This window comes from Gammaproteobacteria bacterium, from assembly GCA_035279405.1.
Lineage (GTDB): Bacteria > Pseudomonadota > Gammaproteobacteria > Natronospirales > REEB76 > REEB76.
The window spans coordinates 1-57,671 of the sequence record DATEHU010000059.1; the positions used below are offsets into that span (position 1 = coordinate 1).

The 57,671-nt window shown below is 63.3% G+C and carries 47 protein-coding genes (1 of these 47 running past the window's edge); 10 read left to right on the forward strand and 37 right to left on the reverse strand.

Features of this window, described 5'->3' with window-relative positions:
• The 4 genes from uvrA to VJR90_11385 form a co-directional block, all read right to left on the reverse strand.
• A partial coding sequence (gene uvrA / locus VJR90_11370) for an excinuclease ABC subunit UvrA (protein HKV98070.1) occupies positions 1 to 2,454 on the reverse strand: 2,454 nt, incomplete at its 3' end.
• Between the two features lie 48 nt (positions 2,455 to 2,502).
• Complete coding sequence (locus VJR90_11375; protein HKV98071.1) at positions 2,503 to 3,399, reverse strand: 5'-nucleotidase; 897 nt, start codon at positions 3,397 to 3,399, stop codon at positions 2,503 to 2,505.
• A complete protein-coding gene (locus VJR90_11380; GenBank protein HKV98072.1) occupies positions 3,396 to 6,767 on the reverse strand; it encodes a UvrD-helicase domain-containing protein in 3,372 nt (1,123 codons plus the stop codon). Before VJR90_11380 ends, VJR90_11375 begins: the two co-directional genes overlap by 4 nt.
• On the reverse strand, positions 6,760 to 9,468 hold the full coding sequence (locus tag VJR90_11385) for a PD-(D/E)XK nuclease family protein (GenBank protein ID HKV98073.1): 2,709 nt from the start codon (positions 9,466 to 9,468) through the stop codon (positions 6,760 to 6,762). Before VJR90_11385 ends, VJR90_11380 begins: the two co-directional genes overlap by 8 nt.
• Positions 9,469 to 9,595: 127 nt before the next feature.
• Here VJR90_11385 and VJR90_11390 point away from each other — a divergent pair, with 127 nt between their 5' ends.
• Positions 9,596 to 10,381 (forward strand): Bax inhibitor-1/YccA family protein, encoded by a 786-nt coding sequence (locus VJR90_11390; protein ID HKV98074.1) that lies wholly within the window; start codon positions 9,596 to 9,598, stop codon positions 10,379 to 10,381.
• Between the two features lie 122 nt (positions 10,382 to 10,503).
• Here the strand turns inward: VJR90_11390 and VJR90_11395 are convergent, their stop codons facing one another.
• From VJR90_11395 to VJR90_11405, 3 genes are all read right to left on the reverse strand, one after another.
• Positions 10,504 to 12,390: a gamma-glutamyltransferase family protein gene (locus tag VJR90_11395; GenBank protein ID HKV98075.1), complete on the reverse strand. Its 1,887-nt coding sequence runs from the start codon at positions 12,388 to 12,390 to the stop codon at positions 10,504 to 10,506.
• A 127-nt stretch (positions 12,391 to 12,517) separates the two neighbouring features.
• The gene (locus tag VJR90_11400) at positions 12,518 to 14,464 is read right to left on the reverse strand and encodes a peptidase M61 (GenBank protein HKV98076.1); all 1,947 of its coding nucleotides are present in this window, start codon (positions 14,462 to 14,464) and stop codon (positions 12,518 to 12,520) included.
• Between the two features lie 80 nt (positions 14,465 to 14,544).
• The gene (locus tag VJR90_11405) at positions 14,545 to 15,471 is read right to left on the reverse strand and encodes a LysR family transcriptional regulator (GenBank protein ID HKV98077.1); all 927 of its coding nucleotides are present in this window, start codon (positions 15,469 to 15,471) and stop codon (positions 14,545 to 14,547) included.
• Between the two features lie 125 nt (positions 15,472 to 15,596).
• On the opposite strand from VJR90_11405, the gene VJR90_11410 reads away from it, so the two are divergent.
• Both VJR90_11410 and VJR90_11415 read left to right on the forward strand, forming a co-directional pair.
• Positions 15,597 to 16,064 (forward strand): carboxymuconolactone decarboxylase family protein, encoded by a 468-nt coding sequence (locus VJR90_11410; protein ID HKV98078.1) that lies wholly within the window; start codon positions 15,597 to 15,599, stop codon positions 16,062 to 16,064.
• Positions 16,061 to 16,933 (forward strand): pirin family protein, encoded by an 873-nt coding sequence (locus tag VJR90_11415; GenBank protein ID HKV98079.1) that lies wholly within the window; start codon positions 16,061 to 16,063, stop codon positions 16,931 to 16,933. The genes VJR90_11410 and VJR90_11415 overlap by 4 nt, the downstream gene beginning before the upstream one ends.
• Positions 16,934 to 17,104: 171 nt before the next feature.
• On the opposite strand, the gene VJR90_11420 is transcribed toward VJR90_11415, so the two are convergent.
• The 8 genes from VJR90_11420 to VJR90_11455 all read right to left on the reverse strand — a co-directional run bounded on the left by VJR90_11420 (position 17,105) and on the right by VJR90_11455 (position 29,473).
• Complete coding sequence (locus tag VJR90_11420; GenBank protein HKV98080.1) at positions 17,105 to 18,058, reverse strand: peptidylprolyl isomerase; 954 nt, start codon at positions 18,056 to 18,058, stop codon at positions 17,105 to 17,107.
• Positions 18,059 to 18,133: 75 nt separating this feature from the next.
• Positions 18,134 to 20,002: a peptidase M61 gene (locus VJR90_11425; protein HKV98081.1), complete on the reverse strand. Its 1,869-nt coding sequence runs from the start codon at positions 20,000 to 20,002 to the stop codon at positions 18,134 to 18,136.
• Between the two features lie 93 nt (positions 20,003 to 20,095).
• On the reverse strand, positions 20,096 to 21,718 hold the full coding sequence (locus VJR90_11430; GenBank protein HKV98082.1) for a sulfotransferase: 1,623 nt from the start codon (positions 21,716 to 21,718) through the stop codon (positions 20,096 to 20,098).
• A 75-nt stretch (positions 21,719 to 21,793) separates the two neighbouring features.
• Positions 21,794 to 24,919 carry an efflux RND transporter permease subunit gene (locus VJR90_11435; protein ID HKV98083.1) on the reverse strand — a complete coding sequence of 1,042 codons (3,126 nt, stop codon included), beginning with the start codon at positions 24,917 to 24,919 and terminating at the stop codon, positions 21,794 to 21,796.
• A 12-nt stretch (positions 24,920 to 24,931) separates the two neighbouring features.
• On the reverse strand, positions 24,932 to 26,011 hold the full coding sequence (locus VJR90_11440) for an efflux RND transporter periplasmic adaptor subunit (GenBank protein HKV98084.1): 1,080 nt from the start codon (positions 26,009 to 26,011) through the stop codon (positions 24,932 to 24,934).
• Complete coding sequence (locus VJR90_11445) at positions 25,996 to 27,543, reverse strand: efflux transporter outer membrane subunit (protein HKV98085.1); 1,548 nt, start codon at positions 27,541 to 27,543, stop codon at positions 25,996 to 25,998. The genes VJR90_11440 and VJR90_11445 overlap by 16 nt, the downstream gene beginning before the upstream one ends.
• 49 nt (positions 27,544 to 27,592) lie before the next feature.
• Positions 27,593 to 28,195, reverse strand: a complete 603-nt coding sequence (locus VJR90_11450) for a TetR/AcrR family transcriptional regulator (GenBank protein HKV98086.1) — start codon at positions 28,193 to 28,195, stop codon at positions 27,593 to 27,595.
• 15 nt (positions 28,196 to 28,210) lie between these two features.
• Positions 28,211 to 29,473: a TolC family outer membrane protein gene (locus tag VJR90_11455; GenBank protein HKV98087.1), complete on the reverse strand. Its 1,263-nt coding sequence runs from the start codon at positions 29,471 to 29,473 to the stop codon at positions 28,211 to 28,213.
• A gap of 157 nt (positions 29,474 to 29,630) precedes the next feature.
• On the opposite strand from VJR90_11455, the gene VJR90_11460 reads away from it, so the two are divergent.
• The 4 genes from VJR90_11460 to VJR90_11475 are packed head-to-tail and all read left to right on the forward strand — an operon-like array spanning position 29,631 to position 34,724.
• Entirely contained in the window at positions 29,631 to 30,698 is a 1,068-nt protein-coding gene (locus VJR90_11460) for an HlyD family secretion protein (protein HKV98088.1), read from the forward strand.
• 31 nt (positions 30,699 to 30,729) lie between these two features.
• Complete coding sequence (locus tag VJR90_11465; GenBank protein ID HKV98089.1) at positions 30,730 to 31,557, forward strand: Cof-type HAD-IIB family hydrolase; 828 nt, start codon at positions 30,730 to 30,732, stop codon at positions 31,555 to 31,557.
• Between the two features lie 4 nt (positions 31,558 to 31,561).
• On the forward strand, positions 31,562 to 33,112 hold the full coding sequence (locus VJR90_11470) for a DHA2 family efflux MFS transporter permease subunit (GenBank protein ID HKV98090.1): 1,551 nt from the start codon (positions 31,562 to 31,564) through the stop codon (positions 33,110 to 33,112).
• Between the two features lie 10 nt (positions 33,113 to 33,122).
• Positions 33,123 to 34,724 carry a DHA2 family efflux MFS transporter permease subunit gene (locus VJR90_11475; protein HKV98091.1) on the forward strand — a complete coding sequence of 534 codons (1,602 nt, stop codon included), beginning with the start codon at positions 33,123 to 33,125 and terminating at the stop codon, positions 34,722 to 34,724.
• An 85-nt stretch (positions 34,725 to 34,809) separates the two neighbouring features.
• Here VJR90_11475 and VJR90_11480 read toward each other — a convergent pair whose 3' ends face one another.
• Positions 34,810 to 35,466 (reverse strand): trimeric intracellular cation channel family protein, encoded by a 657-nt coding sequence (locus VJR90_11480; protein ID HKV98092.1) that lies wholly within the window; start codon positions 35,464 to 35,466, stop codon positions 34,810 to 34,812.
• A 197-nt stretch (positions 35,467 to 35,663) separates the two neighbouring features.
• On the opposite strand from VJR90_11480, the gene VJR90_11485 reads away from it, so the two are divergent.
• Together VJR90_11485 and VJR90_11490 are read left to right on the forward strand one after the other, a co-directional pair.
• Entirely contained in the window at positions 35,664 to 36,425 is a 762-nt protein-coding gene (locus VJR90_11485; GenBank protein ID HKV98093.1) for a class III extradiol ring-cleavage dioxygenase, read from the forward strand.
• A 37-nt stretch (positions 36,426 to 36,462) separates the two neighbouring features.
• Positions 36,463 to 37,404 (forward strand): TonB C-terminal domain-containing protein, encoded by a 942-nt coding sequence (locus VJR90_11490; protein ID HKV98094.1) that lies wholly within the window; start codon positions 36,463 to 36,465, stop codon positions 37,402 to 37,404.
• A gap of 1 nt (position 37,405) precedes the next feature.
• Here VJR90_11490 and VJR90_11495 read toward each other — a convergent pair whose 3' ends face one another.
• From VJR90_11495 to VJR90_11585, 19 genes are all read right to left on the reverse strand, one after another.
• Positions 37,406 to 38,269 (reverse strand): alkaline phosphatase family protein, encoded by an 864-nt coding sequence (locus tag VJR90_11495; GenBank protein HKV98095.1) that lies wholly within the window; start codon positions 38,267 to 38,269, stop codon positions 37,406 to 37,408.
• A gap of 112 nt (positions 38,270 to 38,381) precedes the next feature.
• A complete protein-coding gene (locus VJR90_11500; GenBank protein HKV98096.1) occupies positions 38,382 to 38,942 on the reverse strand; it encodes an NAD(P)H-dependent oxidoreductase in 561 nt (186 codons plus the stop codon).
• Positions 38,943 to 38,999: 57 nt separating this feature from the next.
• Positions 39,000 to 39,245, reverse strand: coding sequence for a DUF2630 family protein (locus VJR90_11505; GenBank protein ID HKV98097.1), 246 nt, complete (start codon positions 39,243 to 39,245; stop codon positions 39,000 to 39,002).
• A 53-nt stretch (positions 39,246 to 39,298) separates the two neighbouring features.
• Entirely contained in the window at positions 39,299 to 39,712 is a 414-nt protein-coding gene (locus tag VJR90_11510) for an HPF/RaiA family ribosome-associated protein (GenBank protein HKV98098.1), read from the reverse strand.
• Between the two features lie 159 nt (positions 39,713 to 39,871).
• Positions 39,872 to 40,657: an SDR family NAD(P)-dependent oxidoreductase gene (locus VJR90_11515; protein HKV98099.1), complete on the reverse strand. Its 786-nt coding sequence runs from the start codon at positions 40,655 to 40,657 to the stop codon at positions 39,872 to 39,874.
• Between the two features lie 230 nt (positions 40,658 to 40,887).
• Entirely contained in the window at positions 40,888 to 42,780 is a 1,893-nt protein-coding gene (locus tag VJR90_11520) for a KUP/HAK/KT family potassium transporter (protein ID HKV98100.1), read from the reverse strand.
• Between the two features lie 251 nt (positions 42,781 to 43,031).
• Positions 43,032 to 44,432, reverse strand: a complete 1,401-nt coding sequence (gene der, locus VJR90_11525; GenBank protein ID HKV98101.1) for a ribosome biogenesis GTPase Der — start codon at positions 44,430 to 44,432, stop codon at positions 43,032 to 43,034.
• Positions 44,433 to 44,621: 189 nt separating this feature from the next.
• A complete protein-coding gene (gene bamB, locus VJR90_11530; GenBank protein HKV98102.1) occupies positions 44,622 to 45,764 on the reverse strand; it encodes an outer membrane protein assembly factor BamB in 1,143 nt (380 codons plus the stop codon).
• A complete protein-coding gene (locus VJR90_11535; protein HKV98103.1) occupies positions 45,761 to 46,453 on the reverse strand; it encodes a tetratricopeptide repeat protein in 693 nt (230 codons plus the stop codon). The genes bamB and VJR90_11535 overlap by 4 nt, the downstream gene beginning before the upstream one ends.
• A gap of 47 nt (positions 46,454 to 46,500) precedes the next feature.
• On the reverse strand, positions 46,501 to 47,772 hold the full coding sequence (gene hisS / locus VJR90_11540; protein HKV98104.1) for a histidine--tRNA ligase: 1,272 nt from the start codon (positions 47,770 to 47,772) through the stop codon (positions 46,501 to 46,503).
• A gap of 34 nt (positions 47,773 to 47,806) precedes the next feature.
• Positions 47,807 to 48,769: a RodZ domain-containing protein gene (locus tag VJR90_11545; GenBank protein HKV98105.1), complete on the reverse strand. Its 963-nt coding sequence runs from the start codon at positions 48,767 to 48,769 to the stop codon at positions 47,807 to 47,809.
• A complete protein-coding gene (pilW, locus tag VJR90_11550; GenBank protein ID HKV98106.1) occupies positions 48,750 to 49,535 on the reverse strand; it encodes a type IV pilus biogenesis/stability protein PilW in 786 nt (261 codons plus the stop codon). Before pilW ends, VJR90_11545 begins: the two co-directional genes overlap by 20 nt.
• Positions 49,532 to 50,902: a 23S rRNA (adenine(2503)-C(2))-methyltransferase RlmN gene (rlmN, locus tag VJR90_11555; GenBank protein HKV98107.1), complete on the reverse strand. Its 1,371-nt coding sequence runs from the start codon at positions 50,900 to 50,902 to the stop codon at positions 49,532 to 49,534. The genes pilW and rlmN overlap by 4 nt, the downstream gene beginning before the upstream one ends.
• Before the next feature lie 6 nt (positions 50,903 to 50,908).
• The gene (gene ndk, locus VJR90_11560; GenBank protein ID HKV98108.1) at positions 50,909 to 51,340 is read right to left on the reverse strand and encodes a nucleoside-diphosphate kinase; all 432 of its coding nucleotides are present in this window, start codon (positions 51,338 to 51,340) and stop codon (positions 50,909 to 50,911) included.
• A gap of 147 nt (positions 51,341 to 51,487) precedes the next feature.
• Entirely contained in the window at positions 51,488 to 51,808 is a 321-nt protein-coding gene (locus VJR90_11565; GenBank protein ID HKV98109.1) for an iron-sulfur cluster assembly accessory protein, read from the reverse strand.
• A gap of 2 nt (positions 51,809 to 51,810) precedes the next feature.
• Entirely contained in the window at positions 51,811 to 52,236 is a 426-nt protein-coding gene (locus tag VJR90_11570; GenBank protein ID HKV98110.1) for an iron-sulfur cluster assembly scaffold protein, read from the reverse strand.
• 3 nt (positions 52,237 to 52,239) lie between these two features.
• Entirely contained in the window at positions 52,240 to 53,406 is a 1,167-nt protein-coding gene (locus tag VJR90_11575) for an IscS subfamily cysteine desulfurase (protein HKV98111.1), read from the reverse strand.
• 20 nt (positions 53,407 to 53,426) lie between these two features.
• Entirely contained in the window at positions 53,427 to 54,569 is a 1,143-nt protein-coding gene (locus tag VJR90_11580) for a cysteine desulfurase family protein (GenBank protein HKV98112.1), read from the reverse strand.
• A 32-nt stretch (positions 54,570 to 54,601) separates the two neighbouring features.
• Positions 54,602 to 55,318 (reverse strand): RNA methyltransferase, encoded by a 717-nt coding sequence (locus tag VJR90_11585; GenBank protein HKV98113.1) that lies wholly within the window; start codon positions 55,316 to 55,318, stop codon positions 54,602 to 54,604.
• 255 nt (positions 55,319 to 55,573) lie between these two features.
• On the opposite strand from VJR90_11585, the gene VJR90_11590 reads away from it, so the two are divergent.
• Entirely contained in the window at positions 55,574 to 56,365 is a 792-nt protein-coding gene (locus VJR90_11590; GenBank protein ID HKV98114.1) for an inositol monophosphatase family protein, read from the forward strand.
• Between the two features lie 64 nt (positions 56,366 to 56,429).
• Here VJR90_11590 and VJR90_11595 read toward each other — a convergent pair whose 3' ends face one another.
• The gene (locus VJR90_11595) at positions 56,430 to 56,618 is read right to left on the reverse strand and encodes a hypothetical protein (GenBank protein HKV98115.1); all 189 of its coding nucleotides are present in this window, start codon (positions 56,616 to 56,618) and stop codon (positions 56,430 to 56,432) included.
• Between the two features lie 910 nt (positions 56,619 to 57,528).
• Positions 57,529 to 57,671, reverse strand: the final stretch of a protein-coding gene (gene secF, locus VJR90_11600; protein ID HKV98116.1) for a protein translocase subunit SecF. It continues 793 nt past the right edge of the window; 143 of the gene's 936 nt are visible here — the last part of the coding sequence; its start codon lies beyond the right edge, outside the window; the stop codon is at positions 57,529 to 57,531.

Below are 57,671 nucleotides of genomic sequence, written 5' to 3' on the forward strand. Positions count from 1 at the left end.
CGCCAGCGCCTCGGAGACCGTCAGCTCGAGCGCGTCCGCGATGGTCTTGCCGTCTATCGTGATCTCGAGGATCTCGGCGCGGTAGCGCTTGCCGTCGCAGTCGGGGCAGCGCAGGTAGACGTCCGACAGGAACTGCATCTCGACGTGCTCGAAGCCGTTGCCGCTGCAGGTCGGGCAGCGGCCGTTGCCGGAGTTGAAGCTGAAAGTGCCGGCGGTGTACTTGCGTTCCTGCGCGGCAGGCTCGGCGGCGAACAAGGCGCGGATCGCATCGAAGGCGCCCACGTAGCTCGCGGGATTGGAGCGGGTGGTGCGCCCGATCGGGTTCTGATCGACCATCACGACATCGTCTATGAGCTCTGCACCCGCGAGGCCCGTGAACTGCCCGGGCGCCTCGGTGGGCTTGCCGCGGTACTTGAGGAGCGCCGGGTAGAGCACGTCCTCGACCAGCGTCGATTTGCCCGAGCCCGACACACCGGTGACGCACACGAGGCGCTTCAGCGGAATGCGCACGTCGAGGTGCCTGAGGTTGTGCTCGGCCACGCCTTTGAGCTCGAGCCAGCGGTTGGCGCGCGCTTCGGCAGTGACGCCGCCGTCCGCCGGTGCCGGCGCGGGCGGCGCAGGCTGCGGCGCCGGCACCACCGTACGGCGCCCGCTCAGGTATTCGCCGGTGAGCGAGCCGGGATGCGAGCGCAGCTGCCCCGGGGTGCCGTAGAAGACGATCTCACCGCCGCGCTCGCCGGCGCCCGGACCCAGGTCGAGGATCCGGTCGGCCTCGAGCATGATCTGCGGGTCGTGCTCGACCACCACCAGCGAGTTTCCCGCATCGCGCAGACGCTTCATCACGCCGATGACCCGCTGCATGTCGCGCGGATGCAGTCCGATGGAGGGCTCATCCAGCACGAACAGGGTATTGACGAGCGAGGTGCCGAGCGCGGTGGTCAGATTGATCCGCTGCACCTCGCCGCCCGAGAGCGTGCGCGACTGGCGGTCGAGCGTGAGATAGCCCAGGCCCACGTCGGTGAGATAACGCAGGCGCGCGTGCACCCCTTCGAGCAACTGCGCCGCGGCCGCATCGTGCGGCGCCGGCAGCTTGAGGGTGTCGAAAAATTCGCGCACGCGCGTGATCGGCAAACTCTGGATATCAGTGATATTCAGCCCCGGCAACGCGCGGTACGCACTATCCGCCTGCGTCACGGTATTGGGCTTGAAGCGCTCTGCGGGCGGCAGTACCCGCTCGGCTTCCGTGCGCGTACCCACGCGAAAATACATCGCTTCGGACCGCAGGCGCGCGCCCGCGCATTCCGGACAAGTGGTGTAGGCGCGGTATTTCGACAGCAGCACGCGGATGTGCATCTTGTAGCTTTTGGTTTCCAGCCATTTGAAGAAGCGTGTGGCGCCGTACCATTTGCGCTCTTCCCAGGAGCCCTCACCCTCGATCACCCAGCGCCGGTGTTTCCCGGAAAGTTCCCGCCATGGCACGTTCAGCGGCACACCGCGCTTTTTCGCGTAGCGCACCAGATCGCGCTGGCAATCGCGGTAGCTCGGCGTCTGCCAGGGTTTGACGGCGCCGCCGGCGAGCGTTTTGGACTCGTCCGGAATCACCAGACCCCAGTCAATGCCGAGCAGGCGTCCGAAGCCCCGGCACGCCGGGCAGGCGCCGAGCGGCGAATTGAACGAGAACAGATTCGGGCGCGGTTCCGAATACTCAATATCGCAGTCGGCGCAATGCAGGGAGTCGGAAAACCGCTGCGCTGTGCGCGGCCGCTTGTCGGCGCCCAGCGCATAAACGCTGAGCCGGCCGCGCCCGCGTTGGAATGCCGCCTCCAGCGCTTCGGTCAGGCGCGCGCGGTTGTCATCCTCAACCAGCGGCCGGTCCTGCACGACCTCGATATCCCGGCCGGTCCGCCTGTGGATGTGCGTATACCCCTGCGCCGCCAGCAGAGTTTCGACTTCCTTGGCGGAAAAATTCGCCGGCACGCGGATGGCGAAGGTAATCAGCGCACGCTGGCCGGCAAAGGCCCGGTCCGCAAGCAATGCGGCGGCGACCGACTCCGCCGTATCGCGTCGCACTTCCCGCCCGCAGTTGCGGCAATAGAGCCGCGCCGCGCGGGCAAACAGCAGCTTCAGGTGATCGTTGAGTTCGGTCATGGTGCCGACGGTGGAGCGCGAGCTGCGCACCGGATTCACCTGATCAATGGCAATCGCGGGCGGAATGCCTTCGATGCGGTCCACCACCGGACGGTCCTGGCGATCCAGGAACTGGCGTGCGTAGGGCGAGAAGGTCTCGACGTAGCGGCGCTGACCTTCGGCGTACAGCGTGTCGAAAGCGAGCGAGGATTTGCCGGAACCGGACACGCCGGTCACCACGATCAGCTCGTTGAGTGGCACATCCAGGTCAAGATTCTTGAGATTGTGCTGGCGCGCGCCGTGCACACGGATGAATTCATCGGACATAGGGCGCGCATTTTAGCAGGCGCTCTGCCCGTTCGCCGGAAGCCTCACCTACGTTCGGTTGATGACACCGTACGGCACGTGGCCGGCGGTCACGTAACCCGCGGCGGCTTCCACGTGGCCTTTCTGGTCGTCGAAGAAAATGTCGGCGCCGAAGGTTTTCAGGAACGCGCCCTTGGGCAGGCCGCCGAGAAACAGCGCTTCGTCTATGCGGATGTTCCAGGCGCGCAGCGTGCGGATCACGCGCTCGTGCGCCGGCGCCGAGCGCGCCGTTACCAGCGCGGTGCGGATCGGCGAGCGCTCCGAGGGGTACTGCCTCTGGATATGCTGCAGCGCGGCAAGGAAATTCTTGAACGGCCCGCCCGACAGGGGTTCCCGTGCCTTGTCGCGCTCGCTTGCGGAAAACGCCGCCAGTCCCTGTTGTTGATGCACGCGCTCGGCTTCGTCCGAGAACAACACGGCGTCGCCGTCGAAGGCGATGCGCAACTGCTCGCGGCCGTCGTCCTCGGCGCGCGCCGGCACAATGGCGGCCGCGGCGCGCCCCGCATCCAGCGAGCGCACCACGTCCCCGGCTTCCGCGGACAGAAACAGGTCGGCGCTGAAAGGCTCCACGTAGCGCCAGGGCGCGGCGCCGTTGGTAAACGCCGCGCGTGTGATATCCAGCCCGTAATGCTGGATGGAATTGAAGATGCGCAGGCCGGTATCGGCGCTGTTGTGCGACAGCAGAATGACCTCCACGCGCCGCGTGGGTGCGTCCTCATTCAGGCGCAGGAGCTTGTTCACCAGCGGGAACGCCACGCCCGGCACCAGCAGGTCGTTCTCGTGTTCGATCTGATAGCGCGAATAGGCTTCCAGCCCCTTGTCGGTGAAAATCCGGTGGCTGGCTTCGAGATCGAAGAGCGCGCGCGAGCTGATCGCGACCACCAATTGCTGCGGGTTGTCCGTCATTCCCGGTCCACGTTCACTTCGTAAAAGCTGCCCAGCAGCGGAAAATACAGGCCCACCCTGACCGGTCGGCTCTCAAATGCGCGCATCAGCGCCACATAGCGGCGCAGTTGCGGCCGGTAGCGTTCGACCTCGCGCGCCAGGAAGGCATCACGTCCCGCCCCCTCATGCCGGCTGGTCTTGTAGTCCACGATCCAGCGCACCGAGTCATTATCCACGAAGGTGCGGTCCATGACACCGGTCACGAGCCGCCGGTTCTCGAAGCCGCTGAGCGCAAATTCGCAATGCGCATCCGGTCCGCGTGCTGCCAACAGGCGCCGGCCGGTATCATCCGCCAGCATGCGCTCAATGGCCTGCTGCACGGTTTGCACGGCGGTGGATAATTCATTAACCGGTACGCCGGCCTGCTGCAGCCAGGCGCGCACCCGTTCTGCATTGACCGCCGTGCGCGCTGCGTCCTGTATATCGCCGTCGGCGGTGGCGATACGCTGCAGCACGCGGTGCACAACCGTACCAATATGGCGCAGGGTGTCGCCCGCCCAATCGAATTCGACTTGCGGCGGCAATTCAGCGGCCAGCAATCCCATCCCCTGCCACTCGACCGCGGCAGGCGGCGCGGGCGCCTGCCAACCCGCCGGAAGCCGCCGCAGGTGCGTCGCAGGAATTTGCGGCGTGGCGCCCGGCGCCGGCGGCACGTGATTCTGCAACGCTTGCCGGTATTCCTCCGCGACCGCTGGCCACAAAGTAGCCAGCAGCGAATTGGCCGGTGGCGCCTTCACCTCGCGCTTGCCATCCTTTTCGGACCAGCCCGCGTGCCCCAGCAGGTGCAGTTGCTCACGCGCACGCGTTGCAGCCACATACAACAGGCGCTGGCGCTCGAACAATTCCTGTTCGCGGCGCAGGTCCACCACCAGTTCGTAGTGCGGCTCGCGCTCGCTGCCGCGGGCATTCAGGGGCGCAAGCAGCAAATCCGGCCGATCCTCCACGCGCGTGCGCTCCAGATACGCGAGCAGCGGCCGGTGCGTGCGTCCGCTGCCCGCCCCCAACCCCGGCACGATCACCACGTCGAATTCCAGTCCCTTGGCCTTGTGCATGGTCATCACCTGCAGCCCATCGCCCGCTTCGGGATCCGGCTGGGCGAACAGATCTTCCAGCGCCGCCTCCAGAGCGGCGGAGTCCGGGAGCGTGCCACCTGCATCCAAGGTTTCGAGCAGCGACAGAAAGGCTTCCGCATCGTCCAGGTCTTCCAGCGTGGCCAGCACGCTGGGCGCAGCGAGCCGCAGCCACGCGCTCTCCACCTGCTCCCGCAACGTCCCGCGGCGTCGCTGCACCCGGACATCGAGCAGCACGGCCTGCACACGCGCGAGCCGTGCCTGTCCGTCTTTGCTCAGTGTGGCCACGCGCTCACGGTCTGCGAGCACTTCCTGCAGAGTAAGCCCCTCGGCGTGCAGCGTGAGCGCGTGCAGGTCCGCAAGCGTGAGACCACACCAGGGCGCGCGCAATACCGCCAACCATGCAGTTCGGTCGCCCATATGCAGCAGCGTGCGCGTGAGCGATACCAGATCGCGCACCACCGGACGCTCGCCAAGCTGTTCCAGTTCCATGGCGCGGAAGCGCAGACCTTCGCGCCGCAGGCGCGGCACCAGGGCCACGAGGTGATTGCGCCCGCGCACCAGCACTGCGACCTGCAAGTTCCCGGACTGCGCCTGGCGTATCACCGCAATCACCTGCCCGGCTTCGCGTTCGGCATCAGCGCCGAACGCTGCGTGCACTTCCACCAGGGCTCCCGGCACCAGCGCGCGTTGCGCCTCACAGGCGCTATAAGTCAACGCGCCACTCGCGATGTCGCTCTGCCCCGGAAACAACTTGCTGAAACTCTGGTTCACCCACTGCACCAGTTCCGGGCGCGCACGGAAGTTCGCGCGCAGCGTCAACTTTGTGAGCCGCACCTGGCCGATGCCGTGCTGCTGGGCACGCAGGAACAGGCCGACTTCCGCCTCGCGGAACCGGTAGATGGACTGCATGGGATCGCCCACCACGAACAGCGTGCGGCCGTCACCCGGCTGCCAACCTTCGGTCAGCCGCTCGAGCAGCAGGAACTGCAGGAATGACGTGTCCTGGAATTCATCCACCAGCAGATGACGGATGCGGTAATCGAGCGCGAGCGCGAGATCGGTGGGCGCTTGCGCATCGCCCAGGGCCGCGAGTGCGCGCAGCGCAACCTCGGCATAATCAACGGCCCCGCGCTCGGCGAACAGCACCTGCAACTGCGCCACGCCCAGGCGCAACGCCGCGAGCAGCGCGTCCAGCACCCGCCACTGCGACGCGTCGAATCCGGACGACGGCAGCCGACGGATGCGGCGCAACATCGCAGGCAACTCCGGTACATCGTTCAGGCGCTGCAGGACTTCCAGCATGCGCGCCTTCTCATCCGGATGTTGTGTGCCGAAGCCGGTATTCTTGTTCACCGTCTTGCGCAATGGCTCGCCGTTGGAACTGGTCAGCAGCAGCTCGGCCAGGCCTCGCCACTGTGGTAGCGCCTCGGACGTTGCGGACGGGAATGCGCGCAGATCCTGGCAGGCGCACAGCGGCGAGTCGCTGCCCTGTGCGCTGAGCGCCTGCGCGGCAAAGCGCGCGAGCTCCGCGAGTTCCGTTTGCAGGTGTGCGCCAATCAACGTGTGCGCAATATGCAACTGGCGCACGATCTCGCGCTGGAACGCTCCCTGCAACTCCTGCTGCGTGTGTGCGCCGGCCGTACCGGCGTGGCGCAGCCATTGATCGCGGTGTGGCAGCATGTCCGCGAGCAACTGGGCAGTGCGCGGCAGATCGTTGTCGAGATGCCGCAGCAGCACGGCCAGCGCTTCGGATTGTCGTGCCTCGCCGTGTTCGAGCAACGCCAGCGTGCGGCGCGCGGCTTCCTGGTAGAGGAATTCCGGCTGCGCGTCGATTGCGGGCGGAGCGCCCAAGCCGGACAGCAGCGGCATCTGGCGCGTGAGTTCCGCGTTCAGGGAATCAATCGTCTGGATGCGCAGGCGTGCGGGATGTTCGGCGAGGCGCCAGTTACGTTCGGCGTCGCGCACGCGAGCCGCGCGTGCCAGTTCCCACGTGCGCCGCTGGTGATCCTCGGCCGGCGCTACAACACCAGCCGCCGCGTCCAGCGCCTTGAGCACACGGTTGCGCATCTCGCCCGCGGCCTTGCGCGTGAAGGTGATGGCGATGATTTCCTCCGGCGCCTCCACGCTGGCGAGCAAGCGCAGGTAACGCTGCGTAAGCAGGCTGGTTTTGCCGGAGCCCGCCGGCGCCTGCACGATGAAAGACGCCTGCGGATCGAGCGCGCGCTCGCGGGTTTGCCGGTCGGCGGGCTCAGTCATCGTCCGGCTCCCCGAGCGCCTGGATTTCATCTATGCGGCACAGGTTCGCGAGATGGCATACGCGGCAGGTGCGGTTGCGCTCCTTGGGTGCAACCTTTGCCGCGCCCGCGGCGAAATCCGCGGCCAAGCGCGTCAGCACGGTGCGCCAATGATCGAGCAATGCCGGCCAGTTCGCGCAGTCATCCGGCGGATTTTTGAGTTCATCAAGACCCGTGACTCTCGGCGCCGTGTCCGATGCGCGCGCATAACCCCGATATTCGGTTTCGCCGGGGCGCAGCACCGCAAACAACACGGCCGCGACGTCTTCCGCCGCGGTGACCGCATAGCACGGCAACTGCGGCTCATCCGGACGCTCCCCCTGCCAGGCGGCAGGCTTGGCATCACCGGTCTTGTAATCAATGATGGCGTAGCTGCCGTCCCTCAGCCGGTCAATGCGGTCCACGCGCGTGTGCAACTGCAGCGGCCCGATTTGCACCGTGCGTTTCAGTTCACGCTCGGCCACGCTGAACTTTGCGCGCTCGCGTTCCTGCGGCAACCAGTCGCGGATCAGTTGCGACAGCCGTTCCTGTTCCAGCGCCTGAAAACGCGGCGTGAAAATCTCCGGCGCCGCGCCGCGCGCCTCGCGCAGCACCGCTGCGACCGAACGCTGAATCACGGCCGCAAGCGCGGCATCGTCCTTGCCGAGAATCGCTGCCTGATCGGTCAATTCGCCATACAGCCGGTACAGCACCCGATGCAGCAGACTGCCACGTTCCGCGGCGTCGAGCCCGGGACTTGGCGTCCGCAGTGGCTGATCGGCACCAAGGCGGTAACGCGCAAACGCCTGAAACGCGCATGCGGCCTGCGACTTCAGTACATTTGTGCCGCCGCGCACCTGACCTGTGTCCAGCGCCGGCCCGAGGCTGTCGTCCAGCGTTTCGAGCGGCGGTGCCGCCGCATGCAGGAGCTGTGCGTGCCCCGAAAGCACGCGCTGCGGGAGCTGAAGCTGATTCGGGCCGATCTCCGGCAGCGCGCTGATCAGCGGGCTGGGACGCAGCTCGCGATCCGCATCGCGCTGCGGCACGCTCACCACTACGTCCGGAGCGGCCGCGAGCAGATGTGCCGTCAGACGCTGCGCAAACTCGAACTCGTGGCGCGCGCCTGCGTGCGGCATGTCGTGCTCGCGTTGCACGCTCACGGGAATCAACGCATGCGGGCGCGGACTTGCCGGCCAGGCATCGTCCGACCAGCCGGCGATCCACAGGTGATCGAAGTGCAGACTGGTGGCTTCCAGCACACCCAGCACCTGCACCGGCGTGTCCGGCGTTGCCGGCTGGAAAATCTCCTGCGCCGCAAGTCGCGAGAACTCTGCGAGCGCGCCATCCATGTCCTGCGTTTCCGCCAGCACATCGAGGCGCGCGAGTTCGCCCAGAATGCCGCGCAAGGCATCGAGCGCCTGATGCTCCACGCTGTCGTGCGTACGCTCGCCCGGCCAGCCCCATAGGCGCAGCGCGTCAGCGAAACTACGCGCCCAGGCCGCCGGCAGCAGGCGTTTGGCATGCGCGTTTTTCCAATCCAGCACGGCCGTCAACGCCGTGGTCAGTTGCTGCAGGCCGCTCTCGGCGCGCGCCAACGCCGCCAACCGCTGCAGTGAAATGCGCTCGCCGGCCTCACGTAAACGCAGCTCCAGACGCAGGCGCGCACTCTGTTCGGATTCTGCCGCACGCACAAACGGCGAGCGCAACACCTGACTCGCCGCAGAGAAATCCATGCGGTCGTGCACCAGAATTTGCAGCAGCAGCAGTGCGTCGTGAATCACCGGCGCACTCGCGAGTGAGCTGCCGAGCGACAGGTTGTACGGTCGTTCGAGTTCCACGCCCAGACGCGCGGACGGGCACAGCGCATCGTCCAGTTCGCGCCTCAACTGCGGGCCGCAAGCCGCGAGATCGTGCACCACGATGCCGATGCGCAACGCGGGGTTGCGCTCCAGCAAAGCTGCGGCCCAGCGTGCGGCAGTACGTAATTCCTGTCGTTGATCCGCGCAGGCCACACGGCGCGCGTTTTCAGCCGACGCGATGTCGGTCACCAGGCGTTCGGCCGCACTGCCCGCGGCGTGCAGCGCTTGCAGGAAATCCTCCAGCTGCGGCGGCCACTCGTGGAAACCTGCAAACACCACGCGCGCTGGCACAGGTAAAGCTCCGGCACGCACCCAACTCGCCAGCTGTTCCGGCAGGCGCGCAACATCCAGCCAGCGCTCGCGCCGACAGCGTTCCAGATACACCCTGGCCCAGGCCGAAAACTGTTCGGCATCGGCACTGCCGGATTTGGCAAACCCCGCGGGATCGAGGCGGTACGCATGGCACAGCGCCCAAGCTTCCTGCGCGGCTTGTGCAGCGGCGCGCGGCTGCAACAAACCTGATGCCGCGCCCGAGGCGCGCACCACGCTTGTCCACAGGGTTTCCGCCTGAATGGCCGACAGGAGACGCGGGGGTGCACCGGCTCCCTGCATGCCCTCCCCTTCATGGGCGGACCCGAGTTGCGCCAGGAACGCGGGCCAGGACAACACGTTTGGGCGCTCCCAGGCCCACCGACCCGCAGCCTGCCGGGCTTCGGCGTACGCCCACTGCACGGCGCGCGTCAGGCGTTCGCCCGCCGTGACCACGGTCGCGCCCCCGGCCAGTGCGGCCAGGATGGCGTCTTGTTGCAGCAAGCGTTGTGTCAAGCGCGCACTGTCCCCATATATAATGCGGCCGCCAGTTTAACCCGCCACCCCGACGGACCGGGGCAACTAAGGATGCGGCGGGCGGTCAAAACCGGCAGTACTTGTCTGTTACCAAAGGAAACACACCATGGCTTTCGGCGATCCTCCAAAAACCGGCAACCCGATTTTCAGAACGGCGGCGTTCAAGAATCCCGTAGCCGTTGCCGGCGAACAGATGACCATCAACGGCACCATCGGCAAGGCGCTGATCCTGCTGGTGCTGGTGATCCTGACCGCGGCCTGGTGCTGGTCGCAGGCGCTCGCCGGCTACGTTCCGGCCACGGCCACCACGCCGGCGGTGTTCAACTACGGCGCGGTTTCGCCGTACGTGTTCGGCGGGCTCATAGCCGGACTGATATTCGCAATCGCCACCGCTTTCAAGCCTACTTGGGCGAAAATCACCGCGCCGCTGTACGCCATCTGCGAAGGCTTCGTGATCGGCGGCGTTTCCGCCATGTTTAACGTGGCCTATCCCGGCATCGTCATCCAGGCGGTGGCGCTCACGCTGGGCGTGGCGCTCGGTATGCTGATCCTGTACCGCACCGGCGTGATCAAGGCCACGCCGCGCCTGTACCGCATCATCGGCGCCGCCACCTTCGGCATCCTGATTTTCTACGCACTTACCTGGCTCGTGAGCCTGTTCCATGTGGACATGAGCATGGTGTACGGGCACACGCCGCTGAGCATCGGCATCAGCCTGTTCATCGTGGCGATCGCGGCCTTCAACCTGGTGCTGGACTTCGACATGATCTCGCGCTCCGCCCAGGGCGGCGCGCCGCGTTACATGGAATGGTACGGCGCCTTCGCGCTCATGGTGACGCTCATCTGGCTGTATCTGGAAATCCTGCGGCTCCTGGCCAACACGCGGCGCTGAAGTCCAATCAAACGCACGAACTGAAACGACCCCGCAAGCGGGGCCGTTTTGTTTCGGAGCGGAAACCGTGGAAGTTCAATCCGTCCACTGTTATTTCTTGAGAGCGCGGTTACACCGAGGGATCAGTAAGCGATCACTTCACCGTCGCGGCGGAATTCGGTGGCGCCCCAATAGACATGGTACCTGGCGTCATACTGGATCGCCTCGTAGCCGCCGAATCCGCCCGCATACCCTGGCTGCATGACTATCACCTTGTAACCGCGCTCGCGCAGTGCCGCGGCGACACCTGGATCGAATCCCGGCTCAAGCAGCAACGTACCGGCGCCGGGAGCCTTCGCAAGACCCGTCGGCGTGGCATCGCCCATGTGGTCCCAGCGCGCCGCATCGCCCGCCTCCTGCACGTTCATGCCGAAGTCGAGCATGTTCACCAGTACCTGCATCTGGCCCTGGGGCTGGAAATACCCGCCCATCACGCCGAACGCCATCCATGGCTCTCCGTCCTTCATCACGAAGGCGGGAATGATGGTATGGAACGGACGCTTGCGCGGTGCATAGGCGTTGGCGGATTTTGGATCGAGCGAGTACAGTGCGCCGCGGTCCTGGAAGATGAACCCCAAGCCGGGCGCGGCCAGCCCCGAGCCCATGCCGGCGTAATTCGATTCGATCATCGAGACCATCATTCCGTCCGATCCCGCAGTCTCAAAATCCGTGGTGTCGCCGGTATTGCCCTTGATGCCGTTGATGCTGGCGTGGCTGTACGGCAGTGGATTGCCGGGAGTGATGTCCGGGTTGGCGTGCTGCAGGTCCAGCAGTTTGCGCCGCTCGTCGGCATACTGCTGCGACAGCAGGCCCTGAACCGGTGCGGTGTAGAAACGCGGGTCGGCGTACCACCTGGAAAGGTCCGCGGCCGCAAGCCGCTGGGCGCCGATCTCGGCCATCAGCGTGTCCGGGCTGCCCACGCCCATTTTCTTCAAATCGAAACCCTTGAGGATGTTGAGCTCCTCGAGCGTCGCGAAACCCTGGCCGTTCGGCGGCAGCTCGTACACGTCGTAGCCGCGGTAGTCCACCGATTGCGGCGTCACCCACTCGCCGTGGAAATCGGCGAAATCGGAGTAACGCAGATCGCCGTGGATTCGTTCGAAGAAATCCGCCATGACATGCGCGATCCGGCCCTTGTAGAACGCGTCACGTCCACCCTCGGCGATTTCCTCGAGCGTATGCGCCATATCGGGATTGCGGAAAATCTCGCCCTGACGCGGCGTGTGGCCGTCAATCAGGAACACTTTCTTCGTATTCGCAAATGCGTCTCCGTACTCGTTGATCAGACCCAGGTTCTTTTCAAACGCCTGCATGTTGCCCTTCCAGTAGCGCGCCACGACCTCGGTGACCGGAAAGCCGACCTGCGCATAGTGGATCGCGGGCGCGAGATCCTCGCTCATCGGCAAGCGGCCGAACTTCTTGTGCAGCGCAAACCAGGTATCCACGATGCCCGGCACCGTGATCGGCAGCGAGCCGTATACGGGAATCTGGTCGGTGGGCTTCATGCCCGCGCGCGCGTAGGCTTCCTTCACCTCGGCCTGCATTTGCGCGAGCGCACGGCCCTGCGGTGACCAACCCGAACCGTTGTAGCCGTAAAGCTTGTAAGTCTTGGGGTCCCATACGATCACGAAGGCATCGGCACCCAGTCCGTTCAGGACCGGTTCGGTCAAGCACAACACGGCACTCGCCGCGATTGCGGCGTCCACTGCGCTACCGCCCTTCTTGAGAATTTCGACGGCGGCGAGCGATGCCAGCGGTTGCTCGGTGGCCGCCATGCCGTGCTGCGCCAGTACCGGCGAGCGTGATCCCCAGGGTGCGCCGGCGTAGCGATCGCCGCGGCTGATACCGGCGTGTGCGACCGGGATCGCAGCCAGACCCGCGATCAGAGCCGAGACCATATACACCACCGCGCGTGTCGGTGAACCGTGCAGTACGCGTTTCACATGCAGAAGGATGAATTCAATGTACATGACGACACCTCCACGAACAGCTGCGGGCGCATCATCTGCCACCCGGTTGAACCATCACGCGTCCGTGCAAGTGCCCAGCGCGAGCGGATCCGCGGCTGGGATCGAACAATCTCGATGTCACGCGCCGTTACATTCTCGCCGCGATGATCTGGTCAAAGTAGTCCGGGGTTCCCGGAATCCGCTCGAGATGCGGATACTGCAGGCCACCGTGGTAATCGACCGCCACGGCGCGGTACTGCCCCTGATACTTGAGCAGCAGCTCGATGGGCGTGGTGCCGCCCTTGGCAGCGGTAATCGCGGACTTCATCACGTCTGCGGTGTAGGCGCGGCCGTTCACCGCCACCAGCGTTTCGCCCGTGGACACGCCGGCCTTGAATGCCGGGCCATTCCAGAGTACATCGGTGATCGTGCCGTCCTTGGCTGCCACGTCCAGGCCGATCGAATACGTGTAGCTCACTCCGAACCTCGGATTCTCATCCTGCTTTTCGACTTTGCTTTCCTGATCGTTGAACACCAGCTTCCAGCCCGAGGCCTCGATGCCGTCGAGCGGCGGTTGATGCGTATCGAGGCGCGTGCGCAGGAACGTAGCCCAATCGTAGGGTGTCACATGGTTCAGCGCCTGCACCAGATCATCGAAGCTGTAGGTACGCGTCACGAAGCTGCCGTTGTCGATGCCGAAGAAATCCCGCGCGAAATCGTCCAGTGATTTCCGGTCGTGCGTGAGCGCACGGATCTTGCAGTCCACTGCGAGCCAGATGAGCTGCCCGGCGCTGTAATAGTCTTCGCTCATCTGCCAACTGCGGTACGGCAACTGCGCGCGCTGCGCAATGGTGGGATCGTTGCTGGTGTCCTGCAGCGTGCGCCACGCGAAACCCGGGCGGCCGCGCGCATAGCGGGCGGCCACGCCGGCCAGCGCCTCGTGGTATTGCGCCTGGGTCCACATGCCGGAGCGTACCGACAGCACATCGCCCCAATACTGGGTCTGGCCCTCGTACACCCAGAGCAGCGAGTCGCCCATCGGCACGTTGAAGTTCGGCGTCCACAAATCCGCCGGGCGGCGGAACTTGCCGTTCCAGGAATGCGTGTATTCATGCGCCAACAGGCTGCCGGGTGAATGGCCTTCGGACCAATGCTTGAAAAAGTCGGCGCGCGTGCCGTCTTCGCTGGACTGATGGTGCTCGAGACCCTTGCCGCTCAGGTAATCGGAGAACGACACCAGAAAGTCGTAGTGATCGTAATGTTGCGAGCCGAACAGCCGGTACGCCTGGGTCACGAGCGCACGCAACGCCGCCACTTGGGCGTCCGAAGTTTCGAGATCCGCGGGCGCGTCCGCCACCATGTCCATGTGCACCGGCACTCTCGCGCCCGGATCGAGGTCCAGGCGTTTGAAATACTCGCCGGCGTACATCGGCGAGTCTACCAGTGTATTGAGCGTGGTCGGCTTGAAGCGGATCACTCCGCCCGACGCGGACTGCATTTCGAGCGCGGTACCGAACTGCCAGCCAGGCGGCAGCTTGACGCTCGCCTGCATGCGGATGTCGCGCGCGTAATACCCGGCCGGATAGAGCAGCATCTTGTGCCAGGTGAGGTTCAGCATCTTGTCGGTCATTTCGACCGGCCGCGCCCCCGGCGCGCGCGCCGACAGGTACTGGAATTGCAGCGTAATCTCGGAGACGTCCTGCGGCACGTCCACGCGGAACGCATACACGTCGTACTGGTGGCGCGTCCAGGCGAGCGCCTGGCCGTTGGCCGTGACCGTCAGTCCTGCGAATTTGTCGATCGGCCCGCTCGGCTCATGGTTACCCGGAATCCACTTGGGATAAAGCAGTATCAACTCGCCGGGCTTGACCGGAATGGTCTCGGTGGCGCGGAAGATTCCCTGCGCCACGTCGGTCGCGTCTACGCTGAGCTGCAGGGTGCCGGGATAAGGCGTGTCCAGCGGCGCGGGAATTCCCGCGTCCGCGGCGTCGGCCCAGGCACCGCCGCTGCACGCGAGTGCCAACAGGGCGGCCGCTGCGATCGCACCGAACTGCGTGAACACGGCAATACGAGTGCCGCGATATTTGCTTGACATGGACAAGCCTCGAACAGGTTGGAGGGGAAAATCAGGCGGCCAAGTATTACGTGCCGGCACAGAACTATGCAAACCAGGCGTTAACCGGACTTTGCTCCGGCGGCACATTCGGCCGCGGCCGCGTGCAGAAGTTCCGCCAACCTGCGTGCTCCCGGCCCGGCGTATTCGCGGTCCGCGAAAATGAGGTAAAGGTCCGCGAAGCGCTCGCCGCCCGCCTGCAGGCGCAGTGGCTTGAGTGCACCGGAAGCCAGCTCCTCGCGCACCACCTCTTCCGGGTACCACGCAAACCCCAGTCCCATGCGCGCCGCGCGGATGGATGTCGCCTTGTGGCTCACCGTCCAGCGCGCCTCGGCCGCCAACCAGCCCGCGTCGCGCTTGCGCGCAGCGCCGGAATCGCGGATCACCAGTTGCCGATGGCGGCGCAAATCCTGCTCGCTGAGTGCGCGGTCGAGCTGCTGCAGCGGATGGTCGGGCGAGGTGACCGCCACAAAGCGCAGGCGCACCAGCGGATCGCCGAGAAAACCCTGCGGCACGAACGGCGCAATCACCAGGTCCGCGCGGCGTTCGAGCAGCGCCTCCTCGGTACCACCCAGCACAGTCTCAAACAGCTCGATGCGCGTGGCCGGCCGCTCGGCGCTGAATTTGCCGAGTGCCTGAAGCAGCAGCCAGGTGGGAAAGGCCGTGTCCACGGCCAAGCGCAGCTCGGCTTCGCCGCCGCCCGCGAGTTCGCCCGCCACGGACTCCAGGGCGGCAGCGGATTCGAGCAATTCGCCGGCGCGGCGGTAAAGCACGCGCCCCGCGTTTGTGAGCACCGCCTTGCGCCCCTTGACTTCAAATGCGCGCACGCCGAGCACGCGCTCAAGCTTCTGCACCGCGTAAGTCACGGCCGACTGGCTCTTGTGCAGGCGCTCGGCGGCCGCGGCGTAGCTCCCTGCATCCACCACAGCGCGCAGCGCCCGCCATTGTTCGAGCTGTACCCGTGGTGCTCTGGAATCGATATTTGCCATATCAATCGTATTAACTGATAGGTTTGAGCATAATTTTCGGCTTTTTTATCGATTTATCAAATCATACACTATGCCGTGACAGCCTGAATCATCCGGAGAGCCGCAACTGACAGAGGAGAAACACCATGGAACAGAGACTCGATTACGTGAAAGCGTCGGCCGGCGCATTCAAGGCCATGCGCGACCTGCAGCAATACGTGGAAACCAGCGGCCTCGAGCATTCGCTCATGGAGCTGGTGAAAATGCGCGCTTCGCAGATCAACGGCTGCGCCCATTGCCTCGACATGCACAGCAAGGACGCACGCGCGGCCGGCGAAACAGAACAGCGCCTGTACACGCTTGACGCCTGGCGCGAAACACCGTTCTACTCGCCACGCGAACGCGCGGCGCTCGCCTGGACGGAAGCCCTGACGCGCATCCGCAAGGGTGTGTCCGATGAGCTTTACGCCGAGGTGCGCAAACACTTCAGCGAAAAGGAAATCGTGGACCTGTCGTTGTGCATCATCGCCATCAACGGCTGGAACCGGCTCGCCATCCCGTTCCGCACCAAGGTCGGCGATTACAAACCCGGCGCTTACCGGAAAACCGCATGAACTACCGAAAACTCACACAGGTGATCAACGCCCTGCCCACTTCCGACGGTGCCGGTGTCAAGTTGCGCCGCAGTCTCGGCAGCCGGCAGGATGCGCGCCTGGATCCGTTCCTGATGCTGGACGAATTCGGCACGGAAAACCCGAACGATTACATCGCCGGGTTTCCCGACCATCCGCACCGCGGCTTCGAAACCGTGACCTACATGCTCGACGGCCGCATGCAGCACCGCGACCATCTCGGTCACGTCGGCAATCTCGGCCCGGGCAGCGTGCAGTGGATGACCGCGGGACGCGGCGTAATCCACTCGGAAATGCCGCAACAGGACCACGGCCGCATGCGCGGTTTCCAGTTGTGGATCAACCTGCCCAAGGCGGAAAAGATGAAGCCGGCGCATTACCGCGACATCCCGGCCGCGGAGATGCCGCCGGTTGCATTGCCCGCAGGCGGAGACGTCAAGGTCATCGCCGGCGCAACTTCGGTGGGCGGGAAACGCTTTGAAGGTCCGATCAATTCGTCGCGTGCACCGCTTTCCACCGACCCGTTGTATCTGGATGTCCGGCTGGACCCCGGCGCGCGCTTCGAGCAGCCGATTACGGCCGGCTACAACGCCTTCATCTATATATATGAAGGCGGCGCGTCGGTGGGTGACGATGCGGAGCTGCTCGCAACCCATGCCGCCGGATTGTTCGGCACCGAAGGCGACGCGGTATCGATACGCGCGGGCGCCGAGGGCGCGCGCTTCCTGCTGCTCGCCGGCAAGCCGTTGCGCGAACCGATGGTCCAATACGGCCCGTTCGTGATGAACACGCGCGAAGAGATCGAGCAGGCAATCCGCGATTACCAGTCGGGCCAATTTATCACGGGTTAACGAGAGGGCTATGTGTTATCCGGGCGCTGAGCCGCGCCGGGTCGGAACTGAACTGAACGGAAAACGGCCCCAACGGGGCCGTTTTCTTTTTTGCGCAGCCCGCTTCGAGCCGGGCGGCAAGCTGCCGCGCTGGGTGCAGTGTCAAGTTCGGCCCAGGTTACCGGCTACCCGCTATTTCGTCTTGGCGAAGTTGGATACCGCGCGCACCGGCAACGGCACGTTGCAGACATCTATCTTGCCGGCCTTGTAGTGGAACCATGGGTTGCTGCGGTTGCGCCGCGATTCGACCAGCGCGGCAAAGGTCGGAGTGTCGGTACGTAACACCTCGAGGTGCAGGCGTTCGGAGGGCGACAGGTCGGATGCCAATCGGACACGCAGGATTTGCGTCGCATGCGCGGGATTCCGGTAAAAACCCAGTGGTCCATTTCCGCGCGGCAAAGCAGAAAGAAAATGCATGCCTTGCACAACGCGGCCGACCAGCGCGACGTTGCGGTCGAGGTGGCGCGGCGCTTGACCGATGACGGCGTAGAGTTCGGTGCCGGGGCCGGAATCGGGTGCATTGTCACGACCGGCACCGACCATGCCGTAGCAATGCACCAGCCAGGTGCTGCCGGTTTTGGGGTCGCGCGCCGCCGGGAACCCGTCGCTGAATCCGACTTCAGGTGCATACACGTCGCCATCGGGCAGGCGGGTGAAGGGCAAACCGGGCGCGATGCCACGCTCGAATTCCGCCGGCAGCGTCGCCTTGGCCTTGCCGAGTGAACGTGGCGGATGGCGCGGGTGCTCCGCCTCGGCCGCGGGGTCGCCCCATTGAGTCACATAGTCGTCTTGCACTCGCAGGATCGCCAGTCCGTCCCAGTAGTGTTCGTGTGCGAGCGTGCGGATGTTGGCGACGTGCAGTGGCGCGTATGTCGAGTCGAGCTCGATCACCACGCGGCCTTGTGGCAGATCCATGTAAAGCGTGTCTTCCGGGTTCAAGACACGCCAATCCGATGGCTTGGATTCCTTCAGTATCTGCCCCATCGTTGAAGCGGATAGCGCGGTCAGATTCTCGGCGGCGAGTGCCGCGCCGGGTGTAACCAGAACGGCAGCCAGCGCGCTCGCACACAACACGCATCGGATCATGGGTGGTACTCCTGCAATGGTTGGTTTGGCCGCACGCCGAAGCGGATCGGCCCGCTCGGGTCCGTTTAGAACACTCTAGCTCCGGGGAGCAATGATGCCGTCAAGATAATCCTCGGCGCCCTCAAGGCGTTCAAGACGCGGGTGTTGCAGGCCGTCGTGATAATCCACCGCCAGCGTGCGGTATTCGTCCTGGTTTTTCAGCAGCAACTCGATGGGCGCGCTCTGGTTCCTGGCGTCGGTAATCGCATCTTTCAGCACTTCGGGTTTGTAGGCGTGGCCGTTGACGGCCACCAGGATGCTGCCGGACGACACGCCCGCCTTGAACGCCGGGCCGTCCCAGCGCACATCGGTGATGCGGTTGTCCTGCTCCTCGAGCCGCAGGCCGATGGAATACGCAAAGTTCACCAGCTTGCGGCCACTCTGCGCGTTTTTCTCGAACTCGCTCTCCTGATCGGTGTAAACCAGTCTCCACCCGCTGGCCTCGATGGCATTGAGCGGCGGCGCGTGGGCATCGAGCCGCGCGCGCAGAAACTCTTCCCAGTCGAACGGCTGCACAGTGTTGAGTGTGCGCACGATGTCCTCAAACACATAGGTCCGGGTAATGACGCTGCCATCGTCCACACCGAAGAACGCGCGTGCGAAATCGTCCAGCGATTTCTTGCCGGCGGTGCGCGCACGGATTTGGGCGTCCGCTTCCAGCCACATAAGCTGGCCGGCGCTGTAGTATTCCTCGCTCATCTGCCAGCTGCGATACGCCAACGCCGCACGCTGTGCGATGCTCGGATCGTTGGTGGTGTCCTGGATGCTGCGCCAGCCGAATCCGGGGCGGTTGCGGTCGTAGTTGGCCGCCACGAGCGCCAGCGCATCGCGGAACTCCTGCGGCGACCACAGGCCAGAGCGCGCGGCGAGCACAAAGCCCCAGTACTGGGTCTGGCCCTCGTACAGCCACAACAACGAATCGCCCATGGGCACGTTGAAGTTCGGCGTCCACAGATCGGCAGGACGGCGGAACTTGCCGTTCCAGGAATGCGTGTATTCATGGGCCAACAGGTCGCGTTCCGGCGCGCGCTTGCCCCATTCCGTGAAATAGTCGCTGTGCGTGCCGTTTTCGCTCGACTGGTGATGTTCGACGCCTTTGCGGCCCAGCTGCTCGGAAAGCGACACCAGAAAAACGTAGTGCCGATAGTGCTGCGAACCGAACAGGCGCGTGGCCTGAGTCACCAGCGCACGATGCACTTGCAACTGGGGCACGCTGATCTCGAGATGCTTGGGCGCATCCGCCACCAGATTCAGGTGCACCGGTATCCCGGCGCCCGGCGCCAGGTCCACGCGCTTGAACCAGCGCCCAGCATAGAGGGGCGAATCCACCAGCGTATCCAGCGGCGTCGGTTTGAAGGTCACGCTCGCACCGGATTGCGCCTCGATTTCAAGCGCAGTCCCGAACTGCCAGCCTTGCGGCAGTTTGACTTGCGGCTGGAACGTGATGCCGCGCGCATAGTGACCGGCGGGATACAGGACCAGAGTGTTCCACACGAGATTCAGCATGTGGTCGGCCATCTCGATTTGGCCTTCACCCGCTCCGCGCGCGGACAGGTATTGATAGTCGAGCTCGATCCCGGAAATACCGTGCGACACCTCGACATGGAACGCATGCACGTCGTACGGGTCGCGCGTCCAGGCCAGCGGCTTGCCATGGGCGGTGATTTTGAGACCCGCAAGCTTGGCGATCGGTCCGGCCGGCTCGTGAAAACCCGGGATCCATTTGGGATACAGCAGCGTGAGTGCACCGGGACTCACTGGAACGACGGCATGCGCGCGAAAAATGCCCTGCGCGGTGTCGCTCGCATCCACCGCGAGCCGGATAATGCCGGGATAAGGCGTGTCCTGGGGTGGGGGAACTCTGGATTGTGCGGGGTAGGCGTTGTTCTGGCTTGTTGTTGTCATGCTGAACACTTTAGGGCTGCCGGCCACCGGCATCAAGAGGGCAACGTCTGCGCAGCTTCACGTCCGGCGCCGGCGCAGCACATACGCTGCCCATCAGAGCGCGTAGCCGAAGCGCTCGCACCAGGGACGCAATTTTTCGAGATGCGGCTCAAGATATTTCCGGTAGCGCTGCCAGCGATCGCGCGAGCTCTGATACACAGGGCGGCTCACTTGTGCATAACTCGCGCTTTTGATGTTGCCGCGTTCCGGCACATGCTCGGCGTGCCGCAGTACTTCCGCCGACCAGCTTACGTCCAGAAATTCCAGCAGCGGGCGCAAGTTCGCCTCTGGATTGTCGAGCAGATCTTCGTAGCGGATCTGATGACAATTCAGAGGCAGCACCTCGCGGTAGCGCTGCCACAGTGACATGACCTTGCAATACAGATCCACGCTGCTCTGCATACGCGTGAAATGCACGGTTCCGGAATTCAGCTCCAGGCTGGTCATGAAGCATGACAACACCACGTCACAGGGATGGCGCAACATGAAAATAATCCGTGCACCCGGAAAAATCCGCTGCACCATTCCCAGATGCACGGTCAGGAACGGGGATTTGTCCACGATGCGTCGGCGCTCGCCCTCCGCAAGGGCCGCGGCATTGAAATAGCTTTGTCTGACTTGCGTGTGTTGCTCATGCGTCAAATCTCTCAGGGCCTCCGGGTATCCGCCCGGAAACTGGGTCAGGGTCGTAACCATGGCCTGTTCCGTCGCGCGCTCCTCGAGCACCGCGATGTCCGGGTGCCCTTCCAGCATGCTGTCGAGCAGCGTGGTGCCGGAACGGGGGAATCCGACGAGAAACGCCGGAGCCGGCGCTTTGAGGGCACCCGGCAGTGCCCGCCACGCCGCCACCCACTCCGGGGTAAAGCGCGTGTGCAGTCCCTGAATCTGCAGCAGGAAATCCTGCCCGTCCTTGAACGCATGCGGCGCGGCCTGCTCGGCCAACCGGTTAGCGCGTTCTGCGTGCGCCCAGGCGAGATCCGCGGTGCCGAGCGCATCCGCACACAGTGCGATCTCATAGCCCGCGTCGCGGCGCAGGGCCACGGTGCCACCTTGCGCGAGCGGTTCAAGCTGCGCCTGCGCCTGGAGGAATTCGCCCCGGCGCCGCAGGCAGCGTCCGCGCACCAGGCGCAACATTACGTCCTGCGGACGCAGCGCCAGACCCTGTTCCGCCATGCGTTCGGCTTCGGCCACCCGGTTACTCTGCTCGCTGAGCAGCGCAAGATTGCCCCAAGCCCCCGCGTGCTCCGGAGTCTGTTGCAAGGCGCGCGCGAAACACTCGCGCGCCGCGGCCACATCGCCGCGCCGCCACAGGATGGAACCGAGAATGTCCACGACGTCGGTCAACTGCGGATCCAAGGCCAGCGCCGCGCGCGCCGCGCGTTCCGCTTCATCCAGCCGCCAAGCGCGAAACAGCATGAGCGCATGCGCGCCGAGCAGCTTGGGATCCTGAGCGTTGAGTTTCAGCGCCTGTTCCAGACAGCCCAACGCGTTTGCAGTGTCGCCCCGGTCCGCAAGGATCAATCCGAGCAGATGCAGCACGTGTGCCTGCCCAGGCTCGCGCCTGAGAAGCTCCACGCACATGGCCTCCGCCTCTGGATAACGCCGCTCGCGAAACAGCACCAGTGCCTGCTCAAATCCCGGTGTTGCGCGTGGCGGAATGGTGAATTCAAGATTCATGCATGATCCCCATGATGCAAGTTGGCCCCGGCAACAAACCTTGCCGGCACAATGCGCGTGCTTTACCTTTGCGAGCTACCCGGACAACTCCGCGCCCTGGTCGGCTCCCGAACGATGTGCAGTCGCACCGGAGACCAGCGCTTTCTTCGGTTTTGCCGTGGCCACGTAAGTGTAAATCACCGGCACCACGTACAGCGAAAACAGCGCGCCGATGGTGAGGCCAGTGGCAATTACCAAGCCCATGTCGAAACGGCTCACGGCACCGGGGCCGGTGGCCGCGAGCAGCGGCACTACGCCGAACACCATGGCGCCGGTGGTCATGAGGATCGGCCGCAAGCGGATGCTCGAGGCTTTCTCCACCGCCGCGCGCCGGTCCAGACCTTCATCTTCCTGAATCACGTTGGCAAATTGCACAATCAGGATGCTCTGCTTGGTGATCAGGCCAATCAGCGTTACCAGACCGACTTCGGTGTAGATGTTGAGCGTGGCCGCGCCCGCGAACAGGAATGCCAGCGCACCGAACACCGACATGGGCACGGCAATCAGCACGATCACCGGATCACGGAAGCTTTCGAATTGGCCCGCGAGCAGCAGGAATACCAGCAGGATTGAAAGCCCGAAAGTGAAGATCACGGTATTGCCCTGCTGGATGAACTGGCGCGACTGGCTGGCGTAATCAAAACTGAAGCTCTTGGGCAGCAACGTGGTGGTGAGGTTGCGCAGGGTATCCAGTGCCTGACCGAGGGTTACGCCCGGCGCCATGGTCCCCTGGAGGGTGGCGGAATTGAGCTGCTGGAACTGCGGCAGAAATTCCGGCTGTACCGTATGCTTGATACTCACCACAGTAGAAAGCGGCACCAGTTGACCAGCGGCGGTGCGGATGTAATAGGCCCGGAGCGCATCGGCATTGGCACGCGCGGTGTCCGCCACCTGCGGAATGATCTCGTAGCTGTGGCCGGACATGTCGAACAGGCCGATATAGTTCTCGCTCAGCAGCGGACTCAGGTCGTTACCAATATCGCTCATGCTGATGCCGAGATTGGCGGCGACATTGCGATTCACGTCCAGCACGATCTGCGGGTTGTCAAAGCGCAGGTCGGTGGTCAGAAACGCAAACTGGCCGCTCTTCATGGCGGCTCCGATGAGCCTGCCGGCGGCGGCATTGATCTGCGCGTAGTCGGCTGTGGAGGTCAACACGAATTGGATGGGCAGCCCGCCGGCCGAACCCGGTAGCGTGGGCTTGGCGAACGCCACCGCCTGGAGACCTGTGATCTGATTCAGTTTCTGCTGCACCAGCGGCATGACCTGCATCTGGGTGCGCGAGCGCTGGCTCCAGTCCTTCATGTTGCTGCCGGCGATCACCGTGTTATTGCCACCGCCCCCAAACGAAATCCCGTTGATCTGGAAGACATGCGCAGTTTCCGGGAAACTTTTCAGAATCTTGCGGATTTGTATGGCGTATTTGTCCAGATAGCCCAGGGTCGCGGTGGCCGGCCCCGTACCCTGTACCAGTATCAAACCTTGATCCTCGGTCGGCGCCAGTTCGCTCTGGGTCAACACGAACATCAGCGGAATGCTCACCAGCACACAGGCCGCTACCAGCAAGACCAGCGGGCGGAAATTCAGCACCGCGTGCAGCGACCGGTCATAGACCTCGCGCAGACGCAGAAAGCCTTGTTCCAGCCAATGGCTCAGGCCCTTGGATGGCGTATGCCGCAGCACCCTGGAACTCAGCATCGGCGTCAAGGTCAGCGCCACGATCATCGAGATCACCACGGTCGCCACCAGCGTAAAGGCGAACTCGGTGAACAGACTGCCGGTCAGGCCGCCCATGAAACCGATGGGGATGAATACCGCCACCAGCGTGGTGGCCATGACGATGATGGGGCTCGCGAGTTCCCGCGCACCACGCAGTGCCGCTTCCATCGGAGGGATGCCCCCGTCAATGTGCCGGTGGATGTTTTCCACCACGATGATGGCGTCGTCCACCACCAGGCCGATGGCCAACACGATTGCCAGCAGCGTCAGCAGATTGATGGTGAAACCCAGCGCCAGCATGATGATGCCGGCGCCCACAATCGAGAGCGGGATCGCGACTGCCGGTAACAGCAGTGAGCGCAACGAACCCAAAAACAGGAAAATCACGATCACCACCACGACCAGGGTGATAAGAATCGTGATGAGTACTTCATGGATGGATGCCGTGATATAGGTGCTGCCATCCACCACGACGGCGGCGTGCATTCCCGGCGGCAGCGAGCTTTGCAGCTCCTTGAATACCTTGTGGACGCCGGCGGACACGTCGAGATCGTTGGCGTCGGGCGCGGGTTGCACCCCGATGAATACGGCCGGGACGCCGTCGGCGAACACCGCGGAGTTGTAGTTTTCGGCGCCGAGTGTCACGTCGGCAACGTCTTTGAGACGAATGACGGTGTTGCCGACGTTCTTGACCACCAGGTTCTGGAACTGCGCCAGATTGTCGAGCGAAGTCGTGGCGGTGATGGTCACCTGCTTCTGCAGGTTGCGCGTGCTACCGACCGCGGAGATGAAATTGTTGGCCTGCAAGGCAGCAGACACATCCGCCGCGGTGATGCCGCGCGCCGCCATGGCCACGGGCTTGAGCCAGGCGCGCAGGGCAAACGCGTTGCCGCTCGGGCCGATGCCGGCCGGCACAATCTGTGCTTGGCTCACGCCGCTGACACCCTGAATCGCGGGTTGCGCCACGCGCAGCACATAGTCATTGATCTGCTGCTGGCTCAGGGTCTTGCCGGAAAATGCCAGGTACATGAGCGCCGTGGTGCCGCCCACGGTCTCATTGATGACCGGCTGTTGGCTGGCGGCCGGCAACTGGTTCTTGACCTGGTCCACCTTGGACATGATCTGGGAAATGGCGGCGTTGGGATCGTAGTTCAGGCGCATGTACACCGAAATCGTGGACAGGCCTTGGGCACTGCTGCCGGCCATGTAATCAATGCCGGGAGCGCTGGCAATGACTTGCTGCAGCGGCGAAGTTATAAACGCCTTGACAGTATCGGGACTTGCGCCGGGATAAGCGGTGGTCACGGTCACCACCGTGGTGACCACGGTGGGATATTCGCGCACTGTCATCCCCAGCCAGGCGCGCAGGCCAAGCAGCAGGATCACCAGGCTCACGGCGCTTGCCAGCACCGGTCGGCGGATGAAGATGTCAGTGAATTTCACGTGTGCGGCAGCTCAGGGTTGCACACTGTTGTTGACGGCGATAGCCGCACCATCGCGCAGCTTTTCCTGACCGGCGGTGACCACGACCTCGCCGGCTTTCAGGCCCGAAGCAATGAGCGCCAAACCCCCGCGCTGGTCCTCGACCTGCACCACGCGTTGCTGCACAACCGATTGACCGTTCTTCGGTTCGACCACGTACACGTAATCACCGAAAGTGTTGTAGCTGACGGCGGTATCGGGCACCACCACGCCGTGCAGTTCATGACCGACCGCCAACTGCACGCTGCCGTACATTCCGGGGCGCAACAAATCATGCGCATTCGCGAGCGTGGCCTGCAGGGTGATGTTGCGCGTGACGGGATCCACCTGCGAACCGATGGCGGTCACCCGCCCCTCGAAGGATTTGCCCGGATAGGCATTGACCGCGAAGACGACCTTCTGACCGGAGGCGATTTCACTCACCGAGCTTTGCGGCAGCGAGAAATCCAGCAGCAGCGGAGCGTAGCTCTGCACATCCACGATGGCTGTACCCGGTGATACATATTGGCCGAGGCTCACGGCGCGAATGCCGGCCACGCCGGCAAACGGCGCGCTGATGTGCAATTTGCTGAGCGTGGCCTGATCGCCCTCCACCACCGCCTGTGCGGCCGCGGCAGCGGCTTCGGCGGTTTGCAGATCCGATTGGCTGGCGGCGTGCGCGGCGTAAAGTTTGCGGGTACGCGCCAGCGTGTTTTGGGCGAGTGTCAGCCTGGCCTGATCCGCGTGCAGTTGCGCGCGCTGACTGGAATCATCCAGGCGCACCAGCAATTGACCTTTGCGCACATGCGCGCCGGACCGGAATGCAATCTCAGTCACGTTGCCGGCAATCTGGGCGGTGATTTCGGTGCCCGCCACCGCCTCCAGGCTGCCCACGACGTTGACTTCGGGACTCCAGGGCTGCGTATGTGCCACAGCTGTGGACACCGCAATCGGCGGAAAACTGCGGTGCAGCGCGGCCGCAGCGGCGCGATGCTTGGCATAGAACTTGCCGCCGAACAGGCCGCCGAACAGGACAATCAACGCCACAATCACGATGATCAGTTGCTTGCGCATTGCTGTTCTCCACAGACCCGTTCATCACTGGAAGATGCCCATGCGCCGCCGCCCAGCACCAGATACAGTGCCGCGGTGTCGGCAAAGCGCTGCGCTTGCGCCTGCACATAGGCAATGCGTGCATTCTGGTACTGCATTTCGCTGGTGAGCAGGCTCAAGTAATCGACCGCGCCGCTCTGATACTGGATACGCACCAGCGCAAATGCCTGTTGCGCGGACTGCAGGGCGCGCCCTTCGGCATCGAGCGCGGCGGAGTCATGCTGCAGGGCGCGCAGCACGTCGGCAACATTGCGAAAGGCGCCCAATACGGTGCTCTGGTAATTGGCGAATACCGCCCGATACGCGGCCTCGGCCGCATGTTCCTTCGCCTGCAGCGCGCCACCTTCAAACAACGGCAACACCAGACTTGCAGCCAAGTTCCAGATGCGGCTTGCGGGATCGAAGAGCTGGCCGCCGTTGTTGCTCTGGTCGCCGAAATTTCCGGTGAGTTCCAGGTTCGGATACGTGCGCGCGACGGCTTCGCCCACTTGGGCATTGGCGGCACGCAGTTGTGCCTCCGCGGCGCGAATATCGGGCCGCTCGCGCACCAGCGTCGAAGGCAGGCTCACCGGCAAGGTCGCTGGCAGGTGCAGATCGCCCAGCGCCAGCGCATGCAAGTCGCCGGACTCCGACGGGAATTCTCCGAGATACGTCGCGAGCAGGTGCCGCGCCGCGTCGCGCGCCTGTTCAAGCTGCGACAGGCGCGCTTCGCTCGCGGCGAGCTGGCTATCCTGGGTAAGCACATCGAACTGCGACGCCGCGCCCAGGCGGTACTGGGTGCGTGCGAGATCCAGAATCTGGCGTTGATCGCTGATGGTCTGTTCGGTGGCCGCGACTTCTTCATTGAGCGCCGCCAGATCCAGCGCGGTATTCACCACGTTGCCTTCGATGGTCAGACGCGCCGCCGCGAGTTGATCGCGGGCCACATCCACCTGCGCCTGCTCACCGCGCGTCACCAAGCGGTTCAGCCCGAATACATCCGGGTAATAGCTGACGGACACCTGACCGGTATAAAGGTTGTACAGCTGGGAGCCGGCGGCGCCGCCGCTGGCGGCGCCTGATGTCCGGGTGCGCTCGCCGGCCAAGCCCAGCGACACTTGTGGATAGAACACGCCCTGGGCGGCCTTGAGGTTGTATCGAGCTTGTTCCAGCGTTGCCTGCGCAGCGGCCAGATCAGGGTTGTGCCGGAGCGCCTGCGCCACGAGCTGATCGAGATCGGATGAGCCAAAATCTTTCCACCACTCCGCATCGACCGCGCCGCCGTATTCGAGGTGCTGGCCACCCGCCACCGCACCGGATGCCGCCGCAGCCGGCGCAAGCGTGGTGGCAACCGGCGTGGCGGTGTAAGCCTTGGTCGCAGGCGGCGGCGGTGACCTGTAGGTCGGACCAACCGCACATCCCGTCAACGCCAGCACCAGCACGGCACCCAGCATTCTGCGTGCCGCACGCGCGACACGTACGCCGCAAACCGCACACAGGAACCGGTTTTTCATTTTTTGGCTAGTGTCCGGAAAAATCGCGCACCCACGCGCCATCGCCGATTCAGGGCGCGCAGGCACGCATGATCAGGGATACGGCATTGCTGATGTATTGCTCGCGGGTTTCCGCATTGGGTATCGGTTCTACCCCGAGTTCGGAACGCAGACGGCAACTGGTGACCATGCTGATGAACTGTTCGGCCGTGACCTGGGGATTGTCCACCTTGAGCGTGCCACGCCGGTTTTGTTCCCTGAAATAGTCGGCGAGGAACTGGCGGATGACCGCCGGGCCGGATTGATAGAAGCTGCGGCCCAGCTCCGGAAAACGCGACACTTCCGCCATGAGTATGCGATGCAACGCGAGCTTGTCCTCGTCAAACACCATATCCATGAACCGCCGTGCAATGGAGCGCAGGGTTTTCTCCGGGTTCCCGTCTTTTGCCGCTTCAGCGAAGGCCAGGGTCATGGTGTCGCAGGTCTCGCGCACCATGGCGGCAAACAGCTCCTCCTTGGAGCCGAAATGGTTGTACACCGTCTGCTTGGATACTTTGGCCGCGTCGGCGATGGCATCCATGCTGGCCGCGCCAAAGCCCACCTCCAGAAACAGCTTTCTCGCAGCTTCCAGAATCGTTTCCCGTTTGCCGGGGTTATCGGCTGCCGCAGTCATGCCCATCACTCCCGGTCAGCCGCGCGGCTGGCCATTGTTCAGCTCCTGCAGATTCAAGGCATTGGCGGTCAGCTTGCCGGTCGCCGCCTGCAGGGCATAGGCGGCCACCAGCTGGTCGCGTTGCGCACGAATCTGATCCACGCGCGCATTCAGCAACTCCTGATCGGCATTCAGCACATCAATGGTGGTGCGCTCGCCTACGGCCTGCTCATCGCGCACGCCACGCGCAGCGATCTCCTCGGCTTGCACCTGGCTTTGGATCGCGGTCAGCCGGGCGTTGGCGGTCTGGTACGCCTGCCAGGCATTGATCGCCTCAAGCTGCGCCTGACGCTGTGCGTCAACGAGATCGTCCCGGCTGGCTTGGGCGCGTTGTTCGGCGGCGTGCTTTTGTGCGCTCAGTGCGCCGCCGGAATAAATGGGTACCGACAGCGTGAGCATGATGGAGCGGGTGTCTATGCGGCTGAAACCGATTTGCGGATCGCGGGCTTCGAGCAACTGGCCAGTGAGCGCGATTTGCGGGCGCTGTTGGCCAGCCGCCGCCTGTACCTGCTGGTCGGCGGCGTTCTGGGCAAAGCGCGCCGCCAGCACGGAAAAGTTCTGCGCGGAAAGTTGCACCGCTTGGGTCTCGCTTTCGGGGAGTGGTACCGGCAACGGCGGCTGCTCGAGTCCCTGTGGTTCGATGCCCACCACGCGCAGATACGCGGCGCGCGATTCGGTCAGCGAACCCCGCGCCTGGATGAGCGCGGCCTGCGCGCCTGCCACACGCGCCTCGGCCTGCGCGACATCGGTGTGCGTGACCTCGCCATTCTGGAATTCCGCCTGTGCGGCCTGCAGTTGCTGGTTGAGGACCACGAGATTGTTCTGATCAAGCTTGACGACCGCCTGATCGCGCAGCACGCCGCTGTAGGACTGCACGACCTGCATGAAGACCTGCTCTTCGGTGGCGCTCAGTTTCGCCTGCTGCGCGGACTGCGCTGCGCTCGCGGCGTTTACCTGCGCTGAAGTCTGCCCGCCGGTGTAAAGCGGTTGCGTGATAACCAGTCCGGCGGTGCGGGTGTTCTGCGGGTAGGTGCTGATCGGGAAAAACGGCGATGCCAAATCGGTATGGGCGGTGCCGACACCCGCCTCGAAATTGATCTGTGGCTTGTACCCGGCCTGGGCCGACTCCACGCCGAATCCCGCGGCACGCAGCTCGGCCTCGCCGGCCCGGATGGAAGCATTGCTGGCGTAAGCCTGGGCAAACGCCTGGCGCAACGTGCCGGCCAATGCGGATGGCATGAGTATCATGCTGGCCAATAGCACGGCGGCGGCATTCCATCTCAGCAAAGCGCGGGTCGGCCCTCTCTGACAGCTCAGGTTTGACATGAAATTCTCAAGTAATTAGACTAGACCGTCCAGTCCATTCTGCCAGCCTCCACCCGGGAAGTCAAAACACATGGTCAATTTCAAGAATCTTTTGGGCAATTCGCGCCTGCGCCGCCTGCTGCTCATGGTGGCGCTGCCGGTGATCATTATTCTTCTCGGCCTCTGGTACTGGGCACACACCTCACGTTACGTAAGCACGGACAACGCCTATGTGTACGCCAACCAGGTCAGCGTCACGCCACAGGTTTCGGGGCGCGTGATAACGGTGCCCGTGGTCCAGAACGAGGCCGTCATCCCCGGCCAAGTGCTGATCGAGATAGACCCGGCGCCGTTCAAGCTGGCGCTGGACGGCGACAATGCAAAACTGAAAACCGTGGGCGATCAGATCCGCGCCCAGACCCAGGCGCTGCGCGCCGCGCAAGCCGAACTGCAGGGTGCGCAAGCCAACGTCGCATTCCTGCAGCGCGAGGTGCAGCGCAAGACCAACCTCGCCAAAAGAGATGTGGTGCCTGCCGCGCAACTGGATGATATCAAGACCAATCTGACGATGGCGGAACAGAAAGCCGTGGCGGTCAAGGCACAGATTGCCCAGATCGAAGCCAACCTCGGCGGCAATGCAAGCCAGCCGATCACGCAACAGCCTGCTTACCAGCAGGCACTCGCAACGCGCGATAAGGCCGCGCTGGAACTTTCCTATACCACCATCAAGGCGGCCGCCGCGGGCGTGGTCACACAGGTCAGCGTCAAGCCCGGCGACGTGGTCACCGCGGGGCGCCCGGTGTTCGCGCTGGTCATGAGCGGCGACCGCTGGGTGGATGCCAACTTCAAAGAAACGCAGTTGACTCACGTGAAGGTCGGCGACCGCGCGGACATCAGCGTGGACACTTACCCGCACCACGAATGGCAAGGCACGGTGGTGAGCATCTCACCGGGCACCGGCTCGGTGTTTTCGGTGCTGCCACCGCAGAATGCCACCGGCAACTGGGTGAAAGTGGTACAGCGCATCCCGGTGCGCATTCTGATCGATACTCGTGCGGACGGTCCGGACCTGCGCGCCGGTATGAGCGCGGAAGTCACCATTGACACGCACTACAGCCTGTTCGGTGGCGCGCCCAAAGCCGGGATGGCACGCAATTAGTGAGCGCGCGCCGCACCTGCGCGGGCACCCAATGAGCCCCACTGCAATCCGCCTGATGCTTGCCGATGTCGACGGTACGCTGGTCACGAGCACGAAGGCTCTGACTCCGCGCGCCATCGCCGCGGTGCGCGCGCTGCGCAAGGCCGGGATCCTCTTCAGCGTCACCAGCGGACGGCCGCCGCGTGGCATGGCGATGCTCATCAAGCCCCTGCAACTGGACATGCCCATCGCGGCGTTCAACGGTGGCGCCCTCGTGGCGCCCGACATGACGGTGATTGAACGGCGCGTAGTCCCCGAACATCTGGTCCGGCCCATCGTCGAACTCATGAGTGGATTCAAGCTCGACATCTGGATATACCAGGGCACCGATTGGTTCGTGCGCAACGCAGACGGGCCACACGTGGCGCGTGAAGCCGCGACCGTGCAATTCCAGCCCAAGGTCATGCACGACATTGACCGGCTGACCGACGACGTGTTGAAAATCGTCGGCGTCAGCGATGATCATGACGCGGTGGCACGCGCGGCCGCTGACGCGCACGACCGCTTCGGCGATCATGTGGCCGCGTCCGCGTCCCAGCCCTATTACCTCGACGTGACCCATCCCGACGCCAACAAGGGCGCGGTGGCAAAGTACCTTGCAGCCCGCTACCAGCTTTCCGTTGACGAAATTGCCACCATTGGCGACATGCCCAATGACGTACTGATGTTCGCGCATTCGGGACTTTCCATCGCGATGGGCAACGCCGACCCGCAGGTGAAGCGTGCCGCGCGGCGCATCACCGCGGACAACAACCACGACGGTTTCGCCGAGGCCGTGGAGCGCTTCGTGCTTGGGCGCGCTTCCCCCGCCAAGACCTGAAGTCATGAATCTCAGTCTGCCCGGCTCCGCAAGCGGCAAGCCGCACACCGCGATGATCACGCTCGCGGTGATGCTCGGCACCTTCATGCAGGTGCTCGACACCACCATCGCCAACGTGGCGCTGCCCAACATGCAGGGCAGCCTGAACGCCACTCAAGACCAGATTGCCTGGGTGCTGACCTCCTATATAGTGGGTTCGGCCATCATGACGCCGCCCACCGGCTGGCTCGCCGGCCGCTTTGGCCGGAAGCGCGTTTATCTGATTAGCATGCTCGGATTCATGGCGGCGTCGTTTCTGTGCGGCACCGCGACCACGCTCACGGAAATGGTGCTGCTGCGTACCCTCCAAGGCCTGTTCGGCGCCGCCATGGTGCCGATCTCGCAGGCCATCCTGCTCGACACCTGGCCGCGCGAAAAACACACCCAGGCCATGGCGATTTTCGGCGTGGGTGTGGTGCTGGGACCGGTCATCGGCCCGGTGCTGGGCGCGTATCTCACTGAATACTATTCCTGGCGCTGGGTGTTCTTCATCAACATTCCCGTCGGCATCGTGGCGGTACTTATGACACTCGCCTACGTGCGAGAAACCGCGATCAACAAAATCCGCACTTTTGATGCGTGGGGTTTCCTGTTCATGAGCGTCGCCATCGGCGCGCTGCAACTGATGCTGGACCGCGGCGAGCGCCAGGATTGGTTCAATGCAGCCAGTACCCTCATTGAGCTGGCGTTGGTACTCATTGGCCTGTGGTTGTTCTTCGTGTACACCTACAGAAAAAAGAACTCCTACATAGACTTGAGCCTGTTCAAGGACCGGAATTTCGTGCTCAACAACGTGCTGGGATTCCTGCTGTTCCTGTGCATGTACGCCATCATGGCGCTTATTCCCCCGTTCGTGCAGAACCTGCTGGACTATCCGGTCATCATCGCCGGATTGGTGCTCATGCCGCGCGGCGTCGGTACCATGATTTCATTCGTGCTGGTGGGCAAGTTCTCGAACAAATTCAGCCCGCGTGTGGTCATGCTCACGGGTCTGGTGATCCTGGCGTTCTCGCTTTACGAGATGTACCACTTCAACACCCAGGTGGATACCTGGTTCATCACCTGGACCAGTTTCGTGCAGGGCATCGGCATCGGCCTGGTGATGGTGCCGATGTTCACCGCGGCGTTTGCCACGCTGCCGGCCGCGCAGCGCACCGAGGGCACTGGTGTGTTCAACCTGATCCGCAACATCGGCGGGAGTTTCGGCATTTCCATCGCCTTTACGCTGCTGTCGCGCAGCACCCAGATCAGCCATCAGGTGCTTGCTACCCACATCACGCCCTACAGTCAGGCTCTGCAGCTCTCGCCGCTGAGCGCCAGCATGAGCCTGCACAACACCCGTGACCTGGCCATGCTTAACGGCGTGGTCACGCGCCAGGCCGCCATGATCGGTTTCAACAACGACTTCATGCTGATGATGATCGTGAGCCTCGCCGCCATTCCGCTGGTGCTGCTGATGCGTCCGCCCAAACCAGTGCCGGGCGGGGCGCCGCATCACCCGGTAGTGGCCGACTGAGCGGGTTCACGTGATATTCCGCGCCGCCGCCAACAAGACCCATACCGGCATGATCACCCTCGCGGTGATGCTCGGCACCCTGCTGCAGGTGCTGGACACCACCATCGTCAACGTGTCGCTGCCGGAGATGCAGGGCTCGCTGTCCGCGGATCAGGACCAGATTTCCTGGGTGCTCACGTCCTACATCATCGGCGCGGCCATCATGACGCCGCCCACCGGCTGGCTCGCCGGCCGCTTCGGCCGCCGCCGCGTGTTTCTGGTGAGCATGATCGGATTCTTGTGTGCCTCGTTTCTGTGCGGCACGGCCACCTCGCTCGCCGAAATCGTGGTGTTGCGCGTGATCCAGGGCCTGTTCGGCGCCGCCATGGTGCCGATTTCGCAGGCCATCATGCTGGACACCTGGCCGCGCGAAAAACACGGCATGGCCATGGCGATATTCGGCATCGGCCTGATGCTCGGCCCGATCATCGGGCCGGTGCTCGGCGCCTACCTCACCGAGGATTATTCCTGGCGCTGGGTGTTCTTCATCAACATCCCGATCGGCGCGCTGGCCATCCTGCTCACGCTCACCTATGTGAAGAAGACCGCCATCAATCTTGCGCGCAAATTCGATGGCTGGGGCTTCCTGTTCCTGAGCGTCGCCATCGGTGCGCTGCAGATGATGCTCGACCGCGGTGAACAGAAAGACTGGTTCACCTCCGCGGAAATCCTCATCGAGTTCGGACTGGTGGTCATCGGCACGTGGCTGTTCTTCACCCACAGCTACAAGAGGGACCACCCCTACATTGACCTGACCCTGTTCCGTGACCGCAACTACGTAGTCGGCAACATAATCGGTTTCATCGTGTTCGTGACGCTGTTTTCCACGCTGTCGCTGCTGCCGCAGCTCATGCAGGAGGTGCTGGCTTACCCCGTGATTCTCACCGGCTTGATCCTCGCACCCCGCGGCATCGGCACCATGATTTCCATGATGGTCGTCGGCCGCATGTCAACCAAAATCGATCCGCGCTTCAATATGGCCGCCGGCATCGTCATCATGGCGCTGGGCACGTATTTCATGAGCGGATTCGACACCCAGATCGGGATCTGGCCGCTCGTGTGGACAGGCTTCTTGCAGGGCGTCGGCATGGGCCAGGTGTTCGTGCCGCTCACCACCGTGATGTTCTCCACGTTGCCGCCTCAGCAGCGCACCGAGGGCACCGGGGTTTACAACCTGATCCGCAACATCGGCGGCAGCTTGGGGATTTCCATCGGATTCACTCTTCTGGCCCGTTACATTCAGGTCAACCATGCGGTCATCGGCGGCCACATTACCCCCTACAGTCAGGCGCTGCAGGCGCTCCCGGCCCAGATGAATCTCGGCAGTGCGCACAGCCTTGCCGCCCTCAACGACATCATCAATCAGCAGGCCGCCATGATCAGTTTCAACAACGATTTTCTGCTCATGAGCGTGCTTTCCGTCATTGCCCTGCCGCTGGTATTTCTGATGAAGCGGCCGATTTATTCCAAGCCCCCGGGTGGCCCGGGAGCGGCAGCCGACAGCACCGCTCCCGCGCGTGCGCCGCTGCCCGGGCGTGAAAACGTACCGGCCACCGCGAATGTTAGCGATTAGCTTGCACACGGCGACCAGAAAATCCGGCAGACCGCAACCGCGAACTTATATGCCAATGGAATAGCGGTGTACGCGCGTGCCGGTTTCAGCGGCCGTTATCATCTCCCGGACCGCGCGGTGCCTTCAGGGCCGGATGACGTGCCGAGGGCAGATGCCAGCCGTAGCGAATCGCCATGAAGCGCAGCGCGAAACACAGGAGTCCGCCGATCACCGCTGGCCCTAGCGGATGCAGGCCCAGCAGATGGCCCGCTACCACCACGACGGCACCGGCCAGCGCCGCGAGCGCATAGAGATCGGCGCGCAGCACGGCGGGAATTTCATTGACCAACACATCACGCAGCATGCCGCCGCCGATACCAGTCAGCATGCCAAGCAGCGCCGCCATCACCGGATTGAGCTGAAACATCAGGGCTTTCTCCGTACCGGCGACCGCGAAAAACGCCAGACCCACGGCATCGAACCACAACACCGGGTTATTCAGGCGCGCAATCAGCGGATACCAGAAATACACTACAAAACCGGCGAGGATGGATACGCCGAGGTAACTCCAGTTGGCAATGGCTGCCGGTGGCACGGCGCCGATCAGGAGATCGCGGGTGATGCCGCCGGCGTTGCCCGCGGCGAACGCCAACACCATGACGCCGAAAATATCCAGCCGGTGCTTGACCGCGGCCGCCGCACCGCTGATGGCAAACACGAACGTGCCGCCCAGGTCCAGTACTGTCAACAGAATGTGAATCACGGGTACCCCTGTCAAATAACCGGCGAACTGCGAAAGCGTGCGGCTTGTTATTGTCATTCCCGCGACAGCAGGAATTCAGTGATTCAAGACCTGGACCCCTGCCTCCGCGGGGTGACAGATAAATCCCCCCTTCATAGTACCCAAATTCCAAATCCTGCGGACTTGAACCCGTCGCCGCCAAGTCCCACAGTATGTCCATGCCCGCACTGCCCACCCTGTTCATTTCCCACGGCTCGCCCATGCTGGCGGTGGATGAGAGCCAGCCCGCGCACGGTTTCCTGCGTAATCTTGGCGGCACGCTGCCGCGCCCCGAGGCCATCCTGGTGATTTCGGCGCATTGGGAGACCGCGGCTCCCCGCGTTAATGGAGCTGTGCACCTCGACACTATCCACGATTTTTACGGCTTTCCCGAGCCCCTCTATGAGTTGCGATATCCGGCGCCGGGCAATCACGCGCTCGCCAAGGACGTGGCGCGCCAGCTCGGCCCGCCGGCGGGTGTGGATTTGGTGCGCGGGTTGGATCACGGCGCCTGGGTACCGCTGCTGCTCATGTATCCCAAGCATGACATTCCCGTATTGCAACTCTCACTGCAAACCCCGCTCGGCCCGGCGCATCATCTGAAAATCGGCGAAGCGCTCAAACCCCTGCGAGAACAGGGCGTGCTGATTCTCGCCAGTGGCGGCGCTACCCACAATCTGCGCGAGTATTTTCATGCCAGCGACGACCACAAGCCTTACGAAGATTTTGCGGACTGGCTGCACGATACGCTGACGCGCGGCGACCACGAAGCATTGTTAAATTACCGTCAACGCGCCCCGCAGGCGGCACACTGCCATCCGACCGAAGAACATTTCCTGCCGCTGTTCGCGGCCCTCGGCGCCGGTGGACCCAAAGTGCGGCGTCTGCACCACAGCTTCGACCGCACACTCTGTATGGACGCCTACATCTTCGAGGACTAGGATTGTTCGGTCGCATGTAGAACATCGGAGGGGGACTATGCGAGCAAGAATCCTGACGATGCTATCGATTGCAGGTCTTTTGGCCGGCTGTGCCATCGCGCCTGCAGTCCCCTATTGGCAAAACCCGGACTGGGTCAATTCGCTGGCCGCCGCCGTGAAGCACAACGTGAAATATCCACATTCCGCAGCTGCGCAGGATTTCCCTTCCGGCACGGCCATCGTCACGTTCATCTACTACAAAGGCAATTTACTCGAACCCCACGTTGTGCAATCCACCGGCTCGTCGGTATTGGACGAGGCCATTACCGAGCAGATACCCAAAATCAAACCACCGCAGGCCGCAGGATTGAACGCGGATACACCACACGCCTTCCAAATGACAATTACCATGTCGCCATACGTCGCCAGCTTACGCCTAGCCTTACGTCAGGCCCTCGCCGCGCACATTCGATATCCAATTCTGGCGGAACGCAATGGATCCGGTGGCTTGCTAATAGCGTATTTTGAATACAGGGACGGAGAAATTCTGAATCCGAAAATCCAGAAGTCCAGCGGCAACATTGGATTGGATCAGGCCGTGCTCCGGGAATTGCAGACTGCAACTCTCCCCAAACCCCCGGACTGGCTCAAGGACAAGACCTTCAGTTTCACGGTTCCTTACTGCTTCGCCAGCGGCTTCAGCGCTTGTGCCTACACCGAGACGCGGATCCGCTATGTACCTGTCGGCGAATCTAGTTCGCCGTCCAAACCGCCCTGCGCTGTAGTCGGGTATGAATACAAGAATGGGACCATTTCCAACGTACACCTCATCAAATCGAGCGGCGAGGCTGACTTTGACAAGCGTACCTTGGCCGAAGCAGCTGAAGGCAAGCTACCCGATCCGTCGAAGCGATTTGATCGTGCGGTCACTGACTACACCGTGCCGGTATGCGGCCACAGCAGCTCCGCGCCGGCGCCATCAAACTCCAATCCAGGCTGAATCACGGCAGAAGCGTGGCGGGTATTGTCTTGGCGCGGTGGCCAAGCGGCTTCAGAACGTAAAAATCCTCCAGTGTGCGCAGCAGGCTGTAGTGATCCACGAACTGCCCGCTGTGGGCAGGTTTGAGTCCTGCGCCAACGACAATCAGCGGTATCTGGTTGGTCATACTGCGGGCATCGCTTTCGTCCCAGGTAACGACCAGCAGGCTGTTATGTGATTTGGCCCATTCTGCGTAACGACTCAGATGCACTTTCAGCCAGCGATCACCTTCGGCGATGGTGCCGTCGTGCATGTCGTTCATCATGTTGGGAACCACGAAAGCCACGGTCGGTAACTTGGCATAGTCACTCGGGAACGCGCTGAACGTCAGATTTACCGACGCCGGCAAGGCAGCCTGAAAATCCGCCACCGGATTGTGCTTGCGGCGATAGAGTCCTTTGTCGGCGCTGCAGCCGGTAAATCCGGAGTTGGGCATGCTTTCCGAATAAATGGCAAAGCTCAGCTTTTTCGCCAGGAGTTCGCTCGCCAGCGTGGGCCCGGTCAGATCATGCGGACAGGAGTCGTCCGTCAGACCATAAGTCGAACCGGCAAACAGTGCCACGTAGTTCGGCTGGCTGGGATGCACGATTCCGTGTGCGTCCGTGAACAACAGCCCCTGTTTCGCCAGTTGATTGAGATAGGGTGCTTCCGGATTACCGATGATGGTGGAAAAGGATTTGTTTTCCTCAATCACCACCACGACATGCGCGGGCCGCCAGTGTAAGGCAGCGTCCGCCTGTGCGGCTTGCGCCCAGGCGGCGATAATCAGGCCGAAAAGCATCAACGCGGCCAGCAGCGCTCTGTGAAAATCACGACGGCTGGACATGCGATCTCCTTGCATGAAGTCACGGCGGAATTTGGGACTAATCATACAACCGCCCGCCCGCGCCCACGGGAGATTTTGGCGACAGCGGTCTCATGATCCCATGCCGGCCACATTATTTGGCGTTTGTCGAGATCCAGGCGGCGAACGACTGCATGAACCCCTGCAAAAACTTGCGCGTTCCATCATTGACAAGCTTGTCGTTGGCATCAAACAGTTTGTCTGCGCCGCCGATATAGGCTTCCGGCTGCTGCATCACCGGCACATTCAGAAATACCAGTGACTGCCGTAAGTGATGGTTCGCGCCGAAGCCGCCGATGGCGCCGGGCGAGACACTGACCACGGCACCGGGCTTACCGTTCCAGACACTATGGCCGTAGGGCCGCGAGCCCACATCAATGGCGTTCTTCAAAGGCGCGGGAATCCCGCGGTTGTACTCAGGCGTGACGAACAGCACCGCCTCGGCGCGTCCGACGCGCTCACGGAAACTCTTCCAGGCGGCGGGAGGATCAGCGGTATCCAAATCTTGGTTGTACAGCGGTAATAGGCCAATCGCCACGATCTCCAGTTTCAGCTCCGGCGGCGCAAGTTCTGCAAGCGCATTCGCTACCTTGCGGTTAAAGGATTCTTTGCGCAGGCTGCCGACCAACACTGCGACATCGCATGGTTTATGCACGTTGTTCTCCTCTGATTGAAAAACCCGTAAGCCCATGCAGCCAAACCATGAGCTTGGTTACTGCTTGTATTTTTCCACGACCTCGGCCGCGCGCACTTGCGCCTTGTCCGGGTCACGCCCGAATTCCCGCAGCGCGCGGCGCTGGCGCAGCAGATCCCAACAACGATCCAGCGACACGCCGATTTCCTTCAAGCGCTGCTGGCTGGCGGACGCCTGCTCCGGCGTGGCATTGAGCCGCTCCTCCTCTGCCACCAAGCGCTCGATGTGCTGAAGCACGCTCTGATCGGTTATTTCTTTGTGCATACGGTTTCCTCCAGTCTGCTATTCATGAAGATTGCGATTGATCAGATACGCCGCTATCTGCCGCCTCGGCGTGCGCGAGTCCTCAGCCGCCGGCGTTGCAATTGCCGCGTGACCGTGCTTCCGGCGCGCTCCAGTGCACCGTCAATCGCTGCTTGCAATGCCGAATGCTGTTCTTCCACCACTACGCTCAGCATGCCACGCAACGTGATCTTTATGCGGCAGCGCTTGTCGCGGCCGCCGCGCGGCCCATTGACGTCTTCAATGCGCACGCTGACGCGCTCGACCTCGCTGCCAAACTTGCCCAATTTGCGGCCAAGTTTGCGGCGGATGTAATCACGATCGGCATCGTCCACCGCTACTTTCACGCTGCGAATGTACGCAGGCAGCGGGGCACGCTTGGAGCTGTCCGGCTTGCGCACCCGGCGGCGGCCGAGGCTCGAGGTGTTACGCCCGATAATCCTGCTCATGAATGGATCCTTGGGAAGACTTGTCCGTGCCTCAGCATGCCGCTTTCTGTGCCCGATTGTCTACCCCGGAGGCTGTTGAATGGTAAACGCAGTGTGCGAAAAACCGGAGATAAATCAGCAACAAGCTGAATTTATATAAGCGGCGAGTTCCGTGGCATATCAAAAGCGTAACGACTGGCCGCCGTCCACGACGATTGTCTGACCGGTGATCCAGCCGGCCAGAGGCGACGCAAGAAACAGCGCAACCCGCGCCACTTCCTCCGGCGTGCCGTAACGGCCGAACGGAATGGTGGTGAGGATTTCGGCGTACTGTTCCGGCTTCTCGTGCTTGAGGCGCTCCCACACACCGCCGGGGAATTCGATGGAGCCCGGCGCGATCGCATTCACGCGAATCCTATGCTCGGCCAGCATCAGCGCCTGGCTGGTGGTGTAGTGGCTCAATGCCGCCTTCATGGCGGCGTACGGCGGGCCCATCACGCGCGGGCGCAGCGCGCCGATCGAGCTGGTGTGCAGAATCGAGCCGTGTGACGACTGCTTGAGGTACGGCAGCGCCTCGCGCGAAGCGCGCACCGCGGCCATGAGATCAACGTTGAAGTCAGCTTCCCAGTCCGCGTCCTGCTCGCGGAATCCGTAGCCGGTGGCATTGTTGATGAGCACGTCAATGCCGCCCAGCTCTTGGGCCGCAGCGGCCACCCAGGATTTGATTTCACCGCTGTGCGCGAGATCGCACCGTTGCGTGTGCAACCGGTCCGCATGCGCGCCGGCATCAGGCCGCAGTGCTTCCAGTCCCTCGGCGCCGCGCGCACAGGCGGCAACCCGGGCGCCGGTCTCGAGAAACCCCAGCACGATGGCGCGCCCGATCCCGCGGCTGCCGCCGGCAATAACGACTCGATAGTTATTGAAGTCGAATGGGATCTTCACAGCCTGCCTTTTGCTGCCATTCATAATATTGGAAGCCTTGGTTTGTCCCGGTTCCCGTCACACCGGAGAACGCCGGTATCCAATATGAAATTGGCTTTTCTGGATAGCGGCGTTTGCGGGAATGACAATGTTCAAACAGACACGCATTGCTCACAGGTTTCATTTGATTCTACATTAGCAGTGGCCGCGCAGTCGCCGCATGCCTTGCATTTCAGCACTTGCGGTTTTCCTGACGCCTACCGGCATGTCGCCGGTCAAATGCCGATTTGCAATCCGACCGCCAGCGTCTGGGCGCTGGGAATCTGGTAGGCGGCGGTGGCGTCTTCGGTGTTGCGCGCCATCCAGGCAAACAGGCGCCCGCGCCAGCGCGCCAGGCCGCGGCGTTTGCGCCCGGCGAGCATGTCCACCTGCCCGATCAGGTAATGCACCTCGCTGAGATCGAGCTTGAGCCCGTGCTCGGCGCAGTTCGCGAGATCCGAAGGCACGTTGGGCGTCTGCATGAACCCATAGTGCAGAATGAGCCGCCAGAAACCCTGTTGCAACTCGTTGATCTCCATGCGTTCCTCTGCTTCCACTTTGGACACCTGCTCGATGATGACCGTCAGCAGGATGACGCGCTCGTAGAGCACGCCGGTATGCCGGATCAGTTGCAGCAGCGCCGGCGGCGTCTGCTCCAGACGGCCGGTGAAGAACACCGCGGTGCCGGACACGCGCGGAACATTGTCCGCGGTGAGACGGCCGAAAAAAGTCTCCAGCGAGGTGGTACCGGCGGCGATCTGGCGCGCCAGCAGCTCGCTGCCGCGCCGCCACGTGGTCATGATTGTGACCAGCACCAAGCCCACGGCCAGAGGCAGCCAGCCGCCATAGGGGATTTTGAGAACGTTCGAAGCCAGAAAGCCCAGATCAATCGCGAGGAACCCCAGCAACGCCGGCACCGCGGCGTGCAGTTTCCAGCCGGCCCATTCGCGCGCCACGTTGAAAGCCAGTATCGTGGTCGTAGCCATGGTGAAATTGATGGCCACGCCGTAGGCCGCGGCCAGATTGTTCGAGGTGCGGAACACCAGCACCAGAACGATGGCGGCAATCATCATCAGCCAGTTCACCGTCGGCATGTAGATCTGGCCGCGCGCTTCGGCCGAAGTCTGGCGGACCATGAGGCGCGGCAACAGACCAAGCTGGATGGCCTGCCGGGTCATGGAATAGGCGCCGGTGATGGTCGCCTGCGAGGCAATGCAGGTAGCGGCGGTTGCAACCACCACCAGCGGGTACAGAGCCCAGGTCGGCGCCAGATTGAAGAACGGCTGCACCATGTGGGCCTGCGTACCGATCAGCATCGCGCCCTGACCGAAATAATTGATGAGCAGCGCCGGCAGCACCAGCATGAACCATACTTTGCGGATCGGCGCGCGCCCGAAATGTCCCAGGTCCGCGTACAAGGCTTCCCCGCCGGTGGTCACCAGAAACACCGCGAACAGCAGCATAAATCCGGTGAAGCCGTCATGGTGGAAAAACTCCACCGCGTACCAGGGATTCACCGCCAGCAGCACCGCGGGGTTGGAGACGATGCCATGGATGCCGAGCGCCGCCAGCACCAGGAACCACAATACCATCACCGGTCCGAACAGCGTGCCGACTCTGGCGGTGCCAAAACGCTGCACCGCGAACAGCAACACCAGAATCACCACCGTAATCGGGATTACCCAGCTGTGCAGCGAGGGCGCCGCCACCTTGAGACCTTCGGTGGCGCTCAGCACCGATATCGCCGGCGTGATCATGGCACCGCCGTAAAGCGTCGCCGCGCCGGCGATGCCGAGCAGAATCAGGGCGCGGCGGCGCAAGCGCTGCTGATCCTGGTCCGGGCGCAACAACGCGAGCAGCGCAAAGGTGCCGCCTTCGCCGCGGTTGTCGGCACGCAGCACAAACACCATGTATTTCAATGATATGACCAGAATCAGGGTCCAGAATACCAGCGACAAAACGCCGAGAACATTGGCGGCGGTCGCCGGTACCGCACTGACGCCGGCAAAACATTCGTGCAGCGCGTAAATCGGGCTGGTGCCGATGTCGCCGTACACCACGCCCAGCACTCCCAGCGCGAGCGTGGCAAACGGCTGGCCCTCAGGCGCCGCCGACGGTGCACGTTCCATGGCCTCGTGTTGTGCATTGCGGCCGATTTCCGGCGTCATGCTGGTCTCCCGCTTTCGCCCGCGGCGGCTAAGGTTCCGGGCCGGCACCCTCGGCCGATTTTATATCACAGGCTGACCGGCCGGATATGAATGAGAACGAGGAGTATGCGGGCACGATCAGCCCGATGCGCTGCCGGCACCGGCTCGCCGGATTGTCGGGGCATGCCCGATTCGACTGATGCGGATAGACCGACGCGCGGAAATTCACCGGCCTATTGCGTGCGATGCTTGTGGATGCGTCGCTGACGACGCGCGATCCTGGCTTTCTTGGGTGTGAGTTTCTTGCGCTGACGTGCGTACGGATTCTCGCCGCTGCGGAATTCGATACGCACCGGTGTGCCGAAGAGTTCGAAACGCTTGCGGAACGTGTTTTCCAGATAACGCCGGTAATCGCCCGGTACTTCATCGGTCTGGCTGCCGTGGATGACGATGACCGGCGGATTGCGCCCGCCCTGGTGAGCGTAACGCAGCTTGATGCGCCGGCCGCGAATCAGCGGCGGCTGGTGTTGGGCCACGGCCGCCTGCAGTGCACGCGTGAGTTCCGGCGTATCCAGTTCCCGCATCGCGGCGGCCGCGGCTTCGTCCACGGAACCCAGCATTCCGCCGATACCGCTGCCGTGCAGCGCTGAGATGAAATGCAGGCGCGCGAATTCCAGGAACGGCAGTTTGATATCTATCGTCCGGCGCACGCTGTCGCGCTGATCCGTGCTCAGGCCATCCCATTTGTTGACCGCCATGACCAGCGCGCGGCCGCGCTCCACGGCGAGCCCGAGCAAGGAGGCGTCCTGCTCGGTGATACCTTCCTGACCATCGAGCAACGCGATCACCACCTGCGCACGCTCAATCGCCTGCAGCGTCTTGACGATGCTGAATTTCTCGACTTTGTCCGCGACGCGCGCGCGCCGGCGCACGCCGGCGGTATCTATCAGCGTGTAAGCGCGGTCCTCACGTTCGAAGGGCACGTAAATGCTGTCGCGCGTGGTACCGGGCCGGTCGCCCGCCAGCATTCGCTCTTCGCCCAACAGCCGGTTGATGAGCGTGGACTTGCCGACGTTCGGCCGGCCGATGACCGCCACGATGACGCGCGCGTCGTACTCCGCGGGCAGGTCCGCATCGGAATCCGCCGGCAACCCGGCCAGGATGGAATCAATGAGTTCCTCGACCCCGATCCCGTGCGCCGAGGCGATGGCGTGCGGCGCCCCCAGGCCCAGCGCCTGGAATTCCGCGGTCACGAGTTCCGCGGCCATGCCTTCCGTCTTGTTGACGGCCACGTGAACCGGCTTGCCGCTGCTGCGTAGTTGCGCTGCCACGTTGTAGTCGGCGGTGGTCAGGCCCGCACGGCCGTCCACCAGAAAAATCACCGCGTCGCTTTCCGCGATGGCCTTCTGCGTCTGGCGGTTCATCCGCTCCTTGAGTTCGTCCGCCTCGCCTTCCAGTCCGCCGGTATCCACCACCACGCAGGAGCGCGCCCCCACTTTGCCGTAGCCGTACTGCCGGTCGCGCGTCAGGCCCGGCACGTCCGCCACCAGCGCGTCGCGCGTACGCGTGAGGTAATTGAAGAGCGTGGATTTGCCGACATTGGGACGGCCGACGATGGCAATGACGGGAAGCATGCAAGACCCAATGATGCATCGCGGCGGAGACCGCCGCTCCCACAATATACAGGCATCGCGGCCAGAAGCCACATCTGCACAGTGCACGTCTGCAGGCGCACAAGTCGCTCACCGATCCGACCGCCGCTCCCACAATCATCTTACCTTGTAGGAGCGGCTTTAGCCGCGATTTATATTTCTGCTTCCTTATTATTGCTTGAGCGGCACGAGCTTGTAGGCAGCGAGATCGCCGTTGGTGGACAGCACCACCAGGGTGTCGTTGACCACGATGGGCGGTGCCAGGATGGGATCGCCGCCGAGACTCTCACGCGCCACGATGCTGCCGTCTTTCTTGGACAGGAAAAACAGGTAGCCGTCCAGATCCCCGGCCACCACGGTGTTGCCGAACGGCACCGGCACCGTAAGATCGCGTGCGCGCATCGCGGGCTGTGTCCATGCCGGCACGCCCGTGGTCTTGTCGAGCGCCCACACGGCGCTGTGCACGTCAGTCACGTACACGTGCGCCGCATCCGCGCTCACCCCGGTGTAGCTCGACATGTCGCGCGCCCACAGAATCTGGCCGGTGTCGAGCGCCACGTCCGCGACCCGCCCCTGGTAATTCACGGCGAATACATTGCTGTCATCCGCGGCCAGCACCCCATCCATGTCCACAAGCCGCGTCAGTTCGTTGCTGCCCGTGGCTGCGGAAATGGTGGCAAGCCAGCGCTGGCTGCCGTCACTCAGGTTCAGCGCCAGCAACTGGCCGGTCGCCATACCCTGCAGCACGGTGCCGCCCACAATCAGCGGTGCGCCGGAACCGCGCAAGGTCAGATTCGGCACGTCGCGCGATACGCTCCACAGCGGCTGCCCCGCGGCCACCGACAGCGCCACGATGTGGCCGTCACTGGTGTGCACGATCACGGCTTGCGTGCTGACCGCGGGACTCGCAAGCACCGCGCCGTTGACCGTGGCCTTCCATGCCTGACTGCCATTCGCGGCGTCCAGCGCCACGACCGTGCCGTCGCTTGCACCGACCACTACCAGTCCGCCGCCCACTCCGGGACCGCCGGACAACGGCAATTTGGTCTCGGTGCGCCACAGACGCTTCCCGGACTTGAGGGAAAATGCGTATACGTCGCCGCCGCGATCCGCGGCATACACGTTGACACCGTCGCTCGCGGCGACGATGCCCAGGCGCAATATCGCATCGGCGGATCCGACCGAAGCGCTCCATAGACGCTCGACTTTCACGCCGGGCGTGAACGCCACCAGCGGAGCTGGTGGTTCCACGTTGTTGCTGACACAAGCCGCCAGCGGCATCACCAGTAATACGAACCAGAATATTTTTTTCACGGTTGTTTGGCTCCGGATTGAGCGGCCGGTGCTTGCGCGGCGCTCGCGGCGGCCGGCGCGGTGCCGCCGAGCGCATCGAGTTTCATCTGCAGCAGCGATTTGTCTCCAAGCTGCGGAGTCCAGGCCTGCAGGGCGCTTTGATAAGCCGTGCGCGCCTGCGAGGTTTCGCCCAGTTTCACATAGGCGTCACCGCGCGCTTCGTCATACAGCGGGGTAAATCCGGCGGCCGCAACGCCCGCGAGCGCCGCCAGCGCCGCATTCGGATCGCCCACCGAGAGTTTGACGCGCGCCATGCGCAGACGCGCCAGCAACTTCAAGCCGTCATCCTTGCTGTGGTTGATGACCCAGTCGAGCATCTGCATGGCGTCGTCGGGTTTGTTGGTGCCGACGTCGTACTGGGCCATGGCCAGCGCCGCCTGCGCCGCATACGGCGTATCGGCGTAGTTGTTCACCAGTTGATTGGCAAGCTCCAGCGCCTGCGGCCCCTGCGCCTCGGTCAGCAACGCACCCATCTGGTTGTACATGGCGGACGCGGTCAGGCTGCGCACCTGGGTGCGATGCTGCCAGTAACGCCAGCCAAAGATGATGATGAGCGCGATGATGATGCCCGCGAGGATGGACTTCCAGTTGTCCAGCCACCATTTCTTGATGCGCTCAACCTGCTCCTGATCCGAAAGAAATTCGTCCACACGCTGCTCCCGCTGTCAATTCAAGGTATTCACGCTGTCGAAGTCGTTCACTGCACCCACGCCGCCAGACGCGCCGCCGCCAGCTCCCAGGAAATGCTCATCTGCTCGGTCGTATTGCGCAGCGGCTTGAACCCGACCTCGTGCTTGCGGGCTTCATTGTCGCCCAGCACCAGCGCCACGCGCGCGCCGCTCTTGTCGGCACGCTTCAACTGTTTGCCGAAATCGCCACCGCTGCAATCCATGAGCAGGCGCAGTCCCGGCAGTGCCGAGCGCAACTGTTCCGCGAGCTGCAGCCCGGCGCGTTCGGCCTCCACACCCACGCGCACCAGATAAGCGTGCGGCGCGGCATCCGGTGCGGATACACCCTCCGCTTCCATCAACGCGACCATGCGCTCCATGCCCATGGCGAAACCGATGGCGGGCGTGGGCTTCCCGCCAAGGTGTTCCACCAGGCCGTCGTAACGGCCACCGGAACACACCGCGTCCTGGGCACCGAGCCGCGTGGTCACCCACTCGAACACCGTGCGCGTGTAGTAATCCAGGCCGCGCACCAGCCGCGGGTTGATGCGGTAGCGGATGCCGGCGCCATCCAGCAGCCGCTGGAACTCCGCAAAATGCGCCTGCGACTCCGCGTCCAGATGATCCAGGAGACTCGGCGCGCCCTGCACCACTGCGCGCGTTTCCGCCACCTTGCTGTCCAGCACGCGCAGCGGGTTGGTATCGAGGCGGCGGCGGCTGTCCTCGTCGAGCGCGTCCAGATGCTGCCGGAAATAATCCACCAGCAGTTTGCGGTAGCGCTGACGCGTGTCCGGAGTCCCCAGCGTGTTGATCTGCAGCTCCAGCGCGCTCACGCCCAACGCCTTCCACAGGCGTGCCAGCATGATGTTGAGTTCCGCGTCTATGTCCGGGCCGCTCAGACCGTAGGCCTCGACGTCCACCTGATGAAACTGCCGGTAGCGGCCCTTCTGCGGGCGCTCGTGCCGGAACATCGGTCCGTGGCACCACAAGCGCTGCACCTGGTTGTAAAGCAGGCCATTGCTGAGGCCGGCACGCACCATCCCGGCGGTAGCTTCGGGGCGCAGCGTGAGATGCTCGCCATTGCGATCCTCGAAGCTGTACATCTCCTTTTCAACGATATCGGTGACTGCGCCGATGGAGCGCGCAAACAACTCGGTCTTCTCCACGATGGGCACGCGCATCTCGCGGTAGCCATACGCACCCAGCACCTTGCGCGTCACGCTTTCCAGCTGATGCCAGCGCGGCGTGGCGTCCGGCAGGATGTCGTTCATGCCGCGGATGGGCGGAATCAGCTCGCTCAAGGGAAACCCCGAAAAATCAGCAACGCATGCGCGGTCAGCCGCCGGGCTTGCCGGTACCCGCGCCACTCCCGAGAGTGAAGCGCGCGGTATTGGTGTTCGGCTGGATAAATGGATCCTGGTTGAACGCCTTGCCGTCGAATTCAATGCTGACACCCGGAGCATTGCCGAGAAACACCTGCAGAGGACCCAAGCCGCTGATCTCGATGTTGTCGCCGGCAGGCACCAGGCTGTAGTACAGGCGTTTGCCGGCCGCATCATACACCTCGATCCAGGAAGCCTCATGCACGCTGAACTTTACGTGCGCCAGCATCGCGGGCGCCACTCCCGGCTCGGTCAACGAAACGTTGCCCGCCGCGCGTTCGCCGACCGCGGATTTCAGCGGCGCCCGTTGCACGCGTGCGCTACCCGCCGCGTTCACGTTCTGCCCGGCGGGACGGACGATTTCACTCTCGCGCGATGCTGTGCTGCGCGCTTCCTCAGCGGCGGCGCTCGGCCGCAGCGCAGGCACGCTGGCCGTGGAGCCGGCGCCCGGCGACAACTGCACACTGGCCGGCGTGGCGCTCTGTGCGACGGCAGGCAGCGCGGGGTTCGGCGCTTGATGCCGCCACCACACCACTGCCAGCACCACCAGCACCACGATCACCGCGATGGAGGAAGCCGGCAGGCCGACGCCGCGCCACATCCTGCCCATGTGATCGGTGCGCTGGGTAACCAGCGGAGGCGGCGCCAGTCTGCCTGAGGCCTGATCGTATTTGGCCAGAACCTCGTCGGGCGGCAGACCCAGCAGACGCGCGTAATTGCGCAGGTGTCCGTGCACGAAAATCGGCGCACCGAGCGCAGCGTAATCGTCCGCTTCCAGTCGCTGGAGGATCTCGTCGCCCACGTGCATTTCCTGGGCGGCCTTGTGCAGCGTGAGGTGCCGCGCCTCACGCGCGGTGCGCAATTCTTCGCCGAGACTGCCGCCGCCGGCAGGCCGGTCAGCCGGATCCTGTGCCATTGAGATCACTCTGAGTGAGCTGCTGCGCTTCGGGAGATTCGGGGAATTGCCTGATCAGTTGCCTGGCGTACTTGACGGCGGCCTGCTGGTTGCCGAGGGCGCGCTCCGTGCGCGCGCCGAGCAGCAACACTTCCGGCCGCGGCCTGGGGGAAGCCGAAGTGAAACGTTCGATGAAAGCGCGCGCCTCCAGATAGTGTTTCTGCTCGTAACTCATGCGCGCCATCTGGTAGAGCGCGTCAGGAAAATTCGGATTGATGGCCAGCGCGCGGCGAAAATACTGTGCAGCTGCGGCCTGGTCGGGAATCTTGTTGGCGCACACGCCGGCGTTGGTATAGGCCGCCTCCGGCGTGGGATACAGCGGATTCTCCGCGGCCTTGAGGAAATACTGTTCGGATTCCTGCGGCTTGCCGTGCTGGCACAGGAACACCGCGTAGTTGTTCTGGGTTTGCGGATTATCCGGCGCCTTGCGCAAGGCGGTGCGGAAATTCTCGTCCGCGCGTTGCGTGTCGCCGGTGCTGTTGTACAACAGCCCGAGCGCCATGTAGGCATTGGCATTGTCGGAATCCTGCTTGAGTGCCAGCTGCAGCTTCTCCATCGCCAGATCGCGCCGGCCCTGCTGCAGATAGGCAACCCCCAGCTCCACGTTGAATTGTGAGGCCTGCTGCAATGACACCTTGTCGCCCGGCGCCGAGGACGAACTGACGCACGCCGCCAGCAATCCAGCCGCAAGCAACACCGCAACTCCGCCTGCAATCCGTATATTCATGCCAGCGCCTCCATTGAGCTTGGCCGCCGTTCGGCACGGCGAATCCGGTCCTGCACCTGCCCGGCCAGCTGGCCGCAGGCGGCATCAATATCCTCGCCGCGCGTACGGCGCGTGATGGTGACGATGCCTTGACGCCACAGGTACTCGCCGAAGCGGTCAATCACCGCCTGCGGCGAGCGCCGGTAGTTCGTTCCGGGGAAAGAATTGAACGGAATCAGATTGACCTTGCAGGGAATGTCGCGCACCAGCGCCGCCAGTGCGCGCGCCTGCTCCGGGTTGTCATTGACGCCTTCCAGCATCACGTATTCGAAGGTGACGTGTACATGGCTGCGATCCTTGTTGGCCACGTAGCGCCGGCACGCGGCCATGAGCTCGGCAAGCGGGTGCACCTGGTTGATGGGCACGAGTTCATCGCGTAAGGCATCGTCGGGCGCATGCAGCGACACCGCCAATGCCACGTCGCAGTCGCGCGCGAGCTTGTCGAGATTTGGCACCAGACCCGACGTGCTCACGGTCACGCGCCGCTTGGACAGGCCGTAGCCGAAGTCGTCCAGCAGGATGCGCAACACCGGCAGCACGTTGCGGTAATTCGCCAGCGGCTCGCCCATGCCCATGAACACCACGTTGGTGATCGGACGCTCCGCGCCGAGCGCGCGCTGTGCGACCAGCACCTGCGCGATGATTTCCGCGCTCGTGAGGTTGCGGTTGAATCCCTGTTTGCCGGTGGCGCAGAAGCTGCAGTTCATGGCGCAGCCGACCTGCGAAGAGATGCACAAGGTACCGCGGTAGCGACCCGAGGCGTTGGCCGAGGGGCCCCCTTTGGGGGATCGGCCCGCCGGTGGGGCGCATGCGGCCGCAGTCGCAGGAGTTGCGAGTGCAGCCAGTTCAATTTCCGCTATTGCTTCATCGCCAACAGCGCGGTCGCGACCCGAGGCGCTGGCCGAGGAGCCCCTTTCAGGGGATCGGACCGCCGGTGGGTCGCTTGCGACCGCAGTCGCGGCATCCGGGAAATCAGTCGGCGCAACATCCGCTATTGCATCATCATTGCTCGTGCGGTCGCCTTCGGGGATGAAGACAGTTTCAATGCTGTTGAACGCGTCCACGCCCAGCAGCCACTTGCGCGTGCCGTCCGCGGAAAGCTGGTCGGCAAACACCGGCGGCAGACTAATTGCGGCACACTCCTTGAGGCGGGTGCGCAACGACTTGCCGAGGTCGGTCATGGCCTCGAAATCGGCGACGCCGCGCTGGTACATCCACTGCATCACCTGGCGCGCGTGAAACGGCTTGGCGCCCAATGCAGAGAAAAACTTTTCCAGCTCCGGACGTTCCAGCCCGAGCAGATTGGTTTTGGATGGGGTGGCCGCCATGTGTCCTCAGCGAGTCCGCGGACAGAGATCCAGATCGGCAAAAAAGAAGCTGATTTCATGGCGCGCGGTTTCCGCCCCATCGGAACCGTGCACCACGTTTTCATCTACGCTGCGGGCAAAGTCGCGTCGAATGGTGCCGGGCACGGCCTTCTGGGGATCGGTGGCCCCCATGACCTCGCGATGCTTGAGGATGGCGTTCTCGCCTTCCAGCACCTGCACCATCACCGGCCCGGAAATCATGAATTCCACCAGCGGCTTGAAGAACGGTCGCGCGCGGTGCACCGCATAGAAAGCCTCGGCCTGGGTGCGGCTCAGATGCAGCATGCGCGCCGCGACGATGCGCAGCCCGGCCTTTTCGAAGCGGGTGTAGATTTCACCGATGATGTTCTTGGCCACGCCATCCGGCTTGACGATGGACAGGGTGCGCTCGATAGCCACAAACACGACTCCAGACGGGGGGTGAGAGGATGCCGACCGCGCCCGAACTGCGCTGCGAAAATCCGGCACGTTCAAGCGCGTAAGTTTACCGGCTGCGGACCGGTTCAGGCAACGAAAAGGCGGGGTAAATCGCTGAAAAACCGGGGGTTAAACCGTGAAGCTCTCGCCGCAGCCGCAGGCATCCTTGACGTTGGGGTTGTCGAACTGGAACGACTCGTTCAGCCCCTTGCGGATGAAATCCACGCACGTGCCGTCGAGCAGCGGCAGGTTCTCGCGGCTCACCAGCACCTTCACGCCGTGCTGCTCGAACACGACATCTTCGGGACCGGCGGTGTCGGCGTAGTCCACCACGTAGGCAAAACCCGAGCAGCCGGTTTTCTTCACCCCCAGGCGCAGGCCGAAACCGCCGCGCTTCTCGAGGTAGCTTTGCACCCGGCGGGCGGCGGAATCGGTCAAAGTAATGGCCATGTTCAAGCCTGTATTTGCGGAACCGACAGCGGTATTACCGACGCACCATTGTAGCGCCCCACGGCATTGCGCACAGCGTCTTCCACGGTAACGGCCGCAGCGCGCTTCTCCGCCGGCAGGCCAAGCTGCTCCGCCAACGTCACCACGCTGAAGCCCGCAGCTTCGGCCGGTGTGCCGCCCTTGAGCGCTTCGCTGGTGAGCGAGCACAACGCGATCGTCGCAGGACAGCCGTACACGCGATAGCGGCAATCGCTGATCCTGCCTTCGGCTGTGAGTTGCAACTGGAACTCCACTTCCCGGCCGTGACGGCGCTGGCCAGCGCTGCCCGCGAGAATCCGTTCATCGCCGGCTGCAAACCGTCCGGCATTGCGCGGCGTGCGGAAATGCGCCCGCACCGCGTCGCTGTAGGAGGCAAATGGATCTGGCATGGCTCAACCGGCCGCGGGCGCGAGTTCCCGCAGGCGATGGTATTCCTCACTCACGATGTGCGCGGCCGTCTGCACTTCTTCGCTGGTAGTGAAGCGCCCGACGCTGAAGCGGATGCTGCTGCCGGCAAGCTGGTCATCGCGGCCCAGTGCGCGCAGCACGAACGAGGGTACCTTGTCGGCCGAGGTGCAGGCCGAACCGCTGGACACCGCGAGGCCATGACAGGCGAACAGCAGACTTTCGCCCTCGATGTCGGGGAAGCCCACGTTGAGGATGCCGCACACTCGCTGGTTCGGATGCCCGTTCAACAATGCTTCCGGCACCGCGGCATGCAGTGCCTGCCACAATTGCTGACGCAGCGCGCTGCAATGCGCTACATCCTTCTGCATTTCTTCGCGCGCGATGCGATAGGCCTCGCCCATGCCCACGATCTGGTGCGTGGCCAGCGTGCCGGAACGCAAACCGTGTTCATGTCCGCCGCCGTGGATCAGCGGATCGAGATTGATGTGCGGCTGGCTGCGTACATACAGCGCGCCGATGCCCTTCGGCCCGTAAACCTTGTGTCCCGAAAACGACATCAGGTCCACCGGCATTTGCTTGAGGTCGATGGGCAGCTTGCCGGCACTCTGCGCCGCATCCACGTGAAACCAGACGCCATGCGCACGCGCGATGGCACCGATAGCGGCGATGTCATTTGCCGTGCCGATTTCATTGTTGACGTGCATGATCGAGACTAGCACGGTATCCGGGCGCAGAGCCTGAGCCACCGCCTGCGGCTCGATCAGCCCGTCGGCATTCGGCTTTATATAAGTGACTTCAAAACCGTCGCGCTCCAGCTGTTTGCAGGTGTCCAGCACCGCCTTGTGTTCGATCCGCGAAGTCACCATGTGCCGGCCCTTGTCGCGATAGAAATGCGCCGCGCCCTTGATCGCCAGATTGTCGGACTCGGTGGCGCCGGACGTAAAAATGATTTCGCCGGGCTCGGCGTTCACCAGCACCGCCACCTGCACGCGCGCCTGCTCAACCGCGCCGCGCGCCTTGCGGCCGGGAGCGTGGGCCGAAGCGGGATTGGCAAACAGGCCCTCGCAGGTCAGAAAGCCGGCCATTTTCTGCGCCACGCGCGCATCCACCGGCGTGGTGGCCGCGTAATCGAGATATATGGTTTTTTCGATCATGTTTCCCCCAAAGTAGTTCACGCCAGCGCTACGGCCCCGCGGCGTCGGGCCGTGATCGCGCCAAGCGCCGCCAGCAGCGCGTCAATGTCGTCTGCACTGTTCTCCGCGCCCAGGCTCACGCGCACCGCACCGCGCGCTGCGATCTCATTGCAGCCCATGGCGAGCAGCACATGGCTGGGGCGGCCGCTGGCGCTATGACAGGCGGACCCGCTTGAGACTGCGAAGCCGCGCCGGTCCAGTTCCATCACCAGCCATTCGCCGACGTAACCCTCGATGCCGAATTGCACGGTATTCGGCAGGCGCTCCGCGTGTGCGGCGAAAATCCGCACGCCGGGTAGTCGATTCAATCCCGCTTCCAGCTGTTCGCGCAGCGTTTGCATTTGCCGGATGCGCGCGTCCAATTCCTGGCGCGCCAGCTCCGCCGCCGCACCGAAGCCGACGATGCCAGCGAGGTCCTCGGTGCCGCCGCGCAATCCCTGTTCCTGGCCGCCGCCGGTTATCTGCGGAGCAAGATCCACGCGCCGGTTGCGGATCAGCGCGCCCACGCCGCGCGGGCCGTTCAACTTGTGCGCCGAGAGCACCATCAGGTCAGCTCCCAGCGCCGCAAAATCCACCGCCATCTTGCCGGCCGCCTGAATTGCATCGGTGTGCAACAGCGCAGCGCGGGCGTGCGCGAATCCGGCCGCGGCATGCACGTCCTGAATTGCGCCGGTCTCGTTGTTGGCCAGCATGACGGACACCAGACGTGTGCCGCCTTCGAGCGCTTTTTCGAGGGCGCGCAGATCCAGGCGGCACTCGTTGTCCACCGGAATGCGCTCCACCTGCCAGCCCTGCTTGGCCAGCGTGTCGGCCGTTTCCTGAATCGCCGCGTGCTCAATCGCGCTCACCAGCAGGCACCCGCGCGGTGTGCCATGGCATACACCGCGCAGCGCGAGATTGTCGGCCTCGGTGCCGCCGCCGGTGAAAACCACCTGCGGCGGCTCGGCATTGACCAGCGCCGCCACCTGGGCACGCGCCCGGTCCAGTGCCACGCGCGCATCGCGCCCGAAGCGGTGCACGCTCGCGGGATTACCGTGCGTACCACGCAACAGCGGCAGCATGGCGTCCAGCACGCGCGGATCAAGCGGTGTGGTGGCGTTATGGTCGAGAAAAATGCTCATGATTCAGCGGCCATTATACCTGCCCCCGACATTCACCCGCGCTTCGCGTGCTGCAGCGCGGTGAGCAAACCGCGCAGGATGTTGATTTCGGTCCGGTCGGGCTGTGCGCGATTGTACAGATGACGCAGCCGGCGCATGAGTTGCTTGGGTTGCTGCGGATCGAGAAAGCCGCTTGCGATCGCGGCGGACTCCAGATGCGTGTACAGGCCCTCCATCTCCTCGGCGCTAGCGGGCGATGCCGTGTCATCCGTGGTCGCCGGCGCACTTCCGCGCGCCAGCAGCAGTTCATAGGCCAGGATCTGCACCGCCGCGGCCAGATTGAGCGAACTGTATTCGGGGTTCGCGGGAATGTGCACCAGGAAATGGCAACGCTCAAGTTCCTCGTTCGTCAGGCCGGTGCGCTCGCGGCCGAACAGCAGCGCAACGTCGGTGTCGGGTGGGGTTTCGCATAACTTGGCCGCGCACGCGCGCGGAGTGATCGCCGGCGGACCGAGGTCACGCCGCCGCGCACTCGTGCCCGCGACCAGCGCGCAGCCCTGCAGCGCGTCGTCCAGCGTATCCACCACGCGCGCCTGGCGCAAAACATCGAGCGCACCTGAAGCGCGCGCGTTGGCTTCGGCATCCGGAAAGCGTGTAGGACGCACCAGCACCAGCGCATCCAGGCACATGGTTTTCATGGCACGCGCTGCGGCGCCGATGTTGCCCGGATGGCTGGGTTCCACCAGTACGATACGGATATGACGCGGCATGTTTATGGAGAGGCGTGTGGGCTTCTGTTATTCTACGCGCCCTGCCGCGCCCGCGCGGCCCGCGGCGAGATGGATCATCGCTCGTCGCAGTGCCTGCATAACACTTGTGTGGATGATTGCACGAAGCGATTTGATGCGCTCGCCGGCGTCCCACCGGCGGGCCGATCCCCCAAATTAAGCAGGGGGCCCCTCGGCCTGCGCCTCGGGCCGCTTCTTAACCAGAATCCGGCCGCTGTGCCGCCTGCGGAGTTTGTCATGCATCCCTTGTTGAACATCGCGGTCACCGCCGCGCGTAAAGCCGGTGACATCATCGTGCGCCATCTCGGCCGCGTGGACCGGCTGGTCGTCAAGGCCAAGGAACACAACGACTTCGTCAGCCAAGTGGACAGACTGGCCGAAGACGAAATTATCTACACCATCCGCAAGGCCCATCCGGATCACGCGATTCTCGCCGAGGAAAGCGGCACGCACTCCGGCAACAGCGAATTCCAGTGGATCATTGATCCGCTCGACGGTACCACCAATTTCCTGCATGGCTTTCCGGTATTCTCGGTCTCCGTTGCGGTCAAACACCGCGGCCGGCTGGAACACGCCGTGGTGTACGATCCCATGCGCCAGGAACTGTTCACCGCCAGCCGCGGCGGCGGTGCGCAGCTCGACGACAAGCGCATCCGCGTAAGTCAGCAGAAAACCCTCGAAGGTGCGCTCATCGGCACCGGTTTTCCCTTCCGTGAAAACCAGAATCTCGAACTGTATATGCGCATGTTCGAAGTCATGGCGCGCCAGACCGCGGGCCTGCGCCGTGCCGGCTCGGCCGCGCAGGACCTCGCCTACGTCGCCGCCGGCCGCCTCGATGGATTCTGGGAAATGGACCTGAAACCCTGGGATATCGCTGCCGGCGTCTTGTTAATTCAGGAAGCTGGCGGGCTGGTGGGCCATTTCGACGGCACCCTGGGCGTGCCGGAAGACGGCGACATCCTGGTCGGCGGAGAAAAACTCTTCAAGGCAATGGCGGAAGAATTCAAACAGTTACTGACTACTCGCTAGCGACAAGATCCGAAAATCCCGTCTGGACATCCAGCGAAAAGCGGCATTACCGGGAGCTCTGCCTTCAAGTACCGCTGCGACGGATCAATTTGGCATCCGCTGTTTTGGAATTGATCACGTCTGCAATATCCAGCCGGATGGCCTCAAGGGTATCGGCAATCAACTCCAGCGCCACGACTTTGCGCATCTCCATATGCAGGTCATTGCGCTTTGACGCTCTGGCTGCGGCAATTTGTTCGGGTTTAATGTCCATACTGCGATCCTCCTCATGACTGTTCGAGGCTACGCCGCAGCCAGCCACAGCTGACTTGACTAAAAGATGGAGACAAGTTGCAGCACGGTGAATGCGGCTTCCAGTTATTAGAGGCACGGCAGACCAGCAAGTTCCAAATTTTCAATGTGTGCACGAAATTGACTGGAGCTCCTAGTGATTTTTTGTCGATCTATGCGGCCACAAAGAGGAAGAGGCTAGCCATTTCTGATCAGATATCAATTGCGCACGGGTTAATTTGTCGATCTTGTAAATACCCCTTGGATGCCGCCGAGCACTGGACTGAGCGAGGGCGAGATGCGAAGCATCGAGCGGGCATGCCAGGGATGGCGTGCCCAGTTTCCAAGCGAAGCAGGAGCGGAGCGCAGGAAAGAGGCCGTGCGCAGCACGGGCGAAGCCAGGATGGCGAGATTTCGCAGCGGCACAGGGATGTGCCGTCTGCGAAGCCCCGAGCGAGGGGTGAGGCGGAAGAAAGCGAAGCACTGCTTCGCTCCGCCGAACGCTGGGCTGCTTGCAGCCCGGCCGGCAGCACGCACAGGGCAGCCCGAAGGGTCGGCATCCGGGGGCGTCCTTTCTTTTCGCCTATTTTATTTGGACGAGCAAAGAAAATAGGCTCGTCGTGCGGGGGCGAAACCCCGCTTTCTATTCACGCGGCGAAGCCGCACAAAAAGTGAAGGCGCCGCCAGGGCGCCTTCCCATTCAAGATCTGGATTCCGGCATTCGCCGGAATGACGCAAGCCCACTTACCTTAACCGCTCCCCCAAGAGAAAGGACGCCAAGAAAGCCCCCTCACCCTAACCTCTCCCACAAGGGAGAGAGCGGACAATGGGTATTTCAAAAACAGAAAAGGCGCCAACAGCGCCTTTTGTATTTTTGGAATACAAAACCTTGCTTACGGCATGTCATCCACGTGTTTTTCTTCCTTAACCCTGACCATCAGATCCTTCTTGCTCACACCCAATACCAGCGCGATGGCGCTCGCGATGTAGATCGAGGAATAGGTACCGACGATGATGCCGACCAGCAGCGCCACGG

Bases quoted from the DNA above. Each gene is read 5' to 3' on its own strand.
- VJR90_11375 (HKV98071.1), bottom strand. From the start codon at position 3,399: ATGACGGACAACCCGCAGCAATTGGTGGTCGCGATCAGCTCGCGCGCG.
- VJR90_11380 (HKV98072.1), bottom strand. From the start codon at position 6,767: ATGACTGAGCCCGCCGACCGGCAAACCCGCGAGCGCGCGCTCGATCCG.
- VJR90_11390 (HKV98074.1), top strand. From the start codon at position 9,596: ATGGCTTTCGGCGATCCTCCAAAAACCGGCAACCCGATTTTCAGAACG.
- VJR90_11395 (HKV98075.1), bottom strand. From the start codon at position 12,390: ATGTACATTGAATTCATCCTTCTGCATGTGAAACGCGTACTGCACGGT.
- VJR90_11400 (HKV98076.1), bottom strand. From the start codon at position 14,464: ATGTCAAGCAAATATCGCGGCACTCGTATTGCCGTGTTCACGCAGTTC.
- VJR90_11405 (HKV98077.1), bottom strand. From the start codon at position 15,471: ATGGCAAATATCGATTCCAGAGCACCACGGGTACAGCTCGAACAATGG.
- VJR90_11410 (HKV98078.1), top strand. From the start codon at position 15,597: ATGGAACAGAGACTCGATTACGTGAAAGCGTCGGCCGGCGCATTCAAG.
- VJR90_11415 (HKV98079.1), top strand. From the start codon at position 16,061: ATGAACTACCGAAAACTCACACAGGTGATCAACGCCCTGCCCACTTCC.
- VJR90_11420 (HKV98080.1), bottom strand. From the start codon at position 18,058: ATGATCCGATGCGTGTTGTGTGCGAGCGCGCTGGCTGCCGTTCTGGTT.
- VJR90_11425 (HKV98081.1), bottom strand. From the start codon at position 20,002: ATGACAACAACAAGCCAGAACAACGCCTACCCCGCACAATCCAGAGTT.
- VJR90_11430 (HKV98082.1), bottom strand. From the start codon at position 21,718: ATGAATCTTGAATTCACCATTCCGCCACGCGCAACACCGGGATTTGAG.
- VJR90_11440 (HKV98084.1), bottom strand. From the start codon at position 26,011: ATGCGCAAGCAACTGATCATCGTGATTGTGGCGTTGATTGTCCTGTTC.
- VJR90_11445 (HKV98085.1), bottom strand. From the start codon at position 27,543: ATGAAAAACCGGTTCCTGTGTGCGGTTTGCGGCGTACGTGTCGCGCGT.
- VJR90_11450 (HKV98086.1), bottom strand. From the start codon at position 28,195: ATGACTGCGGCAGCCGATAACCCCGGCAAACGGGAAACGATTCTGGAA.
- VJR90_11455 (HKV98087.1), bottom strand. From the start codon at position 29,473: ATGCCATCCGCATTGGCCGGCACGTTGCGCCAGGCGTTTGCCCAGGCT.
- VJR90_11460 (HKV98088.1), top strand. From the start codon at position 29,631: ATGGTCAATTTCAAGAATCTTTTGGGCAATTCGCGCCTGCGCCGCCTG.
- VJR90_11465 (HKV98089.1), top strand. From the start codon at position 30,730: ATGAGCCCCACTGCAATCCGCCTGATGCTTGCCGATGTCGACGGTACG.
- VJR90_11470 (HKV98090.1), top strand. From the start codon at position 31,562: ATGAATCTCAGTCTGCCCGGCTCCGCAAGCGGCAAGCCGCACACCGCG.
- VJR90_11485 (HKV98093.1), top strand. From the start codon at position 35,664: ATGCCCGCACTGCCCACCCTGTTCATTTCCCACGGCTCGCCCATGCTG.
- VJR90_11490 (HKV98094.1), top strand. From the start codon at position 36,463: ATGCGAGCAAGAATCCTGACGATGCTATCGATTGCAGGTCTTTTGGCC.
- VJR90_11495 (HKV98095.1), bottom strand. From the start codon at position 38,269: ATGTCCAGCCGTCGTGATTTTCACAGAGCGCTGCTGGCCGCGTTGATG.
- VJR90_11505 (HKV98097.1), bottom strand. From the start codon at position 39,245: ATGCACAAAGAAATAACCGATCAGAGCGTGCTTCAGCACATCGAGCGC.
- VJR90_11510 (HKV98098.1), bottom strand. From the start codon at position 39,712: ATGAGCAGGATTATCGGGCGTAACACCTCGAGCCTCGGCCGCCGCCGG.
- VJR90_11515 (HKV98099.1), bottom strand. From the start codon at position 40,657: ATGAATGGCAGCAAAAGGCAGGCTGTGAAGATCCCATTCGACTTCAAT.
- VJR90_11520 (HKV98100.1), bottom strand. From the start codon at position 42,780: ATGGAACGTGCACCGTCGGCGGCGCCTGAGGGCCAGCCGTTTGCCACG.
- der (HKV98101.1), bottom strand. From the start codon at position 44,432: ATGCTTCCCGTCATTGCCATCGTCGGCCGTCCCAATGTCGGCAAATCC.
- VJR90_11545 (HKV98105.1), bottom strand. From the start codon at position 48,769: ATGGCACAGGATCCGGCTGACCGGCCTGCCGGCGGCGGCAGTCTCGGC.
- pilW (HKV98106.1), bottom strand. From the start codon at position 49,535: ATGAATATACGGATTGCAGGCGGAGTTGCGGTGTTGCTTGCGGCTGGA.
- rlmN (HKV98107.1), bottom strand. From the start codon at position 50,902: ATGGCGGCCACCCCATCCAAAACCAATCTGCTCGGGCTGGAACGTCCG.
- VJR90_11565 (HKV98109.1), bottom strand. From the start codon at position 51,808: ATGGCCATTACTTTGACCGATTCCGCCGCCCGCCGGGTGCAAAGCTAC.
- VJR90_11570 (HKV98110.1), bottom strand. From the start codon at position 52,236: ATGCCAGATCCATTTGCCTCCTACAGCGACGCGGTGCGGGCGCATTTC.
- VJR90_11580 (HKV98112.1), bottom strand. From the start codon at position 54,569: ATGAGCATTTTTCTCGACCATAACGCCACCACACCGCTTGATCCGCGC.
- VJR90_11585 (HKV98113.1), bottom strand. From the start codon at position 55,318: ATGCCGCGTCATATCCGTATCGTACTGGTGGAACCCAGCCATCCGGGC.
- VJR90_11590 (HKV98114.1), top strand. From the start codon at position 55,574: ATGCATCCCTTGTTGAACATCGCGGTCACCGCCGCGCGTAAAGCCGGT.
- VJR90_11595 (HKV98115.1), bottom strand. From the start codon at position 56,618: ATGGACATTAAACCCGAACAAATTGCCGCAGCCAGAGCGTCAAAGCGC.